This is a genomic window from Nioella aestuarii (genome assembly GCF_050896395.1).
In the GTDB taxonomy this organism is placed as follows: domain Bacteria; phylum Pseudomonadota; class Alphaproteobacteria; order Rhodobacterales; family Rhodobacteraceae; genus Nioella; species Nioella aestuarii.
The window spans coordinates 54427-107457 of record NZ_JBPBBA010000005.1; the positions used below are offsets into that span (position 1 = coordinate 54427).

General features: G+C 62.1%; 64 protein-coding genes (2 of these 64 cut by a window edge). 33 read left to right on the forward strand and 31 right to left on the reverse strand.

Translation table 11 applies throughout. The annotated features are described in order from the left end of the window. Window positions 1–180: the start of a ferredoxin reductase family protein gene (locus ACROHD_RS05180; RefSeq protein ID WP_432676290.1), read on the reverse strand. It extends 1134 nt beyond the left edge of the window; only the first 180 of its 1314 coding nucleotides appear in the window; the start codon lies at window positions 178–180; its stop codon lies off the left edge, out of view. A 188-nt stretch (window positions 181–368) separates the two neighbouring features. Next, window positions 369–1841: a bifunctional diguanylate cyclase/phosphodiesterase gene (locus ACROHD_RS05185; protein WP_432676291.1), complete on the reverse strand. Its 1473-nt coding sequence runs from the start codon at window positions 1839–1841 to the stop codon at window positions 369–371. Between the two features lie 246 nt (window positions 1842–2087). Here ACROHD_RS05185 and ACROHD_RS05190 point away from each other — a divergent pair, with 246 nt between their 5' ends. Next, window positions 2088–2375 carry a co-chaperone GroES gene (locus tag ACROHD_RS05190; RefSeq protein ID WP_127557536.1) on the forward strand — a complete coding sequence of 96 codons (288 nt, stop codon included), beginning with the start codon at window positions 2088–2090 and terminating at the stop codon, window positions 2373–2375. Window positions 2376–2425: 50 nt separating this feature from the next. Further along, the gene (groL, locus tag ACROHD_RS05195) at window positions 2426–4072 is read left to right on the forward strand and encodes a chaperonin GroEL (RefSeq protein ID WP_432676292.1); all 1647 of its coding nucleotides are present in this window, start codon (window positions 2426–2428) and stop codon (window positions 4070–4072) included. Between the two features lie 72 nt (window positions 4073–4144). Here the strand turns inward: groL and ACROHD_RS05200 are convergent, their stop codons facing one another. Further along, window positions 4145–4360, reverse strand: coding sequence for a DUF1127 domain-containing protein (locus ACROHD_RS05200; protein WP_432676293.1), 216 nt, complete (start codon window positions 4358–4360; stop codon window positions 4145–4147). 160 nt (window positions 4361–4520) lie between these two features. Between ACROHD_RS05200 and ACROHD_RS05205 the strand changes: the two genes are divergently transcribed. Further along, window positions 4521–5219, forward strand: coding sequence for a winged helix-turn-helix transcriptional regulator (locus ACROHD_RS05205; RefSeq protein ID WP_432676294.1), 699 nt, complete (start codon window positions 4521–4523; stop codon window positions 5217–5219). Between the two features lie 111 nt (window positions 5220–5330). Here ACROHD_RS05205 and ACROHD_RS05210 read toward each other — a convergent pair whose 3' ends face one another. Together ACROHD_RS05210 and ACROHD_RS05215 are read right to left on the reverse strand one after the other, a co-directional pair. Beyond that, window positions 5331–5825, reverse strand: coding sequence for a cysteine hydrolase family protein (locus tag ACROHD_RS05210; RefSeq protein ID WP_432676295.1), 495 nt, complete (start codon window positions 5823–5825; stop codon window positions 5331–5333). Window positions 5826–5944: 119 nt separating this feature from the next. Next, complete coding sequence (locus ACROHD_RS05215) at window positions 5945–6394, reverse strand: MarR family winged helix-turn-helix transcriptional regulator (protein WP_432676296.1); 450 nt, start codon at window positions 6392–6394, stop codon at window positions 5945–5947. A 204-nt stretch (window positions 6395–6598) separates the two neighbouring features. Here ACROHD_RS05215 and ACROHD_RS05220 point away from each other — a divergent pair, with 204 nt between their 5' ends. Then, window positions 6599–7738 carry a DUF8173 domain-containing protein gene (locus tag ACROHD_RS05220; protein WP_432676297.1) on the forward strand — a complete coding sequence of 380 codons (1140 nt, stop codon included), beginning with the start codon at window positions 6599–6601 and terminating at the stop codon, window positions 7736–7738. Here the strand turns inward: ACROHD_RS05220 and ACROHD_RS05225 are convergent. After that, window positions 7732–8313, reverse strand: coding sequence for a DUF2585 family protein (locus ACROHD_RS05225; RefSeq protein WP_432676298.1), 582 nt, complete (start codon window positions 8311–8313; stop codon window positions 7732–7734). The two genes, ACROHD_RS05220 and ACROHD_RS05225, sit on opposite strands and share 7 nt — an antisense overlap. A gap of 119 nt (window positions 8314–8432) precedes the next feature. On the opposite strand from ACROHD_RS05225, the gene ACROHD_RS05230 reads away from it, so the two are divergent. Beyond that, window positions 8433–9569: an alpha-D-ribose 1-methylphosphonate 5-triphosphate diphosphatase gene (locus ACROHD_RS05230; RefSeq protein WP_432676299.1), complete on the forward strand. Its 1137-nt coding sequence runs from the start codon at window positions 8433–8435 to the stop codon at window positions 9567–9569. A gap of 163 nt (window positions 9570–9732) precedes the next feature. Continuing rightward, window positions 9733–10602, forward strand: coding sequence for a DMT family transporter (locus ACROHD_RS05235; protein ID WP_432676300.1), 870 nt, complete (start codon window positions 9733–9735; stop codon window positions 10600–10602). On the opposite strand, the gene ACROHD_RS05240 is transcribed toward ACROHD_RS05235, so the two are convergent. Further along, complete coding sequence (locus ACROHD_RS05240; protein WP_432676301.1) at window positions 10572–11018, reverse strand: NUDIX domain-containing protein; 447 nt, start codon at window positions 11016–11018, stop codon at window positions 10572–10574. The two genes, ACROHD_RS05235 and ACROHD_RS05240, sit on opposite strands and share 31 nt — an antisense overlap. Window positions 11019–11094: 76 nt before the next feature. Between ACROHD_RS05240 and ACROHD_RS05245 the strand changes: the two genes are divergently transcribed. Further along, window positions 11095–11823 carry an esterase/lipase family protein gene (locus ACROHD_RS05245; RefSeq protein WP_432676302.1) on the forward strand — a complete coding sequence of 243 codons (729 nt, stop codon included), beginning with the start codon at window positions 11095–11097 and terminating at the stop codon, window positions 11821–11823. A gap of 162 nt (window positions 11824–11985) precedes the next feature. Here ACROHD_RS05245 and ACROHD_RS05250 read toward each other — a convergent pair whose 3' ends face one another. The 3 genes from ACROHD_RS05250 to ACROHD_RS05260 are packed head-to-tail and all read right to left on the reverse strand — an operon-like array spanning window position 11986 to window position 13811. Continuing rightward, complete coding sequence (locus tag ACROHD_RS05250) at window positions 11986–13056, reverse strand: 5-(carboxyamino)imidazole ribonucleotide synthase (protein ID WP_432676303.1); 1071 nt, start codon at window positions 13054–13056, stop codon at window positions 11986–11988. After that, window positions 13049–13537 carry a 5-(carboxyamino)imidazole ribonucleotide mutase gene (gene purE / locus ACROHD_RS05255; protein ID WP_432676304.1) on the reverse strand — a complete coding sequence of 163 codons (489 nt, stop codon included), beginning with the start codon at window positions 13535–13537 and terminating at the stop codon, window positions 13049–13051. The genes ACROHD_RS05250 and purE overlap by 8 nt, the downstream gene beginning before the upstream one ends. Window positions 13538–13592: 55 nt before the next feature. Beyond that, the gene (locus ACROHD_RS05260; protein WP_432676305.1) at window positions 13593–13811 is read right to left on the reverse strand and encodes a YdcH family protein; all 219 of its coding nucleotides are present in this window, start codon (window positions 13809–13811) and stop codon (window positions 13593–13595) included. A 176-nt stretch (window positions 13812–13987) separates the two neighbouring features. Here ACROHD_RS05260 and ACROHD_RS05265 point away from each other — a divergent pair, with 176 nt between their 5' ends. Further along, the gene (locus ACROHD_RS05265; RefSeq protein WP_432676306.1) at window positions 13988–14416 is read left to right on the forward strand and encodes an Hsp20 family protein; all 429 of its coding nucleotides are present in this window, start codon (window positions 13988–13990) and stop codon (window positions 14414–14416) included. After that, the gene (locus ACROHD_RS05270) at window positions 14409–14642 is read left to right on the forward strand and encodes a DUF1150 family protein (protein WP_432676307.1); all 234 of its coding nucleotides are present in this window, start codon (window positions 14409–14411) and stop codon (window positions 14640–14642) included. Before ACROHD_RS05265 ends, ACROHD_RS05270 begins: the two co-directional genes overlap by 8 nt. Window positions 14643–14727: 85 nt before the next feature. Here the strand turns inward: ACROHD_RS05270 and ACROHD_RS05275 are convergent, their stop codons facing one another. From ACROHD_RS05275 to ACROHD_RS05295, 5 genes are all read right to left on the reverse strand, one after another. After that, window positions 14728–15411, reverse strand: coding sequence for a hypothetical protein (locus tag ACROHD_RS05275; RefSeq protein ID WP_432676308.1), 684 nt, complete (start codon window positions 15409–15411; stop codon window positions 14728–14730). A 129-nt stretch (window positions 15412–15540) separates the two neighbouring features. After that, window positions 15541–16584: a Hint domain-containing protein gene (locus ACROHD_RS05280; RefSeq protein WP_432676309.1), complete on the reverse strand. Its 1044-nt coding sequence runs from the start codon at window positions 16582–16584 to the stop codon at window positions 15541–15543. Window positions 16585–16806: 222 nt separating this feature from the next. Then, entirely contained in the window at window positions 16807–18876 is a 2070-nt protein-coding gene (locus ACROHD_RS05285; RefSeq protein WP_432676404.1) for a bifunctional sulfate adenylyltransferase/adenylylsulfate kinase, read from the reverse strand. Window positions 18877–19011: 135 nt separating this feature from the next. Further along, a complete protein-coding gene (locus ACROHD_RS05290; protein ID WP_432676310.1) occupies window positions 19012–19797 on the reverse strand; it encodes a substrate-binding periplasmic protein in 786 nt (261 codons plus the stop codon). A 102-nt stretch (window positions 19798–19899) separates the two neighbouring features. After that, a complete protein-coding gene (locus ACROHD_RS05295; protein ID WP_432676311.1) occupies window positions 19900–20811 on the reverse strand; it encodes a LysR substrate-binding domain-containing protein in 912 nt (303 codons plus the stop codon). A gap of 107 nt (window positions 20812–20918) precedes the next feature. Between ACROHD_RS05295 and ACROHD_RS05300 the strand changes: the two genes are divergently transcribed. Beyond that, window positions 20919–21461: a DUF6647 family protein gene (locus tag ACROHD_RS05300; RefSeq protein WP_432676312.1), complete on the forward strand. Its 543-nt coding sequence runs from the start codon at window positions 20919–20921 to the stop codon at window positions 21459–21461. 4 nt (window positions 21462–21465) lie between these two features. Here the strand turns inward: ACROHD_RS05300 and trxB are convergent, their stop codons facing one another. Continuing rightward, a complete protein-coding gene (gene trxB / locus ACROHD_RS05305) occupies window positions 21466–22407 on the reverse strand; it encodes a thioredoxin-disulfide reductase (protein WP_432676313.1) in 942 nt (313 codons plus the stop codon). Window positions 22408–22514: 107 nt separating this feature from the next. Continuing rightward, complete coding sequence (locus ACROHD_RS05310; protein ID WP_432676314.1) at window positions 22515–22805, reverse strand: hypothetical protein; 291 nt, start codon at window positions 22803–22805, stop codon at window positions 22515–22517. On the opposite strand from ACROHD_RS05310, the gene ACROHD_RS05315 reads away from it, so the two are divergent. Genes ACROHD_RS05315 through ACROHD_RS05325 form a run of 3 tightly spaced genes read left to right on the forward strand, consistent with a single transcriptional unit; the run spans window position 22804 to window position 25558 of the window. After that, entirely contained in the window at window positions 22804–22965 is a 162-nt protein-coding gene (locus tag ACROHD_RS05315; protein WP_432676315.1) for a hypothetical protein, read from the forward strand. The genes ACROHD_RS05310 and ACROHD_RS05315 overlap by 2 nt on opposite strands. A 36-nt stretch (window positions 22966–23001) precedes the next feature. After that, a complete protein-coding gene (locus tag ACROHD_RS05320; protein ID WP_432676316.1) occupies window positions 23002–23502 on the forward strand; it encodes an Lrp/AsnC family transcriptional regulator in 501 nt (166 codons plus the stop codon). Window positions 23503–23506: 4 nt separating this feature from the next. Next, window positions 23507–25558 (forward strand): tetratricopeptide repeat-containing sulfotransferase family protein, encoded by a 2052-nt coding sequence (locus ACROHD_RS05325; protein WP_432676317.1) that lies wholly within the window; start codon window positions 23507–23509, stop codon window positions 25556–25558. Between the two features lie 6 nt (window positions 25559–25564). On the opposite strand, the gene ACROHD_RS05330 is transcribed toward ACROHD_RS05325, so the two are convergent. Further along, the gene (locus ACROHD_RS05330; protein WP_432676318.1) at window positions 25565–26434 is read right to left on the reverse strand and encodes a LysR substrate-binding domain-containing protein; all 870 of its coding nucleotides are present in this window, start codon (window positions 26432–26434) and stop codon (window positions 25565–25567) included. A gap of 148 nt (window positions 26435–26582) precedes the next feature. Here ACROHD_RS05330 and ACROHD_RS05335 point away from each other — a divergent pair, with 148 nt between their 5' ends. Beyond that, window positions 26583–27551 (forward strand): NAD(P)-dependent oxidoreductase, encoded by a 969-nt coding sequence (locus ACROHD_RS05335; RefSeq protein WP_432676319.1) that lies wholly within the window; start codon window positions 26583–26585, stop codon window positions 27549–27551. A 95-nt stretch (window positions 27552–27646) separates the two neighbouring features. Here ACROHD_RS05335 and ACROHD_RS05340 read toward each other — a convergent pair whose 3' ends face one another. The 4 genes from ACROHD_RS05340 to lgt all read right to left on the reverse strand — a co-directional run bounded on the left by ACROHD_RS05340 (window position 27647) and on the right by lgt (window position 30829). Continuing rightward, window positions 27647–27772, reverse strand: a complete 126-nt coding sequence (locus ACROHD_RS05340; protein ID WP_432676320.1) for a hypothetical protein — start codon at window positions 27770–27772, stop codon at window positions 27647–27649. Between the two features lie 285 nt (window positions 27773–28057). Continuing rightward, window positions 28058–28828 carry a peptidoglycan editing factor PgeF gene (gene pgeF, locus ACROHD_RS05345; protein WP_432676321.1) on the reverse strand — a complete coding sequence of 257 codons (771 nt, stop codon included), beginning with the start codon at window positions 28826–28828 and terminating at the stop codon, window positions 28058–28060. 16 nt (window positions 28829–28844) lie between these two features. Then, window positions 28845–29918, reverse strand: coding sequence for a class I SAM-dependent methyltransferase (locus ACROHD_RS05350; protein ID WP_432676322.1), 1074 nt, complete (start codon window positions 29916–29918; stop codon window positions 28845–28847). Next, window positions 29915–30829: a prolipoprotein diacylglyceryl transferase gene (gene lgt / locus ACROHD_RS05355; RefSeq protein WP_432676323.1), complete on the reverse strand. Its 915-nt coding sequence runs from the start codon at window positions 30827–30829 to the stop codon at window positions 29915–29917. Before lgt ends, ACROHD_RS05350 begins: the two co-directional genes overlap by 4 nt. A gap of 117 nt (window positions 30830–30946) precedes the next feature. Between lgt and ACROHD_RS05360 the strand changes: the two genes are divergently transcribed. The 6 genes from ACROHD_RS05360 to ACROHD_RS05385 all read left to right on the forward strand — a co-directional run bounded on the left by ACROHD_RS05360 (window position 30947) and on the right by ACROHD_RS05385 (window position 34836). Continuing rightward, complete coding sequence (locus tag ACROHD_RS05360) at window positions 30947–31195, forward strand: accessory factor UbiK family protein (protein WP_432676324.1); 249 nt, start codon at window positions 30947–30949, stop codon at window positions 31193–31195. 519 nt (window positions 31196–31714) lie between these two features. Then, window positions 31715–32218: a type III secretion system chaperone family protein gene (locus ACROHD_RS05365; protein ID WP_432676325.1), complete on the forward strand. Its 504-nt coding sequence runs from the start codon at window positions 31715–31717 to the stop codon at window positions 32216–32218. Between the two features lie 68 nt (window positions 32219–32286). Further along, complete coding sequence (proC, locus tag ACROHD_RS05370; RefSeq protein ID WP_432676326.1) at window positions 32287–33096, forward strand: pyrroline-5-carboxylate reductase; 810 nt, start codon at window positions 32287–32289, stop codon at window positions 33094–33096. Beyond that, window positions 33093–33434, forward strand: a complete 342-nt coding sequence (locus ACROHD_RS05375) for a tRNA-binding protein (protein WP_432676327.1) — start codon at window positions 33093–33095, stop codon at window positions 33432–33434. The genes proC and ACROHD_RS05375 overlap by 4 nt, the downstream gene beginning before the upstream one ends. Next, window positions 33431–34378, forward strand: a complete 948-nt coding sequence (locus ACROHD_RS05380) for a 2-hydroxyacid dehydrogenase (RefSeq protein ID WP_432676328.1) — start codon at window positions 33431–33433, stop codon at window positions 34376–34378. The genes ACROHD_RS05375 and ACROHD_RS05380 overlap by 4 nt, the downstream gene beginning before the upstream one ends. Further along, entirely contained in the window at window positions 34375–34836 is a 462-nt protein-coding gene (locus ACROHD_RS05385) for a hypothetical protein (RefSeq protein ID WP_432676329.1), read from the forward strand. Before ACROHD_RS05380 ends, ACROHD_RS05385 begins: the two co-directional genes overlap by 4 nt. A 435-nt stretch (window positions 34837–35271) precedes the next feature. On the opposite strand, the gene ACROHD_RS05390 is transcribed toward ACROHD_RS05385, so the two are convergent. After that, window positions 35272–35853 carry a thymidine kinase gene (locus ACROHD_RS05390; RefSeq protein ID WP_432676330.1) on the reverse strand — a complete coding sequence of 194 codons (582 nt, stop codon included), beginning with the start codon at window positions 35851–35853 and terminating at the stop codon, window positions 35272–35274. A 45-nt stretch (window positions 35854–35898) separates the two neighbouring features. Next, a complete protein-coding gene (locus ACROHD_RS05395; protein ID WP_432676331.1) occupies window positions 35899–36408 on the reverse strand; it encodes a MarR family winged helix-turn-helix transcriptional regulator in 510 nt (169 codons plus the stop codon). A gap of 87 nt (window positions 36409–36495) precedes the next feature. Here ACROHD_RS05395 and ACROHD_RS05400 point away from each other — a divergent pair, with 87 nt between their 5' ends. Next, complete coding sequence (locus ACROHD_RS05400) at window positions 36496–37671, forward strand: cytochrome P450 (RefSeq protein WP_432676332.1); 1176 nt, start codon at window positions 36496–36498, stop codon at window positions 37669–37671. A gap of 133 nt (window positions 37672–37804) precedes the next feature. Beyond that, a complete protein-coding gene (locus ACROHD_RS05405) occupies window positions 37805–38242 on the forward strand; it encodes a GFA family protein (protein WP_490166574.1) in 438 nt (145 codons plus the stop codon). Window positions 38243–38244: 2 nt separating this feature from the next. On the opposite strand, the gene ACROHD_RS05410 is transcribed toward ACROHD_RS05405, so the two are convergent. Then, window positions 38245–39117: a LysR family transcriptional regulator gene (locus tag ACROHD_RS05410; protein WP_432676334.1), complete on the reverse strand. Its 873-nt coding sequence runs from the start codon at window positions 39115–39117 to the stop codon at window positions 38245–38247. Window positions 39118–39226: 109 nt separating this feature from the next. Here ACROHD_RS05410 and ACROHD_RS05415 point away from each other — a divergent pair, with 109 nt between their 5' ends. The 10 genes from ACROHD_RS05415 (at window position 39227) to ACROHD_RS05460 (ending at window position 48221) form a co-directional block, all read left to right on the forward strand. Further along, complete coding sequence (locus ACROHD_RS05415) at window positions 39227–39991, forward strand: class II aldolase and adducin N-terminal domain-containing protein (protein ID WP_432676335.1); 765 nt, start codon at window positions 39227–39229, stop codon at window positions 39989–39991. Between the two features lie 103 nt (window positions 39992–40094). Beyond that, a complete protein-coding gene (locus tag ACROHD_RS05420) occupies window positions 40095–41099 on the forward strand; it encodes a sterol desaturase family protein (RefSeq protein WP_432676336.1) in 1005 nt (334 codons plus the stop codon). Further along, window positions 41096–42493: a sulfatase-like hydrolase/transferase gene (locus ACROHD_RS05425; protein ID WP_432676337.1), complete on the forward strand. Its 1398-nt coding sequence runs from the start codon at window positions 41096–41098 to the stop codon at window positions 42491–42493. Before ACROHD_RS05420 ends, ACROHD_RS05425 begins: the two co-directional genes overlap by 4 nt. A 70-nt stretch (window positions 42494–42563) precedes the next feature. After that, window positions 42564–43115 carry an RNA polymerase sigma factor gene (locus tag ACROHD_RS05430; RefSeq protein WP_432676338.1) on the forward strand — a complete coding sequence of 184 codons (552 nt, stop codon included), beginning with the start codon at window positions 42564–42566 and terminating at the stop codon, window positions 43113–43115. Next, complete coding sequence (locus tag ACROHD_RS05435) at window positions 43112–43717, forward strand: hypothetical protein (RefSeq protein WP_432676339.1); 606 nt, start codon at window positions 43112–43114, stop codon at window positions 43715–43717. Before ACROHD_RS05430 ends, ACROHD_RS05435 begins: the two co-directional genes overlap by 4 nt. Before the next feature lie 22 nt (window positions 43718–43739). Next, the gene (locus tag ACROHD_RS05440; RefSeq protein ID WP_432676340.1) at window positions 43740–45023 is read left to right on the forward strand and encodes a S8 family serine peptidase; all 1284 of its coding nucleotides are present in this window, start codon (window positions 43740–43742) and stop codon (window positions 45021–45023) included. A gap of 175 nt (window positions 45024–45198) precedes the next feature. Then, a complete protein-coding gene (locus ACROHD_RS05445) occupies window positions 45199–45378 on the forward strand; it encodes a hypothetical protein (RefSeq protein ID WP_432676341.1) in 180 nt (59 codons plus the stop codon). A gap of 272 nt (window positions 45379–45650) precedes the next feature. Then, window positions 45651–45800 (forward strand): hypothetical protein, encoded by a 150-nt coding sequence (locus ACROHD_RS05450; protein ID WP_432676342.1) that lies wholly within the window; start codon window positions 45651–45653, stop codon window positions 45798–45800. Between the two features lie 181 nt (window positions 45801–45981). Further along, on the forward strand, window positions 45982–47025 hold the full coding sequence (locus ACROHD_RS05455) for an AbrB family transcriptional regulator (RefSeq protein WP_432676343.1): 1044 nt from the start codon (window positions 45982–45984) through the stop codon (window positions 47023–47025). Then, the gene (locus ACROHD_RS05460) at window positions 47022–48221 is read left to right on the forward strand and encodes a CaiB/BaiF CoA transferase family protein (protein ID WP_432676344.1); all 1200 of its coding nucleotides are present in this window, start codon (window positions 47022–47024) and stop codon (window positions 48219–48221) included. The genes ACROHD_RS05455 and ACROHD_RS05460 overlap by 4 nt, the downstream gene beginning before the upstream one ends. A 253-nt stretch (window positions 48222–48474) precedes the next feature. On the opposite strand, the gene dtd is transcribed toward ACROHD_RS05460, so the two are convergent. Then, window positions 48475–48921, reverse strand: a complete 447-nt coding sequence (gene dtd, locus ACROHD_RS05465) for a D-aminoacyl-tRNA deacylase (protein WP_432676345.1) — start codon at window positions 48919–48921, stop codon at window positions 48475–48477. Window positions 48922–49052: 131 nt separating this feature from the next. On the opposite strand from dtd, the gene ACROHD_RS05470 reads away from it, so the two are divergent. Beyond that, on the forward strand, window positions 49053–49469 hold the full coding sequence (locus ACROHD_RS05470; protein WP_432676346.1) for an Hsp20/alpha crystallin family protein: 417 nt from the start codon (window positions 49053–49055) through the stop codon (window positions 49467–49469). Between the two features lie 64 nt (window positions 49470–49533). Here the strand turns inward: ACROHD_RS05470 and ACROHD_RS05475 are convergent, their stop codons facing one another. From ACROHD_RS05475 to ACROHD_RS05495, 5 genes are all read right to left on the reverse strand, one after another. Then, complete coding sequence (locus ACROHD_RS05475; protein WP_432676347.1) at window positions 49534–50205, reverse strand: nitroreductase; 672 nt, start codon at window positions 50203–50205, stop codon at window positions 49534–49536. Beyond that, the gene (locus tag ACROHD_RS05480; RefSeq protein WP_432676348.1) at window positions 50202–51347 is read right to left on the reverse strand and encodes a TFIIB-type zinc finger domain-containing protein; all 1146 of its coding nucleotides are present in this window, start codon (window positions 51345–51347) and stop codon (window positions 50202–50204) included. The genes ACROHD_RS05475 and ACROHD_RS05480 overlap by 4 nt, the downstream gene beginning before the upstream one ends. An 80-nt stretch (window positions 51348–51427) precedes the next feature. After that, window positions 51428–51907 carry a cytochrome b gene (locus tag ACROHD_RS05485; protein WP_432676349.1) on the reverse strand — a complete coding sequence of 160 codons (480 nt, stop codon included), beginning with the start codon at window positions 51905–51907 and terminating at the stop codon, window positions 51428–51430. A gap of 67 nt (window positions 51908–51974) precedes the next feature. After that, a complete protein-coding gene (locus tag ACROHD_RS05490; RefSeq protein WP_432676350.1) occupies window positions 51975–52376 on the reverse strand; it encodes a Rid family hydrolase in 402 nt (133 codons plus the stop codon). Beyond that, window positions 52376–53031 carry the 3' portion of an SPFH domain-containing protein gene (locus ACROHD_RS05495; RefSeq protein WP_432676351.1) on the reverse strand. It continues 472 nt past the right edge of the window, so the window shows 656 of its 1128 coding nt (coding positions 473–1128); its start codon lies beyond the right edge, outside the window; the stop codon is at window positions 52376–52378. Before ACROHD_RS05495 ends, ACROHD_RS05490 begins: the two co-directional genes overlap by 1 nt.

Sequence of the window (53031 nt, forward strand, 5' to 3'; positions counted from 1 at the left end):
CGCCTCGATCCCTGCTGTGCGTGTGGCCATGATCTGCGCCCAGGCCATCAGGATCAGCGCGAGTGTGCCCAGATACTGGCTGAACAGCGCCACCGGGTCGGTAATGTCGGGCAGGCTGGCGAAGAAATAAGCGGGGATAAGGCAGGAAACGAGAATGATGGCTAGCCCGGCGGCGCGCATTGCTGTGGCCCTCTTACTTTGCGGTTCAGGATGCCGGAATGGGCTAACGGGCCGGGCGCTGTCTGTCAGGGCCTTACTCTACCTTTGCGGGAATCGTTCTCGGGATGGTGCGTGAATGCCACGTCCGGTTGCGCCGCTTCGTCCGGTCCTCATGTGCGCCGTGGCGCTGGGCCCGACCGAACGCGCGGTCATTCCGCGGCGAGCTGACCCGCCCCCGCAAGCGCCGAGACCACCCGGTTGCGGCCCTGATCCTTGGCGCGGTACAGCGCAAGGTCCGCGTGTTTCAACATGTCGGCCACATGTTCTCCGCTGGCCGGGTAACTGGTGACGCCTGCCGAAGCGGTGATGCGGGGCAGTTTGCCGTCGCCATAGGCCAGTTCCAATTCACTCAGGGCAATGCGGAAGGTTTCCGCGATCTCGAGGGCGGCGGCGTGATCCAACCCAGGCAGCAGCGCCACGAATTCCTCACCTCCCAGCCGGCAGGGGGCCAGCGGTGGGGTAAACACCTCTCGCATCAATGCGCCGACCTCTCGCAGTACGATATCACCTGCGTCATGGCCGTGATGGTCGTTGAACTTCTTGAAATGATCCACGTCGATGGAGATGAGAGATAGCGCATTGTCCTGCCTTCGGGCGCGGCCAATTTCCTTATGGGCGGCGTCGAGGAACCAGCGCCGGTTCCAAAGGCTGGTCAGCGGGTCGCGCACGGATTGATCCATCAGTTCCTGCCTTAGCTGCACATTGGCCACCGCAAGGCTGATTTGTTCGGCGCAAAGCAGGCCCAGTTCCCACCTTTGTTGCAGAAAGGTTTGCACCATCTTGCGCGACATGATCGACCGGTCGAATGCCGAGAAGGCCAGGTGCAGCAGACCGATGGTTTCGCCATGGGCGATGATCGGAAGGCAGAAATAGGGGGTGTCTTCGCCGTCCACATGGCTGCAGGGAAATTCGATGGCGCGGGTGCCGTAGGAATAGGCGCGGCCGCGGCGCAGGGCCCAGCAATCTTCGGCATCTATGTGTTTTTGGGGCGCGTGATCGCCCCAGGAGGTTTCCAGATCCAGCGTATCGCGGGAGTTGGAGTAGATATAGAGCTGCCCCTCGCTTTCCGGGATCAGGGTATGCATGGATTTCTGGACGACCTTCAGCAGCTCCTCCAAGGACTTGGCGGAGTAGAGCCATTCGCTGACCTGGCTAAGCAGTTTGCGTTCATGTTGACGCTGTTCTTCGTTGGCCATCACCTCGCGCGTCTTCTCCTCCATCTTGCGGCGCTTGGAGATGTCGCGGTTGATCGACATGTGGTTCGTGTGATTGCCCTCTTCGTCAAAAATCGGTGTCAGGGTCTTATCCACCCAGATGGGTTCACCGGTAGCTGAGTAATGCAGGATATCGACGGTCAGAACCTCGCGCCCCTCAATGGCGCGCAGAACCTTATCGCGTGCATCCGGGTCGGTTTCCGGACCATCAAGCAACCCACGCGCGGGCAGACCTATGATGTTCTCCAGCCGGTGGCCGAACATGCGTTCGAAGCCTGTGTTGACCCAGACGATATCATTGGCCAGATCCGTTATCAGAACCGCGTCGAGGATATGGCGCAGTGTCAGCTCTGCGTAACGCCGGTATTCCACCGCCTTGTCAGCTTTATCGTCTCGGGTCTTGGCCAAATCATTTTCCCGGTTCACGCAGGTTCCGCGGGCGAGGCTATGGGCGAAGAGTGAATAAAACCTTGATACGGAACAGGGTTTCACCGGGTGAACTGTCTAAAATTCTTAACGTCTGCACGTGAGCGAAAAAACTTGCAGGGCTTTGTTGACTCTCTTCGGACACCTCCCTATCTACGTCGCGTTAGCACTCGGCACAGGTGAGTGCTAACATGGGAGAAACAAACGAACCGAAGGAGTGTTCGAGAGATGGCATTCAAACCGCTGCATGACCGTGTGCTGGTGCGCCGCATCGAAGGCGACGAAAAGACCAAGGGCGGTCTGATCATTCCCGATAGCGCCAAAGAAAAACCGTCCGAAGGCGAAATCGTTGCCTGCGGTGAAGGCGCTCGCAAGGATTCGGGCGAGCTGATCGCAATGGCTGTGAAAGCCGGCGACCGCGTACTGTTCGGCAAATGGTCGGGCACCGAAGTATCGGTCGAGGGTGAAGAGCTCTTGATCATGAAAGAGTCGGACATCCTCGGCATCATCGCCTGAGCCGTCCCATTTTCGACTGAAACCAAGACATTCCATGGAAGGAGCCACCGATGGCTGCTAAGGACGTCAAGTTCAACACCGATGCCCGCAACCGTATGCTCAAAGGCGTCAACATCCTCGCCGACGCGGTGAAGGTTACCCTCGGCCCCAAAGGCCGCAACGTCGTTATCGACAAATCTTTCGGCGCCCCGCGCATCACCAAGGACGGCGTGTCCGTGGCGAAGGAAATCGAACTGGAAGACAAGTTCGAGAACATGGGCGCACAAATGGTGAAGGAAGTCGCTTCCCGCACCAACGACGAAGCCGGTGACGGCACCACCACCGCGACCGTGCTGGCCCAGGCCATCGTCAAGGAAGGCATGAAGCAGGTTGCTGCTGGCCTGAACCCGATGGATCTGAAGCGCGGCATCGACCTCGCCGTGTCCAACGTGATCGAGTCCATCAAGGCCTCTGCGCGCCCTGTGAACGACTCTGCTGAAGTCGCTCAGGTCGGCACGATCTCTGCAAATGGCGAAGCCGAAATCGGCCGCCAGATCGCTGACGCGATGCAGAAAGTAGGCAATGACGGCGTTATCACCGTCGAAGAAAACAAGGGTCTGGAAACCGAGACCGAAGTTGTGGAAGGCATGCAGTTCGACCGCGGCTACCTGTCCCCCTACTTCGTCACCAACCCCGACAAGATGATCGCAGAGCTCGACGATGCGATGATCCTGCTGCACGAAAAGAAACTGTCTTCGCTGCAGCCGATGGTTCCGCTGCTGGAGCAGGTGATCCAGTCGCAAAAGCCGCTGCTGATCATCGCAGAGGACGTGGAAGGCGAAGCGCTGGCGACCCTCGTGGTCAACAAGCTGCGCGGCGGCCTGAAAATCGCAGCCGTCAAGGCACCGGGCTTCGGCGACCGTCGCAAGGCCATGCTGCAGGACATCGCGATCCTGACCGGCGGTCAGGTGATCTCCGAAGATCTCGGCATGAAGCTCGAGTCCGTGACCATGGACATGCTTGGTACCGCCAAGAAGATCCAGATCACCAAGGACGAGACCACCATCGTTGACGGTGCAGGCGAGAAAGCAGAGATCGAAGCGCGCGTCGCCCAGATCCGTGGCCAGATCGAGGAAACCACCTCTGACTACGACCGCGAGAAGCTGCAGGAACGTGTTGCCAAGCTGGCAGGCGGCGTTGCCGTCATACGCGTCGGCGGCATGACCGAAGTGGAAGTGAAAGAGCGCAAGGACCGCGTCGATGACGCGCTGAACGCAACCCGCGCGGCCGTTCAGGAAGGTATCGTCGTCGGTGGCGGTGTTGCCCTGGTTCAGGGTGCCAAGGCTCTGGAAGGCCTGGAAGGTGCAAACAGCGACCAGAATGCCGGTATCGCTATCGTGCGCCGCGCTCTGGAAGCTCCGCTGCGTCAGATCGCTGAAAACGCAGGCGTCGACGGCGCTGTTGTCGCGGGCAAGATCCGCGAAAGCGCTGACAAGGCCTTTGGCTTCAACGCTCAGACCGAAGAATATGGCGACATGTTCAAGTTCGGCGTGATCGACCCGGCGAAAGTGGTGCGTACCGCTCTGCAGGACGCGGCCTCTATCGCTGGCCTGCTGATCACCACCGAAGCAATGGTGGCCGACAAGCCGCAGAAAGAAGGCGCTGGCGCAGGTATGCCCGACATGGGCGGCATGGGCGGCATGGGCGGCATGATGTAATCCACCCATGGCTTTGAATAAGGAAAGGGCGTCCCATCGGGGCGCCCTTTTCTGTTTCGCAGGTTATCGAGCCTACCAGTTGCCGGACCGCGACGGACCCCGTTTATCCTCAGTCAGGTAAGTCAGGTCGTCCCGGATCACGCCTGCATCCTTCAGCAACCTGTCCGGCAATTGCGACATCATCTGCCGGGCCTTTCTTTCACACGCCCAGACCCGGACCGCGTTGATCAGATGGGTCAGCAAGCCCCGCGCCTGGCCGCTGGTGACAGTGATGATGGGCGAATTCATGGAGGACTGCATTCTGTTTCCTTTCGTTTAGAACCTGCCAACAGACTGTCAGACCCGGCTCTCATGCCGATAGTTCAGGAATCGCAGCGCCCCCGGTTCAAAAAGTGAACTGGCCTGAATGCGCCCCCATGACATACCCTACTGATCAAGGAGGTGACGGATGCCACGAAAACCCTACGGATTGTTCTGCCCAGTTTCCAAAGCGTGCGAAGAGTTGGAGCCCAGATGGACGATACAGATTCTGGGTGAGCTTTGGGATGGATCGACACGCTTCAACGAAATCCGAAGGGGCGTTCCGGGAATATCGACGGGGCTTCTGTCCAAACGCCTCAAGGAGATGCAGGCCAAGGGCCTTGTCGAACGGGTCGAGGACCCGGCAACCGGAGCGATCGACTACTTCCGCACCAAGAAAGCAGAAGAGCTTGATGACATCCTGGTCGCGCTCGGCCATTGGGCGCAAAAGAACATCAAAGCTGAGATCGCCTTAGAGGATCGCGACGCCAGCACGTTGATGTGGACGCTTAGGAAGAAGATTCTGGACGAGGAACTTCCCAAGAAGCGGAATGTCTTGAGGTTCAACTTCGGTGACGCCCTGCCGCCTTGTTCGACCTATTGGTTGATCACCAAGCCCGGCGAGCCGGCCGAGATCTGTGTATCGGACCCCGGCTTCGACATCGATCTTTTCATCGAGACCGATGTGACTGTCATGTCCGGCATCTATCTGGGACGCCGCCGACTGGCCCGCGAGATTGAGGATGGACGCCTTTTCCTGAGCGGAGATGCCCGGATCGCCAAAACCATGGACCGCTGGTTAAAGCTGAGCGTCTATGCAGAGACGGACGGGATAGCCTTGGCATGATCCGTCTCGCCGGGATGCGGCTGACGAGGCTGGCAGTGCGGCGGGGCAACGCTTTTCGCAGCTGACTACGCGGACCTGATGCCGTGCAGGACAGGCGTGGTCGGCCATGATCTACACCACGATGACGCCTTTTTCGGCCAGCAGGGCTTGGGCCTTTTCCGTCGATGCCGCCGCCAGTGTGCCCGGGCCCACGACCGTAACCTCATAACCCCGGTTGCGCGCAGCGAGCGCCGTTTTCAGCACGCAGTAGTTGAAGTCCAGCCCGACCAACCGCAGCCGTCCAACATCCAGGCTGTTCAGCACCTGATCGAGTTCGCCGGTTTCAAAAGCATCCTGAACGCGCTTGATTATGGAGTGATCAGCGATATCGGCAAAGGGTGCAGCAAGGCCGGTGCCCGGCGTTCCGGCCACGGCCTGGCCCTTCATCGCCAGGCGCGCGATCAGCTTTGTAGATGGAATCGACCACTCTTGACGGATGGCGATAACGGGCGTTCCGGCGGCTTTTGCGGCGTCGATTTCCATCAGGATTGCCGCTTGTGCTGCGCGCCGGTCGCTCTCTGAATAGGGGCCGTCCTCCCAGAATACCGATTGCAGGTCGATCAGCAAAAGCGCCGACCCCGGTCGGTCCCCAATTGGTTCCCCATTGCTGACAGATCCGATGCGTCGCGCGCCATTCGCAAGCCATGCGATACCTGCAAGCAAAGCTGCGCCCAGTGCATATCCAATCACGTGATGTCTCCACCTTGTTGCGCTTTCAATCTGTCTGTGACGGCGCGCACAACGCGCAATGCGGTCGCTATCTCTTCCTCTGAGAACTCGGCGCTGATGGTGGCCATCAACGCCATTTCAGCGGACATCACATTCTCGATCAAATTGCGCGCGTCTTCTGTGAGGCTCAGCAGCCGGGACCGCTTGTGGCGCGGGTTCGGGCGCTGACGGGTAAGGCCCGACGCCAGAGTGTCATTGACCATAAGCTGCACATATTGACGGTTGATCTCCAATTTCGCGGCGATTTCGGGGACTGAAAGATCTCCGTGGCGATGCAGAATTTCCAGAACGGCCCGCATCCTTACCGTCAGGTCCGTTCCGTCCAGCCCTTTCACCACACACGCTTCAGCAGCTTGCATTAAGGGGCGGGACATCCAGATGAGATCGTAGAGTTGTTCCTGTTTCATAATGACACTATAAATGTCAAAATGACATTTGCAATGTCAAAATCGCCTGTTGACCCATGTCCAGACTCGCGCCGATCCTGTCCCTTCTTTCGCCCGGCAGATGCGGTGGTTGTCATTTTCGCCCCACTTTGAGCCAAGTCATGGCACTTACACACTAGGGGGTGATCTCTTCCGATCATGACTGGTGACTGAAAGGGCCGACCAATGCGATTTCTCAGCCGAATAGTAGCCGTTCTGACGATGAGCCTTGCCGCGGCGTGCCCGGGCGTGGCGCAAGAAGAAGGCCGGGCGCAATTTGGTGGTGACCGCTATCTCGCGGGCACAAACATTGAGGCGACGGAAGACACCGACCGCGATCTCTTCATGATGGGCGAGACCGTGAGTGTTGAAGCCCCCGTTGCCGGCAGTGCGCATCTTATGGGCCGCAGACTGTCGGTTGAGGCGGCACTGGGCGGCAACCTCTACACCATGAGCTACGCCCTTGACCTCAACGCGCCCGTTTCAGGATCGGTAAGTGCTACCGGGGCAGAGTTGCGTCTGAACGATGAGATCACCGGCAACCTGCGCGCAAGCGGATGGGAAATCCGTCTGGATGGCCCGGTCGCGGGCAGTGCGTTGCTGGCGGGCGGGCAGATCACCCTGGACGCGGCCATTGCAGGAGACGTTGTGATCGCCACCGACGATCTTCGCTTTGGTGATGATGCGTCGGTAGGTGGCACCTTGACCATCTATGCTGAAGATCCCGAGAGCGTCACTGTGCCAGACAGTGTTGCGCCTGCAAGTCGGGTCGAGATCTTGCAAGGGGACAGCTACGACGACACCCATGGCAGCGCTTGGCCCATCGCTGAACCACCCAGTTTTGCCTCGCGGGTCGGAAGTTTCCTGACCGGTGTTCTGATCGTGACGGGCCTGGCGGTGGCGCTGGCCGCGCTGATGCCCGACAGGTTGGCAGAACTGCGCGCGCGCAGTGTCGAGCACCCCGGCCAAAGCCTTTGGTCCGGGTTCCTGGGTTTGTCCACATTGGTGGGGGCGGGCTTTGTCGCCTCGCTGACCATCGTCGGGATCATCCTGATGCCTGCCGCGATCCTTCTTGCGGTCCTGGCGATGCTGGTGGGTTATGTACTGGGCGTCTACGTGCTGGGTGGGGCGATTTGGAACGCCCTGGGTCGCGCAGCCCCGACAGACCTTTTCAGCAAAGCGCTGATGGCGCTGTCCGGCGCGGTTCTGGCGGCGCTGATCGGGCTGATCCCTTTCCTTGGCTGGCTTTTTGCGCTGGCTCTGGGGCTGGTGGGCGTCGGTGCGATGGTCCGCTCGTGGAAATTGCGGCGGCAGATCGGCTACTGATCGGCAGAGTTGCGCGGGTTCAGTTCCTGCTGCCAGTCATCCAGCGCCTGGATGGGCCAGACAAGGCTGAGTGTTGATAGGGTCAGGCTGTCCCGTGCAACGAAAGTTGCGGTGAGTTCCAAAACCACGATCAGAAGGAGCGACCACAATGGGCGGATCGCACTGGCCAGAAAGAACCCACCCATCATGAAGACAAAATCGGCCATCGCATTCAATACGCTGTCACCAAGGTATCCCTGATTGATCGTGGTGGCGCGAAAGGCGTCGAGCACCCAATTGGTGTGCTCGATGATTTCCCAGCCAACGCCCGTGAAGATGGCAAAAGCATAGATCCAGTCAAAGCTGACCCGGCGCGCCAGAGCCCACCCTGCCAGACCGATCAGCATTCCATGAACGACGTGTGACAGGGTATACCAGTCAGCGACATGCTGAGAATTGCCCGAGGAAAAGATCGACCCAACCCAAAGCTGCACATATCCGCATGTGCAAATGATTGGTTGGCCCCATACCCACAATGTCAGACCGATGGCGGGTAGTCCCAGACCGGTGGCCCAGTGCAACAGAGTTCGGGTCATTGCGTGTCCCCCTTTTTCAAGTCTAGCTCCTTAGGTAATTCCGGGAAAATGTTTTTTAGAAGCCGATGTGACCGACGGCAGGGCTTCCCTTTCGCGCCGCAATTGGGCAGGGAACATGCATGATGCTGCCACCCCTGACCCTTTCCAACGCTGACGTTTTGCGCCCTGACGGCTTTTCCCCTGCACCGGTTTCAATCGCCGACGGCCTGATCAGCCAAGGGTCCGGTAAGGTGGTGGACCTGTCGGGCTATATGATCCTGCCCGGGATCATCGACCTGCATGGCGACGGGTTTGAACGCCATGTAGCGCCGCGCCGAGGGGCGGTGACTGATCCGGGCGAGGGGCTGGCGACGCTGGACGCGGAGCTTGCGGCGAACGGGATCACCACTGCCGTTCTGGCCCAGTTCTTCAGCTGGGAAGGTGGTATGCGCGGACCTGATTTTGCCGAGACGCTGGCGGGTGCGCTGACACATGCGCGGCCCCTGACCGATATGCGGATGCAATTGCGGCTGGAGATTAACCTGCTGTCCCAGTACCCCCGCGCGCTAGGCCTGATCCGGGGCGCTGATATCGGCTATGTGGTGTTCAATGATCACCTTCCCCATGCGGCGCTGGCTGCCGGGAAACGCCCGCCGCGTCTGACCGGCCAGGCCCTGAAAAGCGGCCGCAGCCCAGAGGCGCATCTGGCCTTGCTGCAGACGCTTCACGCATTGCGGGGCGAGGTTCCGGGTGCCCTCACGGAGCTTGCAAGGGGACTGCTTGCCGAAGGTGTGACCCTTGGAAGCCATGACGACACCACCCCGGAAACCCGCGCCAGATTCCGCGCCATGGGCGCGCGGATCGCGGAATTTCCCGAAACCGCCGAGACCGCGGCTGCGTCCCGTGCAGCAGGCGATGCGGTGATCATGGGGGCGCCCAACGTTGTACGAGGCGGGTCACACGACAAGAAAGTCGCGGCCGCAGAGATCGTTCGGGCCGGCCACTGCGACGCGCTGGTGTCGGACTATCATTACCCGACCCTCCGGCAGGCGGCCTTTGTGCTGGCCGCGAGGGGTGTGCTGCCGCTGGAGGAGGCTTGGGCACTGATCTCCAGCCGCCCGGCAGAGGTGATGGGCTGGACCGACCGGGGACGGCTGGACACGGGCCTGCGCGCTGACCTTGTTATCGTAGAGAAGACGACACGTCGGGTAGCGGCCACCCTCTGCGCAGGGCAGGTCAGTTGGATGGCGGGCTCCGTCGCCGCGCGGTTCCTCTAAAGTGCGTGCCCCCCCGGACGGCCCCGGTCGGGCCTGCGCGCGGACCGGACCGGGCAGCGCAGGTCTGCGCGCCCGAGGGGCGGTGATACCGGGGGCCACGCTTTCCCTTGCGTCCGGGGCATTGCTAGGGTGTTCTGGCCCCCTGCAACACTGGACCCTTCCCATGCGCCTTGCTTTGCTCACCGCCCTCACAATGCTGGCCTTCGCGGCCAATTCAATCCTGAACCGCATGGCGCTGGCGGAGGGAGATATTGATGCCCTTGGCTTTGCCATTATCCGGGTCTTGTCCGGCGCGGGGATGCTGGTGGCGCTGACCCTCATTCAGCGGCGTGGTCTGCCGCTGTTCCAGCCCATTCGGATTGTGGGCGCGGTCTCGCTCTGCCTCTACCTTCTGGGCTTTTCCATCGCCTACCTTCGCCTCGATGCCGGTCTTGGGGCGCTTATTCTCTTTGGCTTCGTGCAGATCACCATGTTCGCCGGCGCGATCCTGGGGGGCGAATCCGTGCCGCCTGCGCGGTGGCTCGGGGCGGGGTTGGCCTTGGCGGGGCTCGGCTGGCTGGTCTGGCCGGCAGGCGAGGTCACGGTGCCGCTGATGGGCTCTGTCTTCATGGCCTTGGCGGGCGTGGGCTGGGGCGTGTATTCGCTTGCGGGCCGCAGGGCGGGCGATCCCCTGGCGGCGACGGCGGCGAATTTCATCTGGGCTTCGCTGATCTGCCTGATCATCCCCATGTTCCTGCCTGTCCAGATGGAGCCGGTGAACACGACCACAAAGGGCATCCTTCTGGCCTGCATATCAGGCGCGGTGACGTCGGGCCTTGGCTATGCGCTGTGGTATTCTCTGCTGCCGCAGCTCAAGGCCACGGTGGCGGGATTGGTGCAGCTTTCCGCCCCGGTCATCGCGATCCTGGGGGGCGTGGCCCTGTTAGGCGAGGGGCTGTCGCTGCGGCTGGTGCTGGCAGCGGCGATCGTGCTGGGGGGCATTGCTTTCGGTCTTCTGGCACCTCAGCGCAGGATCGGCTCCAGCGGATCATAGAGAATACCCTCACCCCAGGCCGCATCGGCCAGGCTGTCGGGTTTGACCTTGATCGTGGCCATCTGCTCGCGGCTGAACAGCCTGCGTTCGCAGACCACCCTTTCGGGGTCTTTCCAGCTGTTGTCGACCTGGCCTGCCAGCAAGGTGCAGCGGAAATAGACATCGACCTGATGGAAGCTGCCATCGGGATCGTGAAACTCATTTACCAGGCAGGGATCGCCCACGCCGACGGTCAGGCCGGTTTCCTCGTGAAACTCGCGGGCCAGGTTGTCGGGCAGGGAACTGCCGCGCTCCACTCCGCCGCCGGGCGCGCACCACAATCCCCCGCGATGCTTGGGCCATGCGTTGACCAGAAGCAGCCGGTTGTCGATCAGAAGAAGGCCGCGGACGGCGAGGCGGGGGGAGGGTGTGGACATGCGCGCGATGCTGCCCGGCTTGAGCCGGTTTCGCAAGGGGGCTTGGGCTTTGCGAGAGAGAGCCTAGATAGGGGGGATGAAACCGGTTTTTCCCCTTCTGGTAGCGATGATGCTGGCCCCGATGACTGCCCGCGCCGATTGCGTGGTTCTGCTGCATGGGCTGGCGCGCGGCACGAACTCGCTTTGGGTCATGGAAGAGGTTCTGGAAGCGGAAGGCTATCAGGTGGTGAACCTGGGCTATCCTTCGACGGAAGGCACGATCGAGGAGCTGTCCACCGCCGCGATAGAACCCGCCCTTGCCAGTTGCGCGCATGGCACGGTGCATTTCGTGACGCATTCCATGGGCGGCATCCTTCTGCGCCATTGGCTGGCGGAACACGACCTGCCACCCCTCGGCCGGGTCGTGATGCTGGCCCCGCCCAATCAGGGGGCGGTGCTGGTGGATTATTTCGACGACCTCGCGGCATTTGACTGGGTGAACGGCCCCGCCGGGCAGGAGCTTGGGACGGGTGAGGACAGCGTGCCGCTGGCCCTGCCGCCCGTGGATTTCGATCTCGGCGTGATCGCGGGCTATGGCTCGATCAACCCTGTGACCTCGGCACTTATCGAAGGGCCGGATGACGGCAAGGTCTCGGTTGAGGAGACCATGGTCGAGGGGATGTCGGATTTCCTCGCCCTGCGTGTGAGCCACACCTTCATGATGAACAACCCGGTTGTGGTGGCCGAGACCCTGGCCTTTCTGCGCACGGGGGCGTTCGAGCGGGATCTTGATCTTCTGGATGCGGTGGAGCAGTTGCTTCCCTGACGGGACCCGAGAGCGCGCCTCGTCGACCCCCGCTGGCGCGGGGGCACTCCTCGACCCGCGTTGCCACGGTTTTGTGGTGAAGGGGGGGGACCTGTCCCGGCGGTTGCGCCGGTGGCGGGGTCGGATGCCTCCGGCGGGGGTATTTTGGCAAAGAAGAAGGGGTCAGGCGGGGCCGATCACCGTGTTCACATGGCCCATCTTGCGGCCCGGACGGGTGTCGGCCTTGCCGTAGAGGTGGATCTGGGTGCCGGGTTGGGCGGCGAGATCCGGGGCCTTGTTCACATCGTCGCCAATCAGGTTTTCCATCACCACATTTGCGTGGCGCTTGCCGTCGCCGAGGGGCCAGCCGGTCACCGCACGGATGTGCTGTTCGAACTGGTCGACGGCGCAACCCGCCTGTGTCCAGTGGCCGGAATTGTGCACGCGGGGGGCGATCTCGTTGACCACGAGACCTTGTGGGGTCACGAAAAGCTCTACCCCCATGACGCCGACATAGTCGAGCGCGTTCAGGATGCGGGCGGCGAGTAGGACGGCGTCGCTGCGCAGGCTCGGCGGGATCGCGGCGGGCACGGTGGTGGTGGCGAGGATGCCGTTTTCGTGGACGTTTTCGCCGGGGTCGTAGCAGGAGATCGACCCGTCGCGCCCGCGTGCGGCAATGATGGAGATCTCTCGGGAAAAGTCGATGAAGCCTTCCAGGATCGCGGGCGCACCGTTCATGTCGGAAAGTGCCTGATCGGCATCGGCGGGCGTCATGATCCGGGCCTGTCCCTTGCCGTCATAGCCGAAGCGGCGGGTTTTCAGGATTGCGGGGGTTCCGATCTGGGCGATCGCTTGCGCCAGATCCTCGGCGCTGTCCACAGCGGCGAAGGGGGCGGTGGTCAGGCCGATTTCGGTCAGGAAGGTTTTCTCGGTCAGGCGGTCCTGGCTGACCTCCAGCGCGCGGCGCGAGGGGTAGAGCGGGGTGGTGTCCGAGAGGACATCCAGCGCATCGGCGGGGATGTTCTCGAACTCGTAGGTGATGAGATCGACGGAGGCCGCGAAAGCCGCCAGCGCGTCAAGATCATCATAGGCGCCTTGGGTGACACGGGCCGCCACGTCCCCTGCGGGGGCGGCGTCAGGTTCATAGATATGGGTCTTGTAGCCGAGGCGGGAGGCCGCGACCGAGAGCATCCGGCCCAATTGGCCGCCGCCCAGGATGCCGATGGTGGAGCCGGGTTTGAGCATGTCACTCATCGACCGGCACCTCTGGGATAGAAGCCGAAAGCGCGTCGCGCCAGGCGTCGAGCCGATCGGCCAGGTCAGGGTCGCCAAGAGCGAGGATGCCCGCAGCCATGAGACCCGCATTCTTCGCCCCTGCAGACCCGATGGCCATGGTGGCGACGGGATAGCCGCGCGGCATTTGCAGGATGGAATAGAGGCTGTCGACACCTGACAGGGCCTTGGTCTGGACCGGCACGCCAATGACCGGAACACGCGTTTTCGACGCCATCATACCGGGCAGGTGCGCCGCCCCGCCTGCGCCCGCGATGATCACTTTCAGCCCACGGCCCACGGCCTCCTTGCCATAGGACCACAGCCGGTCAGGCGTGCGATGTGCAGAGACGATGCGCGCCTCGTAGGGCACGCCCAGTTCATCCAGAACATCGGCTGCTTCCTTCATCGTGGGCCAGTCCGATTGGCTGCCCATGATGATCCCGACCTCGACCCCTGCCATCGCGTCAAATCCTTGCTGTATCTCAGGAAGCGCGCACTATAATCATGCGCCGGGGTTACGCAATGATATCCGGGGTCAACTCATCCTCGATCCGCGAAATCGCGTCTTTCAGCATCAGCTTGCGCTTTTTCAGGCGCCGCAAGGTCAGTTGATCGGGCAGGGGGCGTTCCTCCAACGCGCCAATCGCCTCGTCCAGATCCCGATGTTCCCGCGTCAGCACCCCAAGCTTGACGCGCAGCACATCTTCATGGGTCATTTCGTTGGGGGCGTTCATGGGCACTGGACCTGCTGACTGAGTCGCCGTCTGGCGGGAGTTTGAGAATACCGGATTATACCGCTTGGGCAAAGCGTTGCGCGCCTTGCAAGGGCCGCGAACCGCCCCCATATTGAGGAAAATGGCCGCCATAACGGGGCCGACACATGCAGATCGCTTGGTAGAGGATGTGCCCGATGACGAAACTGACCCTTGGTTCGCACCCCTTCCTTCTGGGATTCGACCAGCTTGAACGCCTAGTGGAGCGCACCGCGAAATCCGGCAATGACGGATACCCCCCCTATAATATCGAAGCGAAGGGCGAGAACGCCTTTCGTATCACGCTGGCCGTTGCGGGCTTTGCCGAGAATGACCTGTCGATCACGCTGGAAGACCGCCAGCTGGTGATCCGGGGACGCCAGGGCGATGACAGCGAGGGCCGTGTTTTTCTGCATCGGGGCATTGCCGCCCGGCAGTTTCAGCGCAGCTTTGTGCTGGCCGATGGGGTCGAAGTGATGGGGGCTGCGATGGAACACGGGTTGCTGCATGTGGACCTGAAACGCTCAGCCCCTGAAAATGTGGTGCAAACAATCCGTATCAAGACCGGAGGATCCGGGGATGAATGAACCCAATACCAAGATGACGCCGGGTGCGCGGCCCATCGTCTATGTGCGCAAGGTTCGTGTGGCTGACTTGCCGGACAACATTCGGGCACAAGCCAGTGGTGCAGGGCTGAAAGAGCTTTATGCAATCGGCAATGAAGAGGGTGAGCAACTGGCGCTGGTCAAGGACCGCAAGTTGGCTTTCGTGGTTGCGCGTCAGAACGACATGACGCCGGTCAGCGTTCACTGACCCCGCAAGACGCAGCACAAAATGGGCGCCCCGTTAACAGGGCGCCCATCTTCGTTTTCTCTACGAGGTACAGGTCGCAGAGAGATCACAATGGGATAACGAGCCTCAGGAAGCCTGACAGGCCGCTTTCCTCGATGCCGCCGAAATCGAAGATCCGGTAGGACACGCCCGGGGTCAACAGAACCCCGCCCGCCATCGGAATGGCCATGTAGGCGTCGGCGCGGCCATAAATCCCGGATTCGTTGGCTTGGAAAGACCCGCCGAACCCGTCAACGCCAGCCCAGCCATAGCCGAGGTTCAGCCCGAAGCCGAAGGTCGGCACGGCGATGGAGCTGCTGGAATAGCCGCCGCCGAGCGGAGTTTCAAAGGCGGCCCCCACGAAGACGCCCGTAAAGGTCGAGCTGCCATAGGTCGGATACAGCCAACCGCCCGCCTCGAACGCGTTCACATCCGCATTCGTGTGCTCCAGCCCGATCGTATAGGCCAGCGCCGGTGCGGATGACGAGCTTTGTGCGGCAGCACTGAGCCAGGTGGCCGCGACCATCAGGCCGAGCGCGCTGCCGATATGGATGTTTTCCCCACCACCGCTGCCGGCAACAGTGCGGCAATCGGAGCAGAACGGAGACATGAAGCCAAAAGTGAGCCGGTCAGGTCCGCGTGCGAAGCTGCTTGGGCCGCTGAAGCTGAACGGAAGACTTTGTGCCATGGCACTGCTGGCGATGGTTAGAGACAGGACCAGGCCTGCCAAAATAGAGACGACTTTTTTCATGATCCCAATCCCCCACAGATTGTATTGCCCCTCAGCGTCGCTCTGCTGACCAATTCCTTCAAGCCACCCTGGTGATTGAGGTCACGGGTGTTGCAGAAAGGTTTACGCAACGTAAAGTTATGCGTGGAATCAAGTGATTGGCAGCAGGACCTTTGCCTCCATCGCACAGATCTCGGGGCGGGCCAGAGGGCCATAGGAGGCGGTTGCGTGCCGGAGTTCGGGGAAAATCCGCAACACCTCTTCGCGCGCGGCATGATCCAGCGCCTTGATCGAATGGTCCGCAGGATGAAAGCTTTCGGCAGCGATGCCCTCGGCCTGAATGATCTGGTGGCGGTCGAACAGCAGATGCCAGTATTCCACGCTGTCACAGGGTTCAGACCGGATCTGGCGACCGTCGATCAGGTGCTTGGCGGCCACCAGAACCTCCCGTCCACCGAATAGCAGTTCTGCCCGCGGCCCCTCGATCAGCAACCTGTGCTGGGGTGAGACCAGAAGACGGCGACGATTGCCCAGAACACCCTTGCCGATCGCCACTGGCGCCAGATCACCCCGCCCAGGAACCCGCCGTCCGCCGATCCAGCGCAACGGCTGCGGGCCGTCGTCGCGGGTGCGGATCAGATCACCAGGCCGCAGGGTTTCGACCGGGCGATCCCCTTCGACCGTGCCGATGCGGGTGCCGCGCGCGAAGCAGACGAAGAAGTCGGTATAGACCGGGTCGGCATCGAAGCCGTTTCCGTTCGAGTAGTTGACCGAGATATCGCGGTCGATGATCGTGTAGGTGGTGCCGGGGACGATGCCGCCCTGGCCGGGGTTCGAAGGGTCTTCCATCACCACGAAATAGCCGTCCGGTGTGATGCCCTGGTTGTTGCCCTGCTGGCTGACGCCGGTGTTGACCCAGACCATCACGAATGTGTTGGTGCCATCGGTCACCTGATAGGCCAGTTCGTATTCATGCAGCTGATCGGAATAGGTGGTTCCGTCCACGGTGCCGCTGACCAACTGGTCGCTATCGACGGGGTTGAAGTCATCGGGCGTATTGTCGGTGCCACCATCGGTTACGGTAACGATATCGGCGGTGGCATTGGCCCCAACGGTAAAACTGTCCCCAACGCTCAGAGAGGTGGGATTGCCGATGTCTTGAAGGCTCCACGCCTGCATATCGTAACTTGGCATCTCGTGTGCATCCTCGAATTAGCGCCGTGGTCGCCCACGGACCGGAGGCCCCCAATTCCCTGTCTATTCGAAAAAAAGGGAATGACCGGGGCGCAATCCTGTCGTGATAGCGGCAGTTGAATGAAACCTAGGCCCAAAGTCTTTCCAACCGGTTAATCCGGACAGCAAAACGCCCCGGCCAGTGGACTGACCGGGGCGTTTATTTCAGGGATGCAGGGCTGGTCAGGCGGCGATCAGGCCCATGGATTCCAGCTTCAACAGAACTTGCTGCGCACAATAATCCACATCCATGCCTTCGGTATCGACCACCAGTTCGGCGTTGGTGGGTGCTTCATACGGGTCCGAGATGCCGGTGAATTCCTTGATCTTGCCTTCACGCGCCAGCGCATAGAGCCCCTTGCGGTCGCGGCGTTCACACTCTTCAAGGCTGGTGGCAACATGGACCTCCACAAAGGCGCCATAGGCCTCGATCATTTCGCGCACGGAACGACGGGTCGAGGTATAGGGCGCGATCGGCGCGCAGATTGCGATGCCGCCGTTCTTGGTGATCTCGGACGCGACATAGCCGATGCGGCGGATATTGATGTCGCGGTGCTCCTTGGAAAAGCCAAGCTCGCTCGACAGATGCTTCCGCACAACGTCGCCATCCAGCAGCGTCACCGGGCGGCCGCCCTGTTCCATCAGCTTGACCATGATAGCGTTGGCGATGGTCGATTTGCCGGACCCGCTGAGACCGGTGAAGAAGACGGTAAAGCCTTGCTTGGAACGCGGCGGCGAGCTGCGGCGCAGTTCCTTCACCACTTCGGGGAAGCTGAACCATTCGGGGATCTCCAGCCCCTCGCGCAGGCGGCGGCGCAGTTCGGTGCCCGAGATGTTCAGGATGGTCACGCTATCCTTGTCGAGGATCTCGTTGGCGGGTTCGTACTGGGCGCGCTCCTGCACATAGACCATGTGTTTGAAGTCGACCATTTCGATTCCCATCTCGGCCTGATGCTCGCGGAACAGTTCCTGAGCGTCATAGGGGCCATAGAAATCGTCACCGGCAGAGTTCTTGCCGGGGCCTGCATGGTCGCGGCCGACGATGAAATGGGTGCAGCCATAGTTCTTGCGGATGAGGCCATGCCAGACGGCCTCGCGCGGGCCTGCCATGCGCATCGCAAGGGGCAGCAGCGACATAGTGGTGGTCGACCCGGGATACTTGTCCAGAACGGCTTCGTAGCAGCGCACGCGGGTGAAATGGTCCACATCGCCAGGCTTGGTCATGCCCACAACGGGGTGAATCAGCAGGTTGGCCTGTGCTTCCTTGGCGGCACGGAAGGTCAGTTCCTGATGCGCGCGGTGCAGCGGGTTGCGGGTCTGGAACGCGACGATCTTGCGCCAGCCAAGTTTGCGGAAATAGGCGCGCAGTTCGTTGGGAGTGTCGCGGCGGGACCGGAAGTCATAGTGAACAGGCTGTTGGATGCCGGTCACGGCGCCCCCCAGATATACCGGACCCGCAACATGATGCAGGTAGTTAACCGCCGGGTGGGCGACATCATCGGCGCCGAACACCATCTCGGCTTCACGTGCCTTGTTGGGCACGTATTTATCGCTGATCGAGAGGATCGCAAGGATCACGCCTTCCTGATCGCGCAGGGCGATATCCTGGCCCGGCTCAATGCCGTCGGCGAAGGCCTGGCTGACATCGAGGGTGATCGGCATCGGCCACAGCGTGCCATCGGCCAGCCGCATGTTTTCGACGACACCTTCGTAATCTTCCTGACCCAGAAAGCCCTTCAGTGGCGCGAAGCCGCCGTTCATCAGCAGTTCCAGATCACAGATCTGGCGCGGAGTCAGATCCCAGCTTGTCAGCTCTGCCGCTTCGCGCTTGAGCTTTTGCGCGCTGTCAGCTGAGACGAACAGTTCCTGAACGGGGGCGAGGTGGTTCTGCATAACTTGGGTCCTGTACTTAGGGGAAAGAAGTCCGCTGGCGGCACCGGTCAATTCGGCATGAAGCGCGTCATATTCGGCCAGTTTGCGGGAAAGAAAACGATCGGTGAGGCGGGCTTTCTCGGCCGCCCCGCGAGAGGTGAGCGCATAGGCAAAGCGCTGGCGCTTGTCGGTGCTGTCGCGGTCGGTGATCTTGACCAGCTTGGCCTCGGTCACCGCTTTCAGTACCGCATTGAGCCGCCCGAGCGAAATGCCAAGTGCCGCCGCCGTCGCACGCTGCGAGGCATCCGGCGCCAGATCGAGCTGGCGCAGAACGCGGAAGAGCAGGTCGTCTTCCGGCAGGGTGGGCGAGGGTGCAGGCATCGTCAGACGACTCAAAGTTTGTTCACGAATGAACGTATGTCACATTATGCAGGTGCAGAAAAGACAAAAAATGCCCCCGTGGCAGCACGGGGGCAGTATGCCTCAAATCACGCGGCCCGATTTCGGGAACTAGCCTCAGAACAACGGACGATTTCCACGCAGGCAAGCCACGGAGAGTTGCCGCGTCTGCGGGAAATCGCCATTGAAATTCTCGTACTGCGCGTGCAGCCGGTCAATCTCGCCACTGTCGAACAGTTGCAGGATCTGCCCGTTCCACTGTGCCAGCAGATCGGGCCGCTGACGCGACACCATGAAGGCAGACCCTACTGGCGGCATTTCCATCCGGCCCACCTCGACCAGTCCCTGCGCCGCCCCGGCCACGGTCTCTAGCGAGCGCGTGGTTCCGAAGAAGGCATCCACCTGCCCGGACAGGGCGGCCTGCACCGCCGCCTCGGTTGTCTCATACACCGCCAGCCGCAGCCCCCGCTGCACAAGCGCCCATTCCTGCAGTGATCCGCGCACGGTGGCGATGGTGGCCGTGTTCACGTTCACACCGGCGGAGCGGGCGTAGAAGCCTTCATCCCGGCTCAGAAAATACAGCAGGGGGCAGGTCAGGTTGCCCATTTCCGCCCGCGCGGGCGTGGCCGCCAGCCCGCCGATGGCAATGTCGAGCGCGCCCTCGGATATTCCGCGCAGAAGCCCCGCCAGCGGGTGCATCTCCAACCGGCAGTCCTGCCCGAGTGTCGCACAGATCCGAGAGGCCACATCAACGTCGAACCCCGTGATCTGCCCAAGGCCGTCGCGATAGGCATAGGGCGGATAATCCTCGGACACGCCGATCACCACCGGCTGCGCGGCGGCGGCCGTGCTCCAAAGCATCAGGGACAAGGCGACAAAACGCAGAAGCTTTACATAGGTCATTCAATTTCCTTGGGCTTGTGTCAAAAATGAATATGCGCCCGGGGGGCTGGCATCGTGAGCCTAGCCCGCCCCTGATCGCGCGGCAATATCGCCCGCCCGGCCTTACTCGGCGGCTGAAACCGATGGAACGGCGGTGCCATCTCGCGCCACCTCATCGAACAGCCAATCGCGGAAGGCGCGGATCATCGGGTCGCCGACCCTGTCTTCGCGATAGGCAACCGAATAAATGACCATCGGCATGGTCACCGTCTCGAACAGCCGCACCAGCCTACCGGATTCGAGCGTGCCCCGCACGACAGAGTCATAGGCCAGCGACACGCCCTGACCGCGTTCGGCGGCGGTGGTGGCCAGTTCGCAATTGGGAAAGACGGGGCCTTGGGGCAAGGCAGGGTCTGGAAGGCCTGCAGCGGCGAACCAGTCGCCCCAGGCATCGTCTGTTTCGTCATACATCAGCCGCAGACGCAGGAGGTCCTCGGGCCGTTTCACGCCTTCCGCATCGCGCAGCTCCGGGCTGATCACCGGGTAGCGGTTTGACTGCATCAGCGGCTCGGTGACGACGCCGGGGGTGGGATCGGTCGACCATTGGATCACCACGTCGCTGTCATTGGTGGCGAAATCGGTCGAGGGCGCACCGGTCGAGACCCGCAGCCGCACCCGGTCGCCGAACTCAAGCCGGTCCAGCCTTGGCACCAACCAGCGCGCGGCTAGTCCCGGTGTGCACAGCACCCTCAGTGGACGCTGTCCGGCTTTCTGGGTGGCGCGGGTGCTGTCCTCCAGCCCATTCAGCAGGCCTGTCAGCTTGCCCGCATAGCCCCGACCGGTCAGCGTCAGCTCAAGCCGGTTGCTGACACGCTCGAAAAGCGCGGTATCCAGATAATCTTCCAAAGCGCGGATCTGGTGACTGATGGCAGACGGCGACAGGCACAGTTCCTCTGCTGCTTCCTTGAAGCTTTTGTGCCGCGCGGCAGCCTCGAAGGCGCGGAGGGCGGCGAAGGGGGGCAACTGTCGTCCCATGGCGGATGAATCCCGTTCATGCGCCAATGAAAAAAGGTCTTTTGCGTCTGGCGCAGGGGCAAGCTTAGCATAATCGCACCCCTCAACCAAACAGCTCGGAGGTCGCCATGATCTTCTCATTCCGGGCCAGCCGTCGGCTGGTGCGCTCTCTAACTCTGTGCGTGGCGCTTGTCCTGTCACCCGAAACTCTCGCCGCCCAAGACCTTCTGGCCTGGCGCGAGGCCCGAACGATGCAAGACCTTGTCGACCAGATGGAAGACTGGCTCGACACGCATACCGATCTTCCGCGCCGCGCAACATCGCCGCGCATTCAGCTGACCGACCATGCCCATGTTGCAAGCATGTCCCAGGACCATCGCGCAGCAGCCAGCCCGACCTTGCGCGGTCTATATGACCCGGATGAGGAAGCGATCTGGCTGGTGCGGCCCTGGGATGCGTGCAACCCCTATGATGTCAGCACGTTGTTGCACGAGTTGGTTCATCACCGTCAGGCGGAGGCAGGGCACTGGTATTGCCCTGGCGCGCAGGAACTGCCCGCGTACCGCATACAGCAGGCGTGGCTCAACGATCTCGGGCTGGAACCCGATGTAAACTGGATCGCCGTGGTGATCGAAGCCGGGTGCACGCCGCGCGACATCCACCCGGACTGAGCGGTCACTCTTGCTCGGCCAGCCAGTGTTCGGCGTCGAGCGCCGCCATGCAGCCCATTCCGGCGCTGGTCACGGCCTGGCGGTATTTGTGGTCGGTCAGGTCGCCCGCCGCGAAGATACCGGGGATCGAGGTGCGGGTGCTGCCCGCCTCGACCTTCACGTAGCCGCCGTTATGTAGCTCCAGCACGTCCTTCACCAGTTCGTTGGCGGGAGCGTGGCCGATGGCGACGAAAACGCCCTTGCAGGGGATCTCGGTGATCTCGCCGGTTTCAACATGTTTGACCCGCACGGCCTCGACGCCCTTGGGGCTGTCAGTGCCCACAACCTCGTCCAGCACGTGATGCCACAGCGGCTCGATCTTGGGGTTCTTCATCAGCCGGTCGATCAGGATTTTCTCGGCGCGCAGTTCGTCCCGGCGGTGGATCAGCGTGACCTTGGAGGCGAAGTTGGTCAGGAACAGTGCTTCCTCCACGGCGGTGTTGCCGCCACCGATAACCACGATCTCCTGCCCGCGATAGAAGAACCCGTCACAGGTGGCGCAGGCAGAAACGCCAAAGCCCTTGAACGCCTCTTCCGAGGGCAGCCCCAGCCATTTCGCCCGCGCGCCGGTGCACAGGATCACCGCATCGGCGGTATAGGTGGTGCCGCTGTCGCCCACAGCCACGAAGGGGCGCTGAGTCGTATCGAGCGAGGTGATGATATCACCGATGATCTCGCAGCCCATGGCCTTGGCATGGGCCTCCATCCGTATCATCAGGTCCGGCCCCTGCACCTCGGTATCGCCGGGCCAGTTCTCCACCTCGGTCGTGGTGGTCAGCTGCCCACCCGGTTCGATCCCTTGCACGAGGATCGGGTTCAGCATCGCGCGGCTGGCATAGACGCCGGCGGTGTAGCCGGCCGGGCCGGAGCCGATGATCAGAACGCGGGTGTGGCGGGTGTCGGACATGGAGGCTTCCTTGGGTGTGTCATGAGTCGCCGCCAATGTAGCCACCCGACGCGGGAGGCAAAAGGGGGGCAAGGCCGGATCAAATCCCGCTCTTGCCCAACCCGTGCCTAGTAGTCCGAATCCCCGCCGCTCCGGGTCATGGCACCGCGCACGGCCTCGGCGCATCCTTCCGCCGTGGGTGCTTCGCATTCATAGTAGCGCCCGTTGACGAAGACGAAATATTGCTCGCTGCCGCCGAATTCCGCCGGTCGCGTGGCCACCGAGTAGGTCTGCCCGTCGATGGCCACTACGGTCCGGTCGTAAAAAGTGGACTCCGGCAGGCGCGGCATGGAATCCGAATCGCCTGTGCAGCCGGCCAATGCCACCACCGAGATCAAGATCAGACTTTTCAGTTTCATGAAAATCCTCCTTCTGGTGAATCCGATCATCAATGGCGGCATCCTAGCACATTCCGCGCGGCCATGCGGCAACGGCGCGGAGGCGCTTGCATTGATCGCCGTGCTGTTCCATATGTTGCGCGCCCTTGAAATATTCTTGCGCGATGGGCATGTCCGGTAACAGGAAATTTAAACGTCTGGGGAGGCGAGCAAAAAGATGCCAGGGGCAAAACTGGACCAAACCGACCGTATGATCCTGGCAGAGCTTCAGGGCAATGGCCGTATGACCAATGTCGAACTGGCCAGCCGTGTGGGTATCTCCGCGCCGCCCTGTCTGCGCCGTGTGCGCACGCTGGAGGAATCGGGGTTCATCAAAGGCTATCACGCCGATGTGGATGCCCGGCAGCTCGGGTTCGAGGTTCAGGTTTTCGCCATGGTCGGGCTGCACAGCCAGGCCGAGGCCGATCTGGTCGCCTTCGAGGACCGCTGCCGCAACTGGCCGCTGGTTCGCGAATGTCACATGCTGAACGGCGAGATCGACTTTATCCTGAAATGCGTGGCGCCTGACCTGTCCACCTTCCAAAGCTTCCTGACCGAACAGCTGACCGCAGCCGATAACGTGGCCCATGTGCGCACTTCGCTGGTCATTCGTGGCGCCAAGGATGAACCGGGCGTGCCCTTCGACGTTCTGGAAGAGCGGATCGCGCGCGAGGGCTAGGGCCATGCTTCCGGTCAACCCGGCGCGGATCAAGCAGCTGTATCAGCAGGCAATGACCGCTCAATCCGCTGGACAGGCAGATGAGGCGCTGGCGCTTTATGCGCAAGTTTTGCAGGCCCGCCCCGATCTTGCCGAAGCGCATTTTCAGATGGGCCGCATCCATGCCGCCAACGGGGACGCAGCCAAGGCCGAAACCGCGCTGCGTAGGGCGCTGAAGGCGCGACCCAAGGAGCCCGCTATCTGGCAGGCGCTGGCGGCCGTCCTGACCGGTGGCAAGCTGAAGAAACTTCAACGAGAGGCAACGGCAGCGGGCATTCCCCTTAGCTCCGGCCCCGATATCGCGCCGATCCTGCGCCAGATAGAACAGGGTCAGGCCAAGGCCGCGGAGACTGCTGCTTTTGCTCTGATCACCCGCTTTCCCAATGCAGCGGAGCCGGCACTGGCGCTTGGCCTGGCCCGAAAGGCGCAGGGTCATTGGGCCGGGGCGCTTGGACCGCTGCAAAAAGCGGTGGAACGGGCATCCGACAGCGCTCGCGCCAATGCAGCCCTTGGCGAGGTCTTTATTGAACTGGGCCAATGGCTGAGGGCGGAACAGGCCCTCACAAAAGCCGCTGATCTTGGTGCCGACGTGACGTCCCTGCTTGCCCGGACCTTGCGCGAGACTTGCCGCCCAGAAGATGCAGAAACGCTGTTGGCCAGCACTCTTTCCCGTCACAAGAAGCGCGCCGATCTTCATCTTGACCATGGCGATACACTGGCCGCCCTGCGCCGCCCGAAAGAGGCTCGGCGCGCTTATGACAAGGCTATTCACTTCGGGGCAAAGCGCAGTGCGTTGATTGATCTCGCCGAAAAGCTGGAACTGGAAGGTGATCAGGCCGCTGCCAAGGTGCTGGTTGATGACCTTCTTGCCGCGGATCCCGACAACATTGCCCTTCTGACCCTTCGCGGGCAGAGCCGCCAGACCGCTGGCGATCTTGACGGTGCCGAAGCCGATTTTCTTAAAGCGCTGGACCTTGGGCCTGATGCAGCATGGGCGATCCGCTCCTATGTGGCTGGCAAAAAAATCCGACCTGGCGACCCGATTTTGCCGATTCTTGAAACCCGCCTATCCGATCTGTCCCTGCCGAAGCCCAGTCGTTGGGTGCTGGCCTTTGCAATGGCAAAAGCGCTGGAGGATCTGGGAGAGTACGATCAGGTCTTCGAACATCTGGACCGTGCAAACCGGATGATGAGGGCAGACTATCCTTATCGAATAGAAACCGATCTCAATGCAGGGCGTGCGCTGGTGCGCGGATACCAGGCGTTGCAGGGACAGGCCGTTCCGACTGACTGCACTCAGGATGCGCCGATCTTTGTATCCGGTCTGCCCAGATCCGGCACCACCCTGGTTGAAACCGTTCTGTCCGCTCATCCGCGAGTCACGGCCGGGGGCGAGATGCCGTTCCTCGTGCGGGCGCTCAACCTGCCGATCGAGCAGGCAGAGATTGAAGGTGTCCTTCCGCGAGCAGCCTTTGCTGCGGCCGGGCACCGATATGTCACCGCTGCCCGGCGCCGAAGCGGGGCCGGTGATCTGTTTACCGACAAGGCGATCTCGACCTTCAGCCGCGTCGGACAGGCCGCAATTGCGCTTCCCAATGCCCGCTTCCTGATGCTGCGTCGTGATCCACGCGATGTCGGCTTGTCGATCTATCTGAACATGTTTCCTCCGGGACGGCAGATCTATGCAACGGACCTGTCCGATATCGGCCGCTATATCAGGCTATACGACGCCATGCAGCAAGCCTGGGCCGAGGCGCTGCCCGACCGCGTGCATGTGGTGGATTACGAGGCGCTTACGGCAGACCCGGATCCGAATATCCGTGCCTTGGTGGCGGCTGCGGGGCTCGATTGGGATCCTGCCTGTCTGGAGCCCCACAAAGCAAAACGCAATGTTGCGACCCTGAGTTTCGCGCAGGTGCGCCAGCCGATTTACCGCGCCTCTGTTGCCGCCTGGAAGCGCTATGAAACCGAGCTTGAACCGCTGCTGGAGGCTTTGGAGCGGCCGGTCACGCTATAGCTGCGGTCATGCAGTTGCGAACTGATCCCGCAGCCAGGTCTCGAAAAGCTCCACCTCGGGCTGCACCGCCCGTTTTGAAACACGGCGCATCAGGTAGTGCGCCTCTGGGAAGGGCAATGGTTCGCCTATGGGGGCAACGCCCGTTTGCGGCGTGATCAGCCGTGACAGGACCGTGGCAAAGCCACCGCCTGCCGCCACCAGCTGCAGGGCCGAGACCGTCGTGTCCATGAAATATTGCGCCACGCCCGGCTCGATCACGCAGCCACTGGCGCCAAAGACCCTTTCCCAGTTTCCTTCATGTCCGAGAATATGGACTAGCGGCCCGCGCAAAAGGTCTGAAGTCTGCCTGATCTCGTTCCTCTGATGCTCTGCACAGACCGGAACAATGGTCTCCTCCGCCAGTTTCTCCGCGGCGGCATCGGTCCAGTCGCCACGGCCAAGACGCAGTTCCACATCGACCCCTTCCAGCTTGGTGGCTTCGGTCCAGATATTCGTGACCAGACGAAGGTCGATGCCGGGGAAGTCACGTTTGAAAACCGGCAGACGCGGGGCCAGCCACAGCGCGGCGGTCGAAACCGGGGCCATCACCGTGATCGTTTGCGTGGCGCGTGGGCCAAACAAGCTGGCAGACACAAGGTCAATATCGGCCAGCGCCTGCCGCACGGTGGTGACATAGGCCTTGCCCATCTCGGTCAGCGACAGGTGCCGTGCACGCCGGTGAAACAGCTTGGACCTCAGCTGCCGTTCAAGCGAGCGGATGTGCAGGCTGACCGCCGCCTGTGTCAGCCCCAGTTCCTCGCTGGCGCCCGTAAAGCTCAGATGGCGGGCAGCGGCTTCGAAGCTTCGCAGCCACGTAAGGTTGATGTTTCTGGCCACAATCCAGTACCAAAAATATTTGGTGATATGTGGATTTATTATTTGTTTTTTGTTTGGGCGCAAGTGAGCGATACCTGACGCAAAGCCGCTTGTGACCTGATCGGGTCACAGAGGTTCATGTCCACATAGGCGAACAGGGAAACGCGACATGAAAGTTGGATTTATCGGCCTTGGCAATGTTGGTGGCAAACTGTCGGGCAGCCTGCTGCGCAATGGCATTGACCTGACGGTTCTGGACCTGAACCGCGATCTGGTGAACGCGGCGGTCGCCAAGGGCGCCAAGGCGGCAGACAATGCCGCTCAGCTGATGCGGGACTGCGATGCCGTCATCACTTGCCTGCCGTCACCTGCCGCCTCTGACGCGGTCATGCAGGAAATGCTGCCCGAAATCAAAGAGGGCAAGATATGGATGGAGATGTCCACGACCGATCAGGCCGAAGCTGAACGGCTTGGTGGCATGGTCATCGCCGCGGGCGGTGCGGCTGTGGATTGCCCGGTTTCCGGCGGCTGCCACCGGGCTGATACCGGCAATATCTCGATCTTCGCGGGCTGCGACCGCGCCACGTTCGAGCGTATCCTGCCGCTGCTGAAAACCATGGGCCGGCGCATTCTGCATACCGGCGATCTGGGCACCGCCTCGATGCTGAAGGTGCTGACCAACTATCTGGCCACCGTGCATCTCGTCGCCAATGCCGAAGCGCTCGTGACGGCCAAAGCCGCAGGGATGGACCTGAACACCACCTATGAGGCGATCAAGATCTCCTCGGGCAACAGCTTCAGCCACGTCACCGAAAGCCAGGTCATCCTGAACGGGTCGCGCGATATCTCCTTCACCATGGACCTGGTGAAAAAGGATGTGGGGCTTTTCCAGAGCATAGCCGAGCGCAACGGCGTTCCGCTGGAGGTCTCGCCGCTGATTTGTCAGATCTTCGATGACGGGATCGAGCGCTATGGCGACCGTGAACTGTCACCCAACATCATCCGCCGTCTGGAGGACGCCACCGGCCTGTCAATCCTCGCCCCCGGCTTCCCGCCGGAAATGACCGATGATGAGCCGGAAGAGCCGGGATATGAGGTGATCCCGCAGGGGTCGGCCCGTGCGTCGGCGGCGGAATAAGCCGAACAGGCTATCGCAACAGAAAAGGCGGCCCGTTTGGGCCGCCATTTTTTCAGCGTTCTGCTGTCCGGGTCCTGTTGGGCCCACTTTGAGGATCAGGCCGAGGCGGCCTGACGGATCACGCTGCGCCGGCGATGGCGTTTGCCACGCGACCAGGGCATTTCGATCTGTTCCTTCTGGCTTTCTTCCAGAACCTTTTCCATCCAGCGCCGTTTCAGCATCTCTCTCGTCCTCTTTTCATGCCGGCCCTTTCCGGGCCATTTGTTTTCCCGTTTCCGGGTTGAGGACAATCTGGCGGAGCTTTCAGGCAGTCTTACGGCCTCAGCCCTAATTTTCGGTAAAAGGACGGGGCAAAAATGTGGCGGAGGGTGGCCTTGTTTTCTTGGGGTCTTGTGGGTCACACCCAGGGTTCAGGGCAGGATTTGGGCGGGCTCCGCCCCGGATGTGCCGAATTTACCGTGCCAACGCGCCAAGCATGGCAGAGCTGCCCGATTTCCGAAACGCGATCATAGGCGAATCGCGGAAATGAGCCGCCCGTAATCGGCCTCTCCCTGATGTACGGACCGGCGGTAGGAAAAGAACCGCTCGGGGTCTGAATAGGTGCAGTGCCGGGTCCATTCCGCCTGACCAATGCCCGCGCGACGCAGACGGTGCAATCCATAGGCGGGCAGATCGAACAGGAACCGATCGCCCTCGCCATTGATGAAGAACATGGAGTTCTCGCGGTCCTCGTCAAAAAACATCTCGAAGAACTCTGGGCCGACCTCGTAGGCGCGTTGACTGATCGAGGGACCGATCACGGCGTGGATATCCTCGCGTCGGGCGCCCAGATCCTCCATTGCCTCAACCGTGGACTCCAGCACGCCATCCACAGCCCCGCGCCAGCCCGCATGGGCCGCGCCGATGACGCCGGCCTTGCGGTCGGCGAACAAAACTGGCTGGCAATCGGCGGTCAGGATGGCAATGGCGGTGCCTGGCGTTGCGGTCACGATCGCGTCGGCTTCGGGTCGCGGCAGCGGCTGTGCGTCCTCGACGGCTATGGCGCGGGCGGAATGGGTCTGATGCACAGTCACCAGTTGGATGATCGGCACACCCATGGCATAGGCCACGCGGGCGCGGTTGGTTTCCACCATGCTGGTCTGGTCAGACGACCCTGTACCGCAGTTCAACCCTTTGAAGATGCCAGACGACGCCCCGCCCCGGCGGGTGAAAAACCCGTGCCGGACACCGTCCAGAAGGTCGGAGGATATGATCTCGAGGCTGGTTGTCACGGTCATCGGGGTGAAGGGCCTTTCAGGGAACTTGCGGGTCGAGGCCAGGGGGCAGGGCAGCGTCGGGCGGGGTCAGGGACATGACTTTGAACAGCGTTCCCATTTCCTGCCCATGCGTCAAGCGCCTGTGCGCGGAGATATGGGCGTCGAGGGCCGCTCCGCTCAGATTTGCAGCTAACCTCTGTGCGCGTGCGGTGATGCCGAGCCGTTCGAGGAACACCCCCTGCGGCGTCGGGGCGGAGGCACGAGCGGGTGCGGCAGCAGCGGCCAAAGGTCCGAATGCCACATGGGCTGTCAGGTCGGCCTCGCCCGGGCAGATCAGGGGATCGACCGGCTTGTGATCCTTCAGCGCTTGGAACGTGTCGCCGATACTGACCGCGTCACCATAGTCCACGATCAGCGCCGCGCCGCCATGGGTGGCGATCCGGCGGCCGATATCTTCGGCCAGCGGCAGGGCGGGGGTGTTGACCTCGACGATATGGCCCGTGGCTGTGTCGGCCAGCCGGTCCTCCAGCATCTCCAGCGCGGATTCGGGACCAAGACCCCAGATGAGCCGCCCGTTTTCGGCCCCGATCATCCGTTCATGCCAACCGGCCTCGCCGCGTTGAAACTGACGGATCGGCAGGGCATCGAAGAACTCATTGGCGAGCAGGAAGAGCGGACCGTCCGGCAGGCCGGCCAGATGGTCGTGAAAGGTGATCTCGTAACCTGACAACGCCTCGGTCTGTTTGGCGCGCAAGGCAGGCGAGACCTCGACCAGATGCAACCGCGCCGCGTCGTGAAAGCCCGGCACGGCCCGCGTGGCACGCAGGACATCAGTCATCAGCGTTCCGCGACCCGGCCCAAGCTCTGTCAGCAGAAACGGCGCGGGCGCGCCCTGATCCATCCAGACCTGCGCCAGCCATAGTCCAAGCAGTTCGCCGAACATCTGGCTGATCTCCGGCGCGGTGGTGAAATCACCTGCGGCCCCAAGCGGGTCACGGGTGGTATAGTAGCCATGCGACGGGTGGAGCAGGCTTTCGGTCATGAAGTCTGCCAGCGTCATGGGGCCGGTTCGCGCGATGCGCGTGAGCAGGCTTTCCAGAAGAGCGCTCATGCCGCGCGCCTGCGAGAAATGAGGATGAAGGCCAACCCCACGATCAGCATCGGCAGCGACAGGATCTGACCCATCGAAAGCCCGATGGTTGGGCTCAGCGAGATCACGTATCCAAGCGGATTATCGGCCGTAATAAATTGCGGATCGGCCTGTCGGACCAGTTCCACCAGGATCCGCGCCACGCCGTAGCCAGCAAAGAAAACACCCATGATCATCCCCGGCCGCGTCAACGCCCCGCGGCGGTAAACGAGCCAAATGAGCAACGCGCCTAGAAGAAGCCCCTCCAGCGCCGCTTCGTAGAGCTGCGAGGGGTGCCGCGCGCACATGAGAAGCCCGTCAACGACCACCAAACCCTCGGGCCCCGCGCAATCCTGCGCTGCGCCGCCGGGGAAGATGACTGCCCAGGGCACGTCCGAGGCGCGGCCCCAAAGCTCGGCATTGATGAAATTTGCAAGCCGCCCGAAGAGAAGCCCCGGCGCGGTGCACAGCGCCATCAGATCGCCTGCCTGAAGCATCGGAATGCCGTGGCGCCAGCAATACAGCGCGCCGCCGATCACCACACCCAGAAAGCCGCCGTGGAAGGACATGCCGCCCTGCCAGAGGATCAGGATCTCGCTTGGATTCTGAAGGTAGTAGCCCGGTTGATAGAAAAGCACATAGCCAAGCCGCCCGCCCGCAACGATGCCAAGGATGATCCAGGTCATCAGCCCTTCCAGCTGTTCTGCGGTCATCGGGGCAGTGCCCCGGGGCCAAAGCGCCGGACGGCGCAGCGTCACCAGCGCCAGCCGCCAGCCCAGGAGAATGCCAACGATATAGGCCAGAGCGTACCAGCGCAGGGCGAATTCGAACCCGCCGAGAGAAATCGAGAAGATCTCGGGCGAGATATTGGGGAAGGGGATCGCGGCTGGCATCATCTGGGGCCTCGTCTGCTCGGGTCGGTGTTTGGATGGCTGGCCCCTGCGGCGAAGTCAACCTTGATGCCGGGCGCCTGCGGGGCCATATGAGTGGCAAGCGACAGGAGGCCCCTCATGCAGACCCGCAACAAGTTCATGGAAGATATGTCCCAGCTGATGACCAACGCCATGGGCGTGGCGCAAGGCGCAAAGGACGAAGCCGAGACGGCGATGCGGTCGCTGATGGACCGCTGGCTGGCCGACCGCGATTTCGTCACCCGCGAAGAATTCGACGCAGTGCGCGCCATGGCCCAGAAGGCCCGCGAGGAAAACGAAGCCCTAAAAGCCCGCATCGCCGCGCTGGAGGAGAAGTCGGGGGCGTAGTTCAGCGCCTGTTTGTCGTTTTTCTTTCCTGCTTTTGCTTTTGCGTGCAACCGCACCCCTTTTTCTAAAGTTTAGGTGATTTGGCCGCCTTCGGCATCGACCCGTGAGTGGCCCTCCTCACCCCCCGGCTTGCGCCGGGAGCCTTGTCGGTCGACCCGGGGGGCAACCCCATTGCCATCTGGCTCGAGCCAATGGCGCATCCACCGGCGATCCCTCTAGGTATTTTTTGCAAAGACGAAAGAAAATTCCGGATTCTGAACGGTTTATTCCAGAAAAATCGGTTCGTTGTGAATAACTTGGCCCCGATGCGAGAATCTTGTGGATAGGTCCGCGCAGAACGGATTCCCGCCTCGACTCCCAAACTTTATCCTTTACAGACATTGCCATTGGCTCCACCATATCTGGTATGGGGTCGGGCCTGCCCCGGCGACCCATAGTCAGACACCCAGCTTCTAGTGGGTCGTTCTGGTTCCCGGACCAGCGACACACGAAGCTGCCAAAAACAAAGAGGCCTGGGCAATGTCGCTATCCGAGCAGTATATCGAGGTCGACGACCTCCATCCCATCGACATCGTGGAAACGCTGGCGACGCATCACGAATGGGATTTCGACCGCGTCGCAGATGACCAGATCGCCATGGCGATCGAGGGACAATGGCGGACCTATTCCGTCACCCTGGCCTGGTCGGCCTATGACGAAACCCTGCGAATGATCTGCACCTTCGATATGGAGCCGCCCGAAGCGTCGATGCCGGCGCTGTACGAGGTGCTGAATCTGGCCAATGACAAATGCTGGGCCGGGGCCTTCAGCTATTGGAAGGCGCAAAGGCTGATGGTCTATCGTTATGGCCTGGTGCTGGCTGGCGAGCAGATGGCAAGCCCCGATCAGATCGCCTGCATGGTGGAAACCGCCGTTCTGGCCGCCGAGCGATTCTACCCGGCCTTCCAACTGGCCTGCTGGACGGACAAGACGCCCGAACAGGCGATGCAGGTCGCCATTGCAGAGAGCTACGGGCGCGCCTAACCTGCCCGGCGACTGAAGCGGGTGCGACTGGCCTTGGGGCCTGTTGCGCCGCAACGCCGGGAGAGCACATGAATTTCGACGAGATCGCGCGCCGCGGGCTGGTGATGCTGGGCTGTGGCAAGATGGGGCAGGCGATGCTGGAGGGCTGGCTGGCCGGGGGGCTGGCGCCCGGGGCCGTCTGGGTTCTGGACCCGCATCCCTCGGACTGGGTGCGTGCGCAGGGGCTGCATGTGAACGAGGGGCTGCCGGACGATCCTGCCGTCGCCATCGTCGCCGTGAAACCGCAATATATGGCCGAGGCGCTGCCGCAATTGCAGGCGCTTGGTGGCGGGGCGACGCTGATTGTCTCGGTCGCGGCGGGCACACCCATTTCCTATTTCGAATCCGTTCTGGGCGACGCCACGCGGGTCATCCGCGCGATGCCCAACACGCCCGCTGCAGTAGGCAAGGGGATCACTGCGATCATCGGCAATGGTGCGGCCGGCCCGGCAGATGCGGATATGGCCGAGGGGCTTCTGTCCGCCGTGGGGCAGGTGGTGCGCCTGTCAGAGGAGGACCAGATCGACGCGGTGACTGGCGTATCCGGGTCTGGCCCGGCCTATGTCTTCTACATGATCGACGCGCTCGCCGCCGCCGCCCGCGCGGAAGGCTTGCCCGATGACATGGCGATGCAACTGGCCAAGGCCACAGTAGCGGGCGCGGGGGCGCTGGCAGAGGCCGCGTCTGAAAGCCCGGAGCAGCTGCGGATCAACGTGACCTCTCCAAATGGCACCACGCAAGCAGGGTTGGAAGTTTTGATGTCCGAGAATGGATTGATGCCGCTGATGCGCGCCACGGTTGGCGCGGCGGCTGGCCGCTCGCGGGAGCTGAAGGGATGAGCGACGAGATTTCCTTCGACGAGTTCCTCAAGGTCGATATCCGCGTGGGTGAGGTGGTGCGCGCCGAACCCTTCCCCGAGGCGCGTAAACCGGCGATCAAGCTTTGGGTGGATTTCGGCGGTGAGATGGGGGTCAAGAAAAGCTCTGCCCAGATCACGGCGCATTACGATCCGGCGGGTCTGGTCGGAAAACAGGTGATGGCGGTGGTGAATTTCCCGCCACGCCAGATCGGCCCGATGCGGTCGGAAATCTTGGTGCTCGGATTGCCGGATGAAAGCGGAGAGATCGTTTTGATCGGCCCAGACAAGGCCGTGCCCAAGGGGGGGCGGATGCATTGAAACTGCTGATTTCGAGACGCCTGCCCGAGAGTGTGATGGCCGCCGCCGAGGCACGCTTTGACGTGACCTGCCGAACGACCACGCAACCGATGACGCATGAAGACTGTGTGGCAGCGCTGGAAGGCTATGACTTTGTATTGCCGACGCTTGGCGATGCGTTCCGAGCCGAGGCTTTCGCCGCCGTTCCCGCGCCGCGCTGCAAACTGCTGGCCAATTTCGGGGCTGGGTTCAACCATATCGACGTAGCGGCGGCACGGGCTGCTGGCGTCGCGGTGACGAACACGCCCGGTGCGGTGACGGACTCCACCGCCGATATCGCCCTGACGCTGATCCTGATGACCGCGCGGCGCGCGGGCGAGGGCGAACGCCTGGTGCGCTCTGGTGGCTGGACCGGCTGGCATCCGACCCAATTGCTGGGGCTGCATGTCAGCGGCAAGACGGTGTGCATCATCGGCATGGGCCGGATCGGGCAGGCCATCGCCCGGCGCTGTCATTTCGGCTTTGGCTGCCGGGTGGTCTACGTGAATCGCTCGCGCAAATCGGTGGATTTCCCGGCGGAACAGCTGGAGATGGCCGAAGCGCTTGGCCTGGCGGATGTCGTCGTGGTGGCGACGCCGGGTGGGGTGGAGACCCATCATCTCGTGGGGGCGGAGGTGTTCGCGGCAATGCAGCCGCACGCGATCTTCGTCAATATCGCAAGGGGCGACATCGTCGATGAGGCGGCGCTGATTGCGGCGCTTCAGGCGGGCCGGATCGCGGGGGCAGGGCTCGACGTTTACGAGTTCGAGCCGGAGGTGCCCGAGGCGCTGCGGGTCATGGAGAACGTGACGCTGCTGCCGCATCTGGGCACATCGGCGCTGGAGCCGCGCGAGGATATGGGGCGAATGGCTCTGGACAATCTCATCGCTTTCGCCGAGGGGCGGTCGCTGCCCAACCCGGTATGAGATGGCTTGCGGCGCTGGTGGTTTTGGCGGCCCCTGCGCTGGCTGAGAATTCCGTGGTGCTGGAAGGCTACCAGTTTCGCTTGCTGTGGCCCGCGACGGGGGCGCTGTCGCCCGACCTGATTGCAGAACAGGCGCGGCAGGACGCTCCCCATCTCTTTTGTGGCGAGGCGGCGTTTGCGAATGGCGAAAGCTGGGAAGATCTGGGCGCGCCGTTTCGCGGGCTTTTGCTGGTGGGGGTGCGCGGCGAAGGCGATGAGCCGAACCGGACTGGATCCGCGGTGTTTTCGCTGGTTGATGGACACATGGTGACAGAGCTGGCGGTGCATGCCCACCCGGGAGAAGTGATCTGGTATCCGGTTGGGTTTTACCCGGTCGAGGTGAATTTGGCCCGGATGCAGGGCGGATTGAACGGCCGCCTTGTGGCTTTGACCGGCTTTTCGAGTGGCTGCGCGGAATGAGGCATGGCCATGATCCGTGCGTGGTCTCTGCCAGCCGGTGTGACCTCAACGCTCTTTGAGAAAAGCCCGATTTACGCGGTATCCGCATGAGGTTGGGCGGCGCCGCCCGTTGGGGCGTGCGTAGCAGGATGGTCTGGCGAAGCTTCTGGCGCGTCTCGTACCCTGCCACCTGGCTGAGGTGGTCTTGGGGTCGGATCGGCGGACCGGGCCACGCTTGGAGAATCGGTTAACCGGCGCTCAGGGTGACAGCCTGGGGTTAAGATCGGGTGAACGTGGCGGACGAGCCTTCGAAGGCTCGCTGAAACGCGGTTTCGAAACCGCGTATTGGCGCATCGTGAGATGCGCAGGCCCCCGCGTCTCCTCGTATTCGCTGACGTTTTCGATGGCGATAAAGGGCTTTCGAAGGCCCTTCCACGCGGTTTCAAAACCGCGTCCCTACCGGTCTCCGACCGCCTCGCGCCAGTGGATCCGGCATAGGGACACGTAGCGGTCATTGCCGCCCACCTCGATCTGCGCCCCCTCGCGCAGCGCCTTGCCGTCTTCGCCCACGCGGATCACCATCGTGGCCTTCTTGCCGCAATGGCAGATCGTGCGGACCTCTCGCATTTCATCGGCCAATGCCAAGAGCGCCGCCGACCCCGGAAACAGCTCCCCCCGGAAATCGACCCGCAGCCCATAGCACATGATCGGCACGCGCAGATCATCCACAGCGCGGGCCAGTTGCCAGACCTGATCCTTGGTCATCCACTGGGCCTCATCGACCAGCACGCAGGCGCAGGGACCACTTTTCAGCCTGGCCTCTATCTTTGCGTAGAGATCGTCGGTCTGCGAATAGACATCTGCTTCGGCCCCGATGCCGATACGGCTGGCGATCTGCGCGGTTCCGCCCCGGTCGTCGAAATCGGCGGTCAGCAGATAGGTCTGCATTCCCCGTTCGATATAGTTGTAGGATGCCTGAAGCAGCAGGGTCGATTTCCCCGCATTCATGGTGGAGTAGTTGAAATAGAGCTTGGCCATGGCAAGGATTTGCCCCAAGCCCGCGCCCCGCGCAAGTCCCGCGCGTCAGTCGCCTGCCAGCTTGTCGAGATTACCAAGACAGCGGCTGAGGAAACCGGTGAACTGTGCCACCTCTTCTGGCGTGAACCCGTCGAGCAATGCCTTTTGCCGGTTCAGCGCCTCCGCCAAAACCCGACCATGCAGCGCAATACCCTCCTCGGTCAGAACCCATTCGCGCCCCAGCCTGCCCTGATCTGGATTGGCAGGGACGACAAGGCCTTTTGCCTCCAACCGCGCCAGCGCCCGGCTGATGGCCGCCTTGTCGATGCCGATTTTGCGGCTGGCATGGGCGGCGGTGCTGCGCGGTTCTCGTGCCAGCATGACCAGCATTCGCCAGTCCATCGCCCCTATGCCGAACCGGTCCTGATACGCACGCGCGGCACTGCGGGTGAAGCGGTTGGCGGTGAAGTTCAGAAGAACCGTAGGGCTGCGCGAAAAGCTGAGAGTCGGCGTGGCCGGTCCGCCCGTGTCATCGGGATGAATCAGGAACAGGTCGTCGGGCAGATCGGCGGTCATGGTGACAGGGTAGGGGAAGCATGTTGACATGACAACAGTGATGCGCCATCGTCGCTGGTGTTGACATGACAACACTGGAGGAGAGCCATGTCCGACGCTCCCGTCTTCGAAATAGACCCCAAAGGATTCTGGGCCGATCCCTACCCAACTCTCAAGCACATGCGGAGCAGGGCGCCGATTGCCTATGTGCCCCAGCTGGGGGCAACGTTGATTACGCGGCGCGACGACATCTTCCGCGAAGAAAAGCGGGTCGACGTGTTTTCCTCGGACCAGCCCGAGGGGCTGATGACGGTGCTTATGGGCCAGAACATGATGCGCAAGGACGGGGCGGATCACGCGGCCGAACGCAGGGCCGTCTTCCCCACGGTTTCGCCCAAAACGGTGCGCGATGTGTGGACGGCACAGTTCAGGGCGCGTACGGCAGAGGTGCTGGACCGGATCGCACCGCTTGGCTCCTGTGATCTTGTGAAAGAGTTCGCATTGCCGGTGTCGGGTGAGGCGCTGAAGGCGATCACTGGCCTTACCAACATGAGCTATCAGGAAATGGATCGCGTCAGCCAGGGCATGATTGACGGCTGTGCGAATTACGCGGGCGATCCGGCGGTCGAGGCCAATTGCCATGACTGCACCGCCTCGATCGACGCCCATATCGACGCCCGGATGCCAGAGCTGGCAGCGGCGCCGGACACGTCTTTGCTATCCGTGCAGATGCAGGCGGGGTTAAGCGATGCCCAGATCCGGGCCAATGTGAAGCTGGCCATTTCCGGAGGCCAGAACGAGCCGCGCGATGCCATTGCCGGGACAGCCTGGGCGCTGCTGACCCATCCCGAGCAACTGGCGATGGTGCAAAGCGGTCAGGAAACGTGGATGCAGGCCTTCGAGGAATATGCCCGCTGGATCAGTCCGATAGGCATGTCACCGCGCCGGGTTGCGAAACGCGATACGGTAAACGGCATAACCTTCGAGCCGGAAGATCGGGTGTTCTTCATGTTCGGATCGGGCAACCGGGATGAGACGGTTTTTGATCGGCCCGATATTTTTGACCTGACTCAGGATGTCAGCGCCTCCATCGCCTTCGGGGCGGGGCCGCATTTTTGTGCCGGTGCCTGGGCATCGAAGGCGCTGATCGCGGAGGTGGCTTTGCCGATGCTGTTCGAGCGACTCAAAGGATTGCGGCTGAACCCACCCGAGGCCAGCCGCTTTGGGGGGTGGGCCTTCCGGGGGCCGCTGGCGATGCCGGTGGCCTGGGAGGTGGCGGGCTGATCGCAGCGGGAAATGGCCGAAGCGCATCATCATTGCCGTCAATTGGCATCGCGTGACCATCGGTCCTCTTGCTTGTCTGCCGGTTCCCGTGCTGACATCGGTTCACACTAATTTACTTTGGTTCAGGTGTTTCATGACGACACTTTCAGGACGATGCCTTTGCGGAAAGGTGACCTGGTCGGCCACCGGCAAGATGAGATGGGCCGCATATTGCCACTGTGAGAGCTGCCGACGGGCGGGATCTACCCCCTTCGTGGCGCTGTTCGGTGTGCCGGACACAGGGCTGACCTGGTCAGGACCGGTAGGACACTACGCATCCTCTGAAGATGTGGAACGTGGGTTTTGCGAATGCTGTGGTTCGCCGGTCTTTTACCGCAACCCCATGCGCTGGCCGGATGAAACGCATATCCCCGCGGTGACATTGGACGATGCGTCCGTCTACGAGCCAAAGGCGCATGTCTATTATGGCGAACGCCTGCCCTGGATCGAGATGCGCGACGGGTTGCCGAAATATTTTGGGACCGGCGATGATGGTACCCGGCCGCTTTCGGATGACGAGGCGCATGGCTGAAGTCAGCGGCTGATCTCGTCCATCAGCCAGTCACAGAATGCACGGCTTGGCCGGGTGGCGTCAAGGTCGGGTGGGGCGATCAGGAAATAGGCTTCCAGCAGCTCGGCTTGATGGGGGAACGGGCGGATCAGCTCTCCCGTTTCCAGCAAAGTCCCACAAAGCGTTTCATGGCCCATGGCCAGTCCGCCGCCCGACCGGGCAACGGATAGGGAAAAGCTGTAGCTCGACGAGATCGTGACTTGCTGGCCCGGTGGCAGAACCTGCCCCTGACCGGCCAGCCAGTAGTCCCAGTTCGACATGATTCCCCCGCATTCAAACAGCGGATCGCGTCGCCAGTCGGGCTTGCCGTCGGCGTAACCCGGGGCGCAGACCGGGAACACATGATCATGAGACAGGATCTGCGCAGAGGCGGGCATGTCGGCCAAGCGGCCAAAGCGGATCTCGACGGCAGCGGTATGGGCGAATTTCTCCGGATCCCAGATCGGTGTCACAAGATTTAGCGTTAGCCATGGATGGGCGGCTTTCAGCTTGGCGATGCGGGGCGCAAGCCAAAAGGTGGAAAAGGCCAGATTACATTGCAGGTTCAGGGTGTTCTGCGGCGTTCCTCCGACGAAACTGCGGGTACCGGTGGCCAGGATGTCAAAGGCTTCCCGCACGATGGGAAGGTAGTTGTATCCTGCCTCGGTCAGCATCAACGAACGGGTGCGGCGAATGAAGAGCTCTCGCCCAAGGAATCCTTCGAGATTGCGGACATGCTGGCTGATCGCGGATTGGGTCAGGTTCAGTTCCACAGCCGCCTGCGTGAAAGAAAGATGCCGTGCGGCGGCCTCGAATGCGCGGAGCCAGCCAAGGGGCGGCAAGGCAGAGGGCTGCATGGGCATCTCCTGTCATGGATCAGTTTTTCTAATGGGATACTTGCGAATTCATCGTTGGTAAAGTCAGGGCGCTTCAAGGCAGTCTTCTGCAAGGATAGGAAACACCCAAATGACCCAGACCGCCAGCATTGCCAGCCATCCCAACATGTCCCATTGGCAAGAACGCGTGGACCTTGCCGCCGCATTCCGCTGGACGGAGAGGCTGAATTTTCACGAAGCCGTGGCGAACCATTTCTCCTACGCCGTGAACGAGGACGGAACGCGGTTCCTGATGAACCCCAACCAGGTGCATTTCCGGCGGATCAAGGCTTCGGACCTGCTGCTGCTGGATGCGAATGATCCCGACACGCTGGACATGCCCGGCGCGCCTGACCCGACGGCCTGGGGCCTGCATGGCGCGATCCACCGCCGCTGCCCGCATCATCGCTGCGCCATGCATGTGCATTCTGTCCATGCGACTGTTCTGGCCAGCCTTGCCGACAGCACCCTGCCGCCGATCGACCAGAACACCGCGACCTTCTTCAATCGCTATGTGGTGGACGAACATTTCGGCGGGCTGGCCTTCGAGGACGAGGGCGAGCGCTGTGCCGCCGCACTGCAGGACCCCAAGAAGAAGGTCATGATCATGGGCAATCACGGCGTCATGGTTCTGGGCGACAGCGTCGCTGACACATTCAACCGGCTCTACTATTTCGAGCGGGCAGCCGAGACCTATATCCGCGCGTTGCAGACGGGCCGCCCGCTGCGGGTGCTGTCCGACGAGATCGCTGAAAAGACCGCGCACGAGATCGAGACCTATCCCGGTCAGGCCGAACGCCACATGGCGGAACTGAAAGCCATCCTCGACGAGGAAGGCTCGGACTACGCCCGCTGACATCCATGTGGCGGCAGGCCCCACATCGGCGGAGCTTTTCCTACCAGCCGCCGCCCTCGTGATCTCTGATCCCACCCCGTTTCAGAGATCACAGGAGATTGACATGACCGACCTGACCGCCAACCCGCCCCCGGACCCGGAGGCCGAACGTTGGAACTATCGCCCGGATGGTCCCGTGGCGCTAAATCCGCTGTTTTCCTGGCCGCCCCGGCCCGCCGCCGTTCTGGCGTGGTATCGGGGCGCTTGGCTGCAGCTGACCTCGCTTACGCTGTGTATGGCGCTGGCTGTCATAGCCTATGCTGTCTTCCTGCCGCCGCTGGAGGAAATGCGCAGCTTCGCGCCGGGCTGGATGCTGACCGTGTGGCTTCTGAACATGGGCGCGCAGACACTGGTGGCGGGGTCGCTTCACTGGTGGCTCTACATCCGCAAGTCGCAGGGGCTGCACAAGAAGTTCGACGGCCGCGACCTGACCCGCGACAATGGCGTCTTCACCTTCCGCAACCAGGTCTGGGACAATATCTGGTGGACGCTTGGCAGCGCGATGAGTGTGGCGACCGTCTATCAATGGGGCATCTGGTGGGCGATGGCCAATGGCTATGTGCCCGTGGTCACATGGGCTGCCGCGCCGGTCTGGTGCGTGGTCTGGATGGCGTTCATCCCGATGTGGTCGGGGCTGCATTTCTACTGGGTGCACCGGCTGTCGCATCACCCGAAGCTGTATCGCCATGTCCATGCCGTGCATCACCGCAACATCAATATCGGGCCGTGGTCGGGCATCTCGAACCACTGGTATGAAAACCTGCTCTACTTCTCGACCTATTTCATCCATCTGGTCGTGCCCTCGCACCCGCTGCACCTGATGTTTCACATCTATTTCCAGCAGGTCAGCCCGGTGCTGTCGCATTCCGGGTTCGAGAAGGTGAAGGCGGGCGAGGCCGAAGCGCTGAAGGCGGGGGATTTCTTTCACCAGCTGCACCACCGCTATTTCGAGTGCAACTACGGCACGTCCGAGATCCCGTTCGACAAGTGGTTCGGTACCTATCACGACGGATCCGCTGCCGCGACGGAGCGGACGCGGGCCTTCAAGAAGCAGATGTATACGCGGTGAACACGCTCTTCCTCATGGTCGATGAAATGGCGTGGTGGGCCGTGGGGTCCGCCTCGTCACTTGGGGCAAAGACGCCCCATATCGACGCGCTGGCGGCGCGCGGGATGGTCTTCGACGCGGCCTACACGCCCTCGCCCATCTGCGTTCCCGCGCGGGCGGCGATCGCCACCGGGCGGTATGTGCATGAAACCGGCCACTGGTCCTCGGCAGAGCCTTATGACGGTGTGTTGCCCTCCTGGGGACATCGGTTGCGCGAGGGCGGGGTGGAGGCCGTGTCCATCGGCAAGCTGCATTTCCGGAATGAGGGCGACGACACCGGGTTCGAGCGGCAGATCCAGCCGCTCCATGTGCATGAGGGCAAGGGCTGGCTTCTGGGTCTCGTCCGTCGCCCGGTGCCGCGCTACGACGCGACGGCGGGACTGGCGGAGGAACTGGGCGCGGGCTGGACCGGCTACACGCGCTATGACCTGGGCGTGACCGAGGCCGCCTGCGCGTGGCTGGCAGAGCCGGAACGCAAGGCAAGGCCATGGGCGGCCTTCGTGTCGTATCTCAGCCCACATTACCCGCTGATCGCGCCGGAGGAATTCCTGTCGCTCTATGACCCTGCGGACTATGTGCGCCCGGCGGAGGAGGTCCCTGACCATCCCATCCTGCGCGAGATCGCCGGGTTCTTTGCGCATGACCGGCATTTCATGGACGAGGCGCGGGGGCTGGCCCATGCCGCCTATCGCGGCTTATGCAGTTTCGTGGATGCCGAGGTGGGCAAGGTGCTGGCGGCGCTGGAGGCGAGCGGGCAGGCGGACGATACACTGGTCATCTTCACCTCGGACCATGGTGACATGATGGGGGAAAAGGGGTTCTGGACCAAATCCGTAATGTATGAGGCATCAACTCGTGTTCCGCTGATCATGGCTGGGCCGGGGGTTATGGCCGGGCGCAGAGCCGATCCAGTCAGCCTGATCGACATTGCGCCGACACTCGCTGACGTCATGGGGCTTGGGACAAACGGCTTTTCCGGCCGCTCGCTTCTGGGCTCGCCTGACCCGGATCGCGTGGTTCTGTCGGAATATCATGATGGGGGCTGTTCGGTCGGCATGACGATGCTGCGTTGGCAGGCCCGCAACGGGATGCAGTGGAAATACGTTCACTACGCAGAAGGCCACTGGCCGCAACTGTTCGACCTGACCGCCGATCCGGGCGAAACGGATGACCTTGCCAAAGCGCGCCCAGAGATTCTCTTGTTTGCCGAAAAACGGCTCGCCCAGATCATGGACGTAGAGGCGGTGAACGCCCGCGCTCATGCCGATCAAGCCCAAAAAGTTCAGCTGCATGGCGGGCGGGATGCAATCTTGGGCATTCCCCAATGGAACTTCACGAAAGTCGGGGAAACCTGACCCAAGCCCCACTTGGCGAGGGGCGCCAAACCGGGTAAGTCTGGCCCAACAGGCAGGACGGGCCTATTTCATGAATGAAGATCACAAGTTCCTGATCGCGCAGATCGCGCAGGGCGATAAGCAGGCCTTGGCGGCCCTTTATCGTGCGCTCGAACGCCCGGTCTACAAATTTATCGTCTCCAGATTGAACGATCCCCACGAGGCAAACGACATACTCCATGAAGTGTTCATGGATGTCTGGCGTTCCGCCGGCCGCTTTGAAGGGAGATCGAAAGTGCAGACCTGGATTTTCGGAATAGCCTACAGAAAAAGCATCGATGCGATGCGCAAGCGCGGCCGTATGGACCTGACCGATGAAACACCGGACATGGCAGATGACGGCCCCGATCAGGAAACCTGCCTTGCTGCCGGCCAGGAGGCCGAGCATGTGAGGCATTGCCTGGAGACGCTGAAGGACGATCACCGCTCGGCGATCACCCTGGCGTTCTACCAGGACATGACCTACGGCGAAATCGCCGAGGTGTCAGGGGTGCCGGAGGGCACGATCAAAACCCGTATCTTCCATGCCAAGAAACTGCTGATGCGCTGCCTGTCGGGCCGTGTGGAAAGAGGTGTGGCATGACCAACGAGCAACTCCACGAACTGCTGCCCTTCCGGGCCAATGGAACCCTTGAAGGCGCCGATCTGGCCGCCGTTGACGCGGCGCTGGCCGAAGACGCCGATCTGCGCGCCGAACTGGCCGCGCTGACCGCGATCCGGCAGACGATGCAGGCCGAAGAGGTCGCAAGTCCGGGTGAATTCGGTCTGGCCCGGCTGATGCGCGATGTTGATGCCGAAACCCGCGTAGCTGCGCCCGTCGCCGCCAATGATAACGTTGTGCCGCTGATGCGCCTGCGGATATGGCAGGTCGCTGCAGCGGTGGTGCTGGCCGTGGGTATCGGGTTCAACCTGCAGCAGGTTGGCCCTGGCACCGCGCCGATGGATAGCGCGGAACCCGCGGGCTTCACCCTTGCCAGCGGCGGTTCAGCGGCGGATTTCACCGTGGTCTTCGCCCCCGATGCGACAGAAGCCGAACTGCGCGCTCTGTTGCTGGAAGCCGGGCTGGAGATCGTCTCGGGCCCCTCGGCGCTTGGCATTTACGGGCTTGGCCTGATCGATGCAGAGGCTTCGGATGCTGCTCTTGCAGCGCTCTCGGCTTCGGCTATTGTCGAGGACGTTCAATAACCGCAGTTTAAGGCTTCAGCCGATGTTTCGATCTTTTTTCTTTTTCGCCACGGCTTTTGTGCTGGCCCTTCAGGTGACAATCGCGGGTGCACAGACCGAACCGACCGATCCGACCGATCCGGGAACCGGGGGGCCGACCAGCCCTGGTCAATGTGACGGACCTTGCGATGACTATTATCCCTATCATTCGAATGAAGAAGACGGCGAAGGCATTGCAGGCAGAGATGGCTCTGGTCATCCCCGTGCCGTTGTCTCGCCCTCTGGTATGCCCGAGTATATCGTCAGTGGCCCGATCTCGGAATTCGAAGCGTCTCGGGTTGGATTGACGGATGCCGGTGCGCAGTTGCTGCGCTATCGTGATCTCCCCACCTTGGGCATTCGCATTGCGGTTTATGATTTCCGCTGGCGGTTTGGGGTTCGCCGGGCCAACTCGATCCTCGATCAGGTCGCGCCCAACACGCATGTTGGACTTCATCACATCTACGAGCTGTCTCAGGCGCGACCTCGGGTCTATGCGGCAACCATGATCGGCGATGCCGCCCCCGGAGCTTGCCCCGTGGGGCGTCATGCCATTGGCCTGATCGACGGGCCGGTTGACCCCGAACACCCGGCGCTGGCCGGGGCGCAAGTGGTGTCCAGAAGCTTTCTGTCCGACGGGGAAGTCCCACCAGCGATCAATCACGGCACCGCAGTGGCCGCGCTGATTGTGGGCCAGGACCCCTCTGGTGCGCTTGGTGGTTTTGCCCCCGGTGCCACGCTTTATGCGGTTTCGGCCTTTACCGAAGCACGCGGTGATGCCGGTGCGGATATTGAACGTATTGCCACATCAATCGAATGGCTTCTTCAGCAGGATGTGCGCCTGATCAACATGTCCTTTGCGGGGCCGGACAACCCGGTTCTTTCCGGCGTTCTGGACAGTGCCGCTGCGCGTGGAGCGATCATGATCGCCGCGGCTGGCAATGACGGGCGTGAACGGCTGGCTTTCCCTGCAGGGCATCCGTCTGTCATTGCCGTGACGGCCGTAGACGCCGCCTTCCGCCGCTATCGCGATGCGAATTTCGGTGACCATATCGAGTTCGCCGCCCCCGGCGTCGATCTTTATGTCGCGTCATCGCGTGGCGGCAACTATGCGTCAGGCACCTCCTATGCGGCCCCCATCGTCACGGCGCTTGCGGCGCGGCTAGGGGCAGGCAGTGGCGCAAGCCTGACCCAGATCCGCGAACGCCTTAGGGGATCTGCCGTGGATCTGGGCCCGGATGGGTTCGATTCTCGGTTTGGTTGGGGACTGGTGCGCGGCGGTTGCTGAAGTCACACGCCCTGCGATTTTTTGTGGAAGCCGGCCCGGTGGGGGCCGGTTTTCTTTTGAGATGTTGGCGTGAACGCGGCGCAGAACTGTTTTTGAACCAGATGCGGCTGTGACCCGACCTATAGGCATCAGGGCAGTTCTTCCTGCCCAAGCCATAGCCATCAGGATCGCAGCCATGACCCGTTTTCTTTCGCCCCTCGCTTTCGCCGCCCGCCGCAACCAGTCTGGCGATCACTTGCGGATCCGCAGTGACGCTGCCGGTTCTCAGCGCGATGTTGTGGTTGTGGCCCCCCGCGCGGATCGTTCCGCAGGGCGCGCCCGGCTAACCAATTTCCGCCGCGCGATCCAGGGCTGACCCGTCGGTGCCCCCGTGGCCACCGTTACCTGCCACGGGACTGTCCCTCGTCTGACCGATCCCCGGCCCCTCGTCCGGATCGGCACCTTTCCGGCCCATATCCCTAGAGGTATGGACCGGCTTTTTTTGGCAGAGACGCGCCGCAACGCATGACCTCGGACAAAGATGAAAAATCTTTGAACCGGATCGCTTTGTCGCCCGACCTATGCCTGTAACGCGCAGCAATTGCGCTGAAAGAGAGGGAGCGTACCGTGTCACGATTTCTTAAGTGCATGCTGACATTTGTCTCGGTCAGCCTGAAGCGGGTTCCCTCAACGGTTGCCTTGGATTTCTGGCAGCCGCTGCCCGTCCGTTATGGCCAGATGATCGGTGGTGATGACGAAATCAATTTTCAATATCGCAGCCCCTTGTTTTCCGTCTAACCGGCTGCTTTTCCGGCGCCGAACGCCCCCGTCCCTTGTTCGGTGCCATGATGCCCGGTCCGCCCCCGGACCGGGCATCTTCTTTTTCACCGCGTCAAGATCAGAACCAGCCCGTTGCACATAGCGCAACGCGTGTTTCGCGGGCTTTGCGCCGCAGGCCCGGGCGCGTATCACTGACGACATGCGACAGTGGCTACCTCATGATCCTGCGACTCTTGCCACCACCCTGGCCGTGGGGACCATTGGTGCGCTTTTGGCGACGTTACTGCATTTGCCAGCACCCTATTTGACCGGGCCTGCGGCCCTGGTGACCCTCGTCGGGGTGATGGGTATGCGCACGCGGGTGCCTATTGTGCTGCGCGATGGCTGCTTTCTGGTCATCGGAACCTCGATGGGAACCGGAGTGAACCCGGAGATCCTGGCCGCAGCCGCCAATTGGCCGCTTAGCCTTGTTGCGTTGAGCCTGGCACTGTTGGTGATCTTCCTGGGGGGCGCTGCGCTGTTGCAGCGGTTTCTGGAGTTCGACCGGATCTCGGCGTTGCTGGCGGCGACCCCTGGCCATCTGAGCTATATCCTGTCGCTGTCAGCTGACACCAAGTCCGACCTTTCGACGATCACCGTGGCGCAATCGCTGCGGGTGTTGATCCTGACGCTTCTGGTGCCGCTTGCGGTCGGTCTGCTGACGGATGCGGATCTGAGCATGTCGGCCCGGCCCGAGCCGGTCATGTCCCTGATCCATCTGGGACTGATTCTGGCCCTTGCCGCTTTGTTGGGGGCAGGGTTGAAACGTATCCGCCTGCCCGCGGCCTTTCTGATGGGGGGCTTTGTGGTTTCGGCGCTGAGCCATGGCACGGGTGCAACGCCCGGTCTGGTGCCCGTCTGGGTCGCTGTCCCCAGCTTTGCGATTATGGGAACGCTGATCGGCACCCGCTTTTCCGGGATCTCGGTAACGCAGATCCTTCGGGCTTCTGGTGCGGCTGCGGTGCTGGCGGCGCTGGCGTTGGTCGCCACGCTTGGCGCGGCGTTGTCGATGCATTGGGTTCTGGGATTGCCGGTGACAAATCTGTTGATTGCCTATGCACCGGGTGGGCTTGAAACCATGGCGGCCCTGTCAGTGATGCTGGATGCCGACCCGGCCTTCGTGGCCTTCCACCACGCCTTCCGCATCCTGCTGCTGACCTTCCTTGTCCCAGCCTTCCTGCCCAGAACGGAGCCCGAGACATGACCGCCCCCAAGCCCCTTGCCGGTATCCGAGTCCTTGATCTGACCAACGTTCTGGCGGGTCCCTTCGCCTGCCATCAACTGGCCCATATGGGGGCCGAGGTGATCAAGGTCGAAGCCCCGGGGCGTGGTGATCTGGCCCGTCAGCTGGGGGCTGATCCGGCGTTGAACGCGGCAGGTATGGGGGTCTCTTTTCTGGCACAGAATGCGGGCAAGAAATCGGTCACACTGAACCTGAAACACCCGCGTGGGGTAGAGATCTTGAAGGCGCTTGTGCGGGGCGCGGATGTGCTGGTGGAAAATTTTCGCCCCGGTGTGATGGAGCGGTTGGGCGTCGGGCCGGATGTGCTGCGCGCGGAAAACCCACGGCTGATCTATTGCGCGATTTCCGGGTTTGGGCAGGATGGGCCATGGGTGGAGCGGCCCGCCTATGACCAGATCGTGCAGGGCGTGTCGGGTGTCATGTCGATCACGGGTGACGCGAACAGCGCGCCGTTGCGGGTGGGATATCCGATTGCCGATACGATCGGCGGGCTGACGGCGGCGATGGCGATTGCGTCTGCCCTGAATGCGCCAGAACGCGGCTGCGTCATCGACGTGTCGATGCTGGAGGCGGTGCTGGCCACGATGGGGTGGGCGGTGTCGAACTACCTGATCGCGGGGGTAGAGCCCGGCGCGCATGGCAACGAAAACACCACCTCCGCCCCCTCGGGCGCGTTTCGCTGCAAGGGTGGGCTGGTGAACATCGCCGCCAACAAGGATGAACAATGGCAGGCGCTGGCGCGGCACTTGGGGCTGGAGGCGTTGCTGGATGATCCTGATTACGCGACGCGCGAAGACCGAAAGCGCAACCGCTATGCGCTGCGCGCGCTGATCGAGGCGCGGCTGGAGGGGAAGCCTGCCAGGGACTGGGCACGAGAGCTGAACGCGCTTGGCGTGCCGGCTGGCGCGGTTTTGTCTGTACCCGAGGCGCTGGCCCACCCGCAGGTGGCCGACCGGGGCTTGGTCGCGTGTTTCAAGGATGTTCCCGGTGTGGATCGCCCTGTGCAGGTCTTGCGTCCGGGGGTGAAACTGGATGGCGCCGCCCCAGAGGTTGAAGCAGGCCCGCCCGCATTGGGCGCGGATTGTGCGGAGGTTTACGGGGAAATCGGGCTGGAGGCAGAGGATCTGCGCCAACTGACCGATGCCGGGGTGATCTAGGCGCGTCCTGGTGCGGCGGATCCGTTGCCAGGGTGTGACTGGGTGTTGTGCATCGGCAGTGGTCTTTGGGACCGGATCCAATGGGCAGATAGCGGGGAGCGGCCCGGCTCAACCTGCCCCTTGATGGCGGAGGCCTCGCCGGGCCGCGCTGCCGCGCGATTGTGGCACCTGAGCCGGGATGGATCACCGGCTGCGCGCGGTGGTTGATCGGTTCGGGATCTGAGTGTTTTTGCCAAGAAGAAGGGCAGGGGCTTTAGGTGGCTTCGGTGTCGATCCAGATGGTGACAGGCCCGTCATTGATGAGGGAGACCTTCATGTCAGCGCCAAACCGGCCGGTTTCGGTGGGAATGCCGAGGCTGGCGAGATGGGCCGCGAAATGCTGGTAGAGCCGGTCGCCGTCTGCGGGGGCTGCGGCGGTGGAAAATCCGGGCCGGTTCCCGCGTGAGGTATCCGCAGCGAGGGTGAACTGACTCACCACCAGAGCGCTACCCTCTATGGCAGCCAGGCTGAGGTTCATCTTTCCGGCGTCGTCCTGGAAGATACGCAGTTTGGAGATCTTGTTGGCGAGTGTTTCGGCCTTTGCCTCTGTATCGCCTTGCATGGCGCAGACGAGGATCAGCAGGCCGCGCCCGGTCTGGCCGACGATCTGTCCGTCGACCTGAACGGAGGCTTCGCTGACGCGTTGAATAAGGGCCCGCATAGTGGAAGTTCCTTTTGTTTCTGCGGGGAGAGTGCGGAAATCTTGACTGAAATCAAGGCGATTTCTGGGGATCTGCGGCAGACTCCTGCCATGACAAGCGCAGCGCTTGTCCAGGATAAAGGAGGATCGCAATGGTTGAAAAATCGCATACGTCCGGCGGATGGCCCTCGGTCTTCGAGCCCTTCCGCACGGTTGGTCGCCACGTGGCAGACTGGTTTGCACCGGCCTCTGAGGCGGCGGTGGATGAGGGCAGTTACCGCGTGGTGGTGGAACTGCCCGGGGTTGCGGACAAGGATATCGACGTGAGCGTCCATGACGGGGTGCTGACGGTGAAGGGCGAGAAAAAGTCGAGCCGGGAGGAAACAGGCGAGACTTGGTATTTCAGCGAACGGCAATACGGGGCGTTTTCGCGCAGTTTCCGACTACCGCCCGATGCCGATGAAGGAGCTGTGAGTGCCGATCTGAAGGATGGGGTGCTGACGGTGACGGTAACGAAATCTACGCCTGCCAGCCCAGAGACCAAGCGGATCGAGGTGCGAAAAGGCTGAGACCGGGCGCGGCGAAGGGGCTTGCAAGCCCCTTGGAACGTCCTTGCAAGGACGTTGGTCGCGCCTAGCCCTGCCAGCGGAGCGTTTCGTTAAGGGCCGCGCGACTGGTGCGAAACCTGTTGGCCGGGTGGCTGTCATCTTCCCGGCCCATGCTTATCACACAGACAATTGTACGGTTCTCAGACAGGTTGAAGAACCGGTGCAGGAAAGGCGCGTAGCTGGCCAGGGCGGCCTGCGGGATCGTGGCAACCCCGCGCGCGGTGGCCGCCAGCGTCAGCGCGGTCAGGAAACCGCCGCAATCAACCAGGCCATATGGTCCGAGCTCCGCCTCGGAGGTCAACACCGCGACGTGCGGCGCGCCGAAGAAGCGGAAGTTTTCCATCATTTGCCGGTGCGAGCCCTCTCGGTCGCCCTTTTCGACCCCCACGGCACCATAAAGTTGCCAGCCACAGATGGAGCGTCGGTCCTTGTAGACACCGGAATAGCGCTCGGGGAACGGGATGTCCGGCGTATGGCTGGCGGTCTTCATCTCTTCGGCCAGCGCCGCGCGCAACCGACCGGTTTCTTCCGCCCCCGTCACCACCAGCTGCCAGGGCTGAGCATTGCACCAGCTGGCAACTTTTTGCGCCTCGGTGACGATCTCTTCGATCACCTCGCGCGGCAGCGGATCTGACAGGAACGCCCGGCAAGAATGCCGGGCGTCCAGGATGCGGGCCAGCACCTCGGCATCGGTCATTGCTGGGACATCATGTAGAGATAGGCCAGACCTGCGGCAACGGCGGCCCCGACGACCACGGCAATAGCGATCTTGATCGCGGACCAGGGCCGTTCACCCTGAACCTTGCCGGTCTGGCCGTTCACCACGAAACGATAACTTTCGCCCTTGTATTTGTAGGCGGCCATCCAGACCGGCAGCAGGATATGCTTGAAGGTGATCTCGGACACATCGGTGTTCACATGGCTGATGCGCTGCCGGTCGCCACCGATATCGGCGTTGATGTCGCGGCGGATCTGCGCGTCCATGATGTCGCGGGCTTCCTCGAACCCCTCCTCTACATCGACCGTGTAGCCTTCGGCCATGAACCCGGCGAGGTAATGAGGCTGGTAGGGTTCAAGTTCGCTCAGGTTCCAGGGCTTGAGATTGTCGGTGTAGCTTTTGGGCAGAGAGCGGGAGCCCAGGATCAAGATATCGTCGAAGAAACGGCTGACACGGCCACGGACATTGGTCCAGCGGATTTTCTGTTCCCGGACCTGGGTGGGTTTGCCATCGCGGGTGACGGTTCTGGTCACATAGTAGATTGTCCCGCGCTGACCCTGGTAGCGGCTGGCGGTTTGGGCGTCATAGGTCCAATAGGGCACGTAGATGCCATCCAGGCTGCGACCCTGACGGGCGTATTCCTTAAGCCCATTGGGCGCAAACCACAGACGTCCCAGCCAATCTGTCATCGCCTTGTGGGCGTCGCGTTCTTCCAGCTTGAAGGGCAGCACCGCCTTGGGCTTGATATGCCGATGTGTGCCCGTGTCGGTGACCACCGGGGTGGCGCAGAACGGGCATTCGGTGGAATGGACGTCCGAGTTGAACTCCACCTGTGCGCCGCAATTGGGGCAGGGGGTAACGCGGATTTCCTCCATTTCGGCAGCATCGAGGCCTGAGCGTAGAGCTGTCTCGAAATCCATCTCGCGGATCTCGGGCAGATCGGCGGTTTCGAAATCCTTTTCGTTGCCGCAATGATCGCAGATCAGCTTGCCCTCCTCGGGGTCAAACCGGAAATCCGAGCCGCATTGATCGCAGGGGAAGCGATGTTCCGAATTGGCGAGGGCGTCGGGGCTGTCCGGCTCGGGCTCTGATCCGGGCGGGGTGGGGGGTAAATCGCTCATGGTTCTCTGAAATCGGTTTATGGTCCTGGCGCATCTTTGAACGCGACAGGACGTAATTCAAGGGAATAAGCCGGTTGAGTCTATCGGCGCGGCCGCAGCATCCGGGTCATCGTGCCGTCCTTCAGGACAAGCTGATGCAGGATCGCCACAACCGCATGGCCAAGCGCCACGATCATCAGCGCATTGCCAAGCAGCTCATGGCCTTCGCCCAGGGCCTCGATGCCGCCGAACCAGGTGATGGCCCCACCAATGGGCGTAAGGATCATCAGCAGATAGAGCAGCCGGTGCCCCCAAAGCGCGGCGGCCTCGGCCATGGCGGAACTGCCCGGCACCGGACCGGGCGCACCTTGCCGGTGGCGTACGATCACGCGGATAAGAACCAGCACGAAGACGGCGAGCCCAAGGATGGCATGTGGGTTGGGCGTCAGGATGCCGCTTTCGATACGGGCTTCCAGCAGGCGGCCCATGCCTTCATGGGTGGCCCATGCAGCAAGGATCAGGATGGCAATCAGCCAGTGAAGCGCAATTTGCAGGCGGGAATAGCCGAGGGGGTGTTCCATGGGGGCTCCGTATTGCGGGATGTCCAATTATGTCACGCGGCAGAAGGCAGGTTCCGTCGTCTCTGCCTTAGGGATTTTCGGCCCCCTGAACATGCGCAACGATGCGAAATTCGACCCGGGCGCCGGGGCGGCGCAGACCGGCAACCTCGACAGCGGTCCAGGCAGGCAGGGGCGTCCCGAGCAGGCGCGTCACAACCGACTGAATGTCGTCAAAATCCTCCGCGATGGCTGTGTGATAACTCGTCAGCTCCACGACGGCCTCGGGGCCAAGCTCGGCGGCATTCAGAACTGTGAGCGCCTTGCCAAGCGCCACCTCTGCCTGTGCGCCCCCGGTTGCGGGCATGGTTCCGTCAGGCAGACCGCCAGTTGCACCGGTCAGAAAAAGAAACTCCCCCGCGCGGATGGCGGGGGAGAAACCGGTTGCTGCGACCGCATCCCTCAGGCTTTCGGGTAACACAGCCTGACGCATCAGGCGCCCGGGGGCGGGGGCGGGGGCATGACGGTGAAGAGCTGCGCGAGCTCTGCCACGTCCTCGGCCTTCTTCCAGCCGTCCTGTCCAGCGGTCCAGACATAGGTTTCGCGCTTGAGCTGCCCGCTGCCGGCCATGCGGCCCAGGTCGGCCTTGGAGAACGGGCCGCTGGTCTGACCGTTTTCGGCCAGATGCCAGACATGTTCCACCGGGGGCGGTGGCGGGGCTGCCGCGGCGGGTTGCTGTTGCTGTGCAGCACCCCAGGGGCCGGGATTCATCGCATTGGCCATCTGGTTCGCCATCGCCATGCCCATGCCAAGGCCCATACCGGCGGCGGCTTCTCCTCCGCCTGGGTTCGACGCAGCGGCGGTCATGGCTTCGGCGGCGGAGAATTGGGTGTATTTGTTCAGATCGCCCACAACCCCCATCGAGGTCCGCTTGTCGAGCGCCGCTTCAACAGCGGGCGGCAGGCTGATGTTCTCGATGTAAAGTTCAGGCAGTTCCAGCCCGTACTGATCGATGGTGCCCGAAATCGCCTCGGCCATCATTCGACCCAGATCGTGGGTGTTGCCCGCCATGTCGAGCACTGGAATGCCAGACGATCCGATCACGCGGGAAAATTCCTGCACGATGATGTTGCGGATCTGCGAGGTGA

What these genes read in the sequence shown, in the direction of transcription:
- ACROHD_RS05190 (WP_127557536.1), top strand. Translation starts at nt 2,088, where the DNA reads ATGGCATTCAAACCGCTGCATGACCGTGTGCTGGTGCGCCGCATCGAA.
- groL (WP_432676292.1), top strand. Translation starts at nt 2,426, where the DNA reads ATGGCTGCTAAGGACGTCAAGTTCAACACCGATGCCCGCAACCGTATG.
- ACROHD_RS05200 (WP_432676293.1), bottom strand. Translation starts at nt 4,360, where the DNA reads ATGAATTCGCCCATCATCACTGTCACCAGCGGCCAGGCGCGGGGCTTG.
- ACROHD_RS05205 (WP_432676294.1), top strand. Translation starts at nt 4,521, where the DNA reads ATGCCACGAAAACCCTACGGATTGTTCTGCCCAGTTTCCAAAGCGTGC.
- ACROHD_RS05215 (WP_432676296.1), bottom strand. Translation starts at nt 6,394, where the DNA reads ATGAAACAGGAACAACTCTACGATCTCATCTGGATGTCCCGCCCCTTA.
- ACROHD_RS05220 (WP_432676297.1), top strand. Translation starts at nt 6,599, where the DNA reads ATGCGATTTCTCAGCCGAATAGTAGCCGTTCTGACGATGAGCCTTGCC.
- ACROHD_RS05225 (WP_432676298.1), bottom strand. Translation starts at nt 8,313, where the DNA reads ATGACCCGAACTCTGTTGCACTGGGCCACCGGTCTGGGACTACCCGCC.
- ACROHD_RS05230 (WP_432676299.1), top strand. Translation starts at nt 8,433, where the DNA reads ATGATGCTGCCACCCCTGACCCTTTCCAACGCTGACGTTTTGCGCCCT.
- ACROHD_RS05235 (WP_432676300.1), top strand. Translation starts at nt 9,733, where the DNA reads ATGCGCCTTGCTTTGCTCACCGCCCTCACAATGCTGGCCTTCGCGGCC.
- ACROHD_RS05240 (WP_432676301.1), bottom strand. Translation starts at nt 11,018, where the DNA reads ATGTCCACACCCTCCCCCCGCCTCGCCGTCCGCGGCCTTCTTCTGATC.
- ACROHD_RS05245 (WP_432676302.1), top strand. Translation starts at nt 11,095, where the DNA reads ATGAAACCGGTTTTTCCCCTTCTGGTAGCGATGATGCTGGCCCCGATG.
- ACROHD_RS05250 (WP_432676303.1), bottom strand. Translation starts at nt 13,056, where the DNA reads ATGAGTGACATGCTCAAACCCGGCTCCACCATCGGCATCCTGGGCGGC.
- purE (WP_432676304.1), bottom strand. Translation starts at nt 13,537, where the DNA reads ATGGCAGGGGTCGAGGTCGGGATCATCATGGGCAGCCAATCGGACTGG.
- ACROHD_RS05260 (WP_432676305.1), bottom strand. Translation starts at nt 13,811, where the DNA reads ATGAACGCCCCCAACGAAATGACCCATGAAGATGTGCTGCGCGTCAAG.
- ACROHD_RS05265 (WP_432676306.1), top strand. Translation starts at nt 13,988, where the DNA reads ATGACGAAACTGACCCTTGGTTCGCACCCCTTCCTTCTGGGATTCGAC.
- ACROHD_RS05270 (WP_432676307.1), top strand. Translation starts at nt 14,409, where the DNA reads ATGAATGAACCCAATACCAAGATGACGCCGGGTGCGCGGCCCATCGTC.
- ACROHD_RS05275 (WP_432676308.1), bottom strand. Translation starts at nt 15,411, where the DNA reads ATGAAAAAAGTCGTCTCTATTTTGGCAGGCCTGGTCCTGTCTCTAACC.
- ACROHD_RS05280 (WP_432676309.1), bottom strand. Translation starts at nt 16,584, where the DNA reads ATGCCAAGTTACGATATGCAGGCGTGGAGCCTTCAAGACATCGGCAAT.
- ACROHD_RS05285 (WP_432676404.1), bottom strand. Translation starts at nt 18,876, where the DNA reads ATGCCTGCACCCTCGCCCACCCTGCCGGAAGACGACCTGCTCTTCCGC.
- ACROHD_RS05290 (WP_432676310.1), bottom strand. Translation starts at nt 19,797, where the DNA reads ATGACCTATGTAAAGCTTCTGCGTTTTGTCGCCTTGTCCCTGATGCTT.
- ACROHD_RS05295 (WP_432676311.1), bottom strand. Translation starts at nt 20,811, where the DNA reads ATGGGACGACAGTTGCCCCCCTTCGCCGCCCTCCGCGCCTTCGAGGCT.
- ACROHD_RS05300 (WP_432676312.1), top strand. Translation starts at nt 20,919, where the DNA reads ATGATCTTCTCATTCCGGGCCAGCCGTCGGCTGGTGCGCTCTCTAACT.
- trxB (WP_432676313.1), bottom strand. Translation starts at nt 22,407, where the DNA reads ATGTCCGACACCCGCCACACCCGCGTTCTGATCATCGGCTCCGGCCCG.
- ACROHD_RS05315 (WP_432676315.1), top strand. Translation starts at nt 22,804, where the DNA reads ATGAAAATCCTCCTTCTGGTGAATCCGATCATCAATGGCGGCATCCTA.
- ACROHD_RS05310 (WP_432676314.1), bottom strand. Translation starts at nt 22,805, where the DNA reads ATGAAACTGAAAAGTCTGATCTTGATCTCGGTGGTGGCATTGGCCGGC.
- ACROHD_RS05320 (WP_432676316.1), top strand. Translation starts at nt 23,002, where the DNA reads ATGCCAGGGGCAAAACTGGACCAAACCGACCGTATGATCCTGGCAGAG.
- ACROHD_RS05325 (WP_432676317.1), top strand. Translation starts at nt 23,507, where the DNA reads ATGCTTCCGGTCAACCCGGCGCGGATCAAGCAGCTGTATCAGCAGGCA.
- ACROHD_RS05335 (WP_432676319.1), top strand. Translation starts at nt 26,583, where the DNA reads ATGAAAGTTGGATTTATCGGCCTTGGCAATGTTGGTGGCAAACTGTCG.
- ACROHD_RS05340 (WP_432676320.1), bottom strand. Translation starts at nt 27,772, where the DNA reads ATGCTGAAACGGCGCTGGATGGAAAAGGTTCTGGAAGAAAGCCAGAAG.
- pgeF (WP_432676321.1), bottom strand. Translation starts at nt 28,828, where the DNA reads ATGACCGTGACAACCAGCCTCGAGATCATATCCTCCGACCTTCTGGAC.
- ACROHD_RS05350 (WP_432676322.1), bottom strand. Translation starts at nt 29,918, where the DNA reads ATGAGCGCTCTTCTGGAAAGCCTGCTCACGCGCATCGCGCGAACCGGC.
- lgt (WP_432676323.1), bottom strand. Translation starts at nt 30,829, where the DNA reads ATGCCAGCCGCGATCCCCTTCCCCAATATCTCGCCCGAGATCTTCTCG.
- ACROHD_RS05360 (WP_432676324.1), top strand. Translation starts at nt 30,947, where the DNA reads ATGCAGACCCGCAACAAGTTCATGGAAGATATGTCCCAGCTGATGACC.
- ACROHD_RS05365 (WP_432676325.1), top strand. Translation starts at nt 31,715, where the DNA reads ATGTCGCTATCCGAGCAGTATATCGAGGTCGACGACCTCCATCCCATC.
- proC (WP_432676326.1), top strand. Translation starts at nt 32,287, where the DNA reads ATGAATTTCGACGAGATCGCGCGCCGCGGGCTGGTGATGCTGGGCTGT.
- ACROHD_RS05375 (WP_432676327.1), top strand. Translation starts at nt 33,093, where the DNA reads ATGAGCGACGAGATTTCCTTCGACGAGTTCCTCAAGGTCGATATCCGC.
- ACROHD_RS05385 (WP_432676329.1), top strand. Translation starts at nt 34,375, where the DNA reads ATGAGATGGCTTGCGGCGCTGGTGGTTTTGGCGGCCCCTGCGCTGGCT.
- ACROHD_RS05390 (WP_432676330.1), bottom strand. Translation starts at nt 35,853, where the DNA reads ATGGCCAAGCTCTATTTCAACTACTCCACCATGAATGCGGGGAAATCG.
- ACROHD_RS05395 (WP_432676331.1), bottom strand. Translation starts at nt 36,408, where the DNA reads ATGACCGCCGATCTGCCCGACGACCTGTTCCTGATTCATCCCGATGAC.
- ACROHD_RS05400 (WP_432676332.1), top strand. Translation starts at nt 36,496, where the DNA reads ATGTCCGACGCTCCCGTCTTCGAAATAGACCCCAAAGGATTCTGGGCC.
- ACROHD_RS05405 (WP_490166574.1), top strand. Translation starts at nt 37,805, where the DNA reads ATGACGACACTTTCAGGACGATGCCTTTGCGGAAAGGTGACCTGGTCG.
- ACROHD_RS05410 (WP_432676334.1), bottom strand. Translation starts at nt 39,117, where the DNA reads ATGCAGCCCTCTGCCTTGCCGCCCCTTGGCTGGCTCCGCGCATTCGAG.
- ACROHD_RS05415 (WP_432676335.1), top strand. Translation starts at nt 39,227, where the DNA reads ATGACCCAGACCGCCAGCATTGCCAGCCATCCCAACATGTCCCATTGG.
- ACROHD_RS05420 (WP_432676336.1), top strand. Translation starts at nt 40,095, where the DNA reads ATGACCGACCTGACCGCCAACCCGCCCCCGGACCCGGAGGCCGAACGT.
- ACROHD_RS05430 (WP_432676338.1), top strand. Translation starts at nt 42,564, where the DNA reads ATGAATGAAGATCACAAGTTCCTGATCGCGCAGATCGCGCAGGGCGAT.
- ACROHD_RS05435 (WP_432676339.1), top strand. Translation starts at nt 43,112, where the DNA reads ATGACCAACGAGCAACTCCACGAACTGCTGCCCTTCCGGGCCAATGGA.
- ACROHD_RS05440 (WP_432676340.1), top strand. Translation starts at nt 43,740, where the DNA reads ATGTTTCGATCTTTTTTCTTTTTCGCCACGGCTTTTGTGCTGGCCCTT.
- ACROHD_RS05445 (WP_432676341.1), top strand. Translation starts at nt 45,199, where the DNA reads ATGACCCGTTTTCTTTCGCCCCTCGCTTTCGCCGCCCGCCGCAACCAG.
- ACROHD_RS05450 (WP_432676342.1), top strand. Translation starts at nt 45,651, where the DNA reads ATGCTGACATTTGTCTCGGTCAGCCTGAAGCGGGTTCCCTCAACGGTT.
- ACROHD_RS05455 (WP_432676343.1), top strand. Translation starts at nt 45,982, where the DNA reads ATGCGACAGTGGCTACCTCATGATCCTGCGACTCTTGCCACCACCCTG.
- ACROHD_RS05460 (WP_432676344.1), top strand. Translation starts at nt 47,022, where the DNA reads ATGACCGCCCCCAAGCCCCTTGCCGGTATCCGAGTCCTTGATCTGACC.
- dtd (WP_432676345.1), bottom strand. Translation starts at nt 48,921, where the DNA reads ATGCGGGCCCTTATTCAACGCGTCAGCGAAGCCTCCGTTCAGGTCGAC.
- ACROHD_RS05470 (WP_432676346.1), top strand. Translation starts at nt 49,053, where the DNA reads ATGGTTGAAAAATCGCATACGTCCGGCGGATGGCCCTCGGTCTTCGAG.
- ACROHD_RS05475 (WP_432676347.1), bottom strand. Translation starts at nt 50,205, where the DNA reads ATGACCGATGCCGAGGTGCTGGCCCGCATCCTGGACGCCCGGCATTCT.
- ACROHD_RS05480 (WP_432676348.1), bottom strand. Translation starts at nt 51,347, where the DNA reads ATGAGCGATTTACCCCCCACCCCGCCCGGATCAGAGCCCGAGCCGGAC.
- ACROHD_RS05485 (WP_432676349.1), bottom strand. Translation starts at nt 51,907, where the DNA reads ATGGAACACCCCCTCGGCTATTCCCGCCTGCAAATTGCGCTTCACTGG.
- ACROHD_RS05490 (WP_432676350.1), bottom strand. Translation starts at nt 52,376, where the DNA reads ATGCGTCAGGCTGTGTTACCCGAAAGCCTGAGGGATGCGGTCGCAGCA.